Below are 44646 nucleotides of genomic sequence, written 5' to 3' on the forward strand. Positions count from 1 at the left end.
CGGCAGCATGTCGGCCAAGTGATGGAGTTTACTCACGTGAGCATTCGCCATCGCGCTAAACACCACTAGTTGGCAGAAAGCATCAATCCCGAATCCCAAAGCAAATCCGAACACCCGGTTCCGTTTGGAGACCCCCAAGTGCTGAGAACCGATGAACAGAAACATCAGGAGGGCGCATTCCATCACTCGAACAATGCGCTCAAAATCATAAACACCCAAAGTGAGCCAAGTGAGCTTGACTCCTTGGATCGAAGGTATTGAGGCAAAGACCAAGAAACCGATGAAGAAGATCGAGGCTGCAGCCCACTTGAACACGACTTTAGCGAGGTCCTGGAGGCCGGCGAAGGGCCTAAAAGCTGCGCAGAAGAGCTCGTAAAGCACGGCAATCATGAACACGTCCTGCATGGCGGTTCCGACCCAGTATGCAGAGTAGTAGGTCCAGGACTGCGGAGACGAATAGTGATAGCACAGGAACAGGACGCCAGCCTTAATCGTGATAAAGACGAAGAAGGAGGCTAGAAACTTGAACTGCGACAATAAGTTACGTTTAAAGAGAAGGAAAACGCAAAGCAATTGAAGAATTGGAGAGGCGATCCAGATCAGCTCGGACTGCAGCGAAAGGGCGGGCATAGTTCACCTATTCGCGAGGAGAATAGCCCTTAACCCGCCCTATATCAAGGCAAAATATTGAACCATAGTAACCTTTACTACCCGGTTACTAGTTGATTGCGCAGACTCCCGGAGGGCAAGCAGGAACCGGTTCGCAGCCCGCTCCGAGCAGGTTCTTCGAGCTCGAGGTTGCGGCAGAGGCCACAGCGGCGGCCATAACGATGGTAGCGAACAGCAGACGGAGCGACTTCTTCATGGGATTCCCCCTAAATAATGCTTAGTAACGCCGTTACCAACGTAATTCAGTAACTGGTTACTTTGGTGACTGGACAATATCAAGAGGTACCGAATTTGAAAACAATTATTTCTGTGGAAAGCTGTGGAAAACAGTTGATCGGATAAGCTCCTGACGAATCTGGAGTCAAAGCATTTTTGCAAGTCACGATCGAGAAGCTGGGCAACTCAGACGCTTATTGTGTGCGGTCGTGCGCGACCTGAACCGCGGTCGCCCAAAGCAACCATTTTGTGCTAAAATCGAAGTGTCTCAAAAGGCGATAAATCCCTGAATAATCAACTGTTTTGGTCGCTTTCCGCGCTCAGTCCGCAGTGATTTGCAGGGCAATTCCTGTCCTAGAATTCCGAGTGGGGTCCCCCGTTTGAAAGAAACAGCAGCAGTCAGGACGCAAGTGGAACAAAAGCTGAATATCGAGAAGGAGCCGAAGCCAAAAAAGGCCAATGGCAGCACCAACGGCGAGTACACGGCCGAAAGCATTAAGGCTCTGGAAGGCCTGGAGGCGGTGCGCCTCCGCCCGGCCATGTACATCGGTTCGACGGGCGAGATGGGCTTGCATCACCTTGTGTACGAAGTAGTGGACAACTCTGTTGACGAAGCTCTCGCCGGGCACGCCGACCGCATCGACGTCACGATCCATATCGACAATTCGATTACCGTAATCGACAACGGACGCGGTATTCCGGTCGATGACATGGAGTATCACGGCGAGAAACTTCCTGCGGCGCAGGTGGTTCTGACCGTGCTGCACGCAGGCGGAAAGTTCGATTCGTCAACCTACAAAGTTTCAGGCGGACTGCACGGTGTAGGTGTGAGTTGTGTGAACGCACTCTCGCATCAGCTCGATCTCGAAATTTGGCGCGATGGATTTGTGTGGGAACAGAGCTACGCAAAAGGCATACCTGCTTCGAAGTTCAAGAAGACGGGCACTACGAAAAAACGTGGCACAAAGGTTCATTTCCTGCCCGACAAAGAGATATTCACGACCATCGAGTACAACTACGACACGCTCGCGCAGCGTCTGCGTGAGCTCGCGTTTCTCAACAAAGGCTTGACGATCACTCTTACTGACGAGCGCGCCACCGACAGCAAGACGGGCGAAGCCAAGCACGCGGAATTCAAGTACACAGGCGGCATCGCTGAATTCGTAAAGCACCTCAATCGCGGCAAGACCGTGCTTCATGACAAGCCGATCTACATGGAAGCCGAGCGCGACGGAGTGGGCATGGAAATCGCCGTTCAGTACAACGACGGCTACTCCGAGTCGGTGTTCTCGTTCGCCAACAACATCAACACCGTCGATGGCGGAACACATCTTTCCGGATTCCGCACCTCTCTCACACGTACGATCAACTACGCAGGCCAGCAGCTCGGACTGTTCAAGGACTTGAAAGAGAATCTCTCCGGAGATGATGTTCGCGAAGGTCTGGTCGCAGTAGTGAGCGTGAAGCTGCCGCAACCGCAATTTGAAGGGCAGACCAAAGGCAAGTTGAACTCCGACATCGCAGGCATCGTCCAAGCGTTCATCAATGAACGTCTGGGCGCGTTCCTGGAGCAGAACCCAGCCGTCGCGCGCCGAATCATCAATAAAGCTATCGAGGCGGCGCGCGCTCGCGAAGCAGCTCGGAAGGCTCGCGATCTGACGCGACGCAAAGGCGCGCTCGATGGCGGAGGTCTGCCGGGCAAGCTCGCCGACTGCTCCGAGCGCAGCGCCGATCGTTGTGAAATCTATCTCGTCGAAGGCGAGTCGGCCGGCGGCACGGCGAAGCAGGGACGCGATCGGCGCTTCCAGGCGATCCTGCCGCTCAAGGGCAAGATCCTCAACGTCGAGAAAGCTCGCTATGACAAGATGCTCGGGCATGAAGAAATTCGCGCCATGATCACCGCGCTCGGATGCGGAATCGGGAAGGAAGACTTCGATCCGGCCAAGCTCCGTTACGGGAAAGTGATTCTCATGACCGACGCTGATGTGGATGGATCTCACATCCGCACGCTGCTGCTCACGTTCTTCTTCCGCCACATGACGGAGCTGATCAAGCGCGGACACGTGTACATCGCGCAGCCTCCGCTGTACCGTATCAAAAAGGGAAAATTCGAGCAGTACATCAAAGACGATCGCGAATTCGTGAAGGTAATGGTCCGTCGCGCAGCCGATGGGATGACGGTGCGCTATGGCGAAGGCGCCGCAAAACTCGAAGGACCTGAACTCACGAAGTTCACAACCAAGCTCAATGAGTATCTCGGCTTCTTCGAGAAGGTGAACAAGCATCTGCGCGAAGAACGCATCGCCGAGCTGCTGCCGAGGATCGACTTCACGGCCCGCACTGATTTTGAAGGTTCAGAAAAAGGCATTCCGCCGAAGGTGAAAGAGCTGGAGAAGCGCATCAAGAGCCTGCTCAAAGAACTCGGTTTGAAGTCAGTCGAGACTCGGCACGAAGAAGAACACAACACGTGGCTGGTCAGTTTCGTGGATTCGCAAGGCGCCGAACGCATTATCAACTGGGAACTCATCACCTCGCCTGAATACCGGCAGATGATCTCGAAGTACAAGCAGATCACCAACTACATGGAGCCGCCGTTTATCATCGAGCACGCAGCGCGTCCCGAAAAGGGAAAGACTGCGGAGGAAGAAGCAGAAACCTCGATTACGGAAGCCGAATCTGCGAAGCAGGAAAAGGGATCATCCAAGCGCAAAAGCACGGTCGAGCCCGTCGAGAAGAAGTCGCCAAAGGAGCTGTTTGAATACGTCCTAAGCCAGGGCAAGAAAGACTACGACGTGCAACGCTACAAGGGTCTTGGTGAAATGACCTCAACGCAGCTTTGGGAAACGACCATGAATCCCGAGGTGCGCAGCCTCATGCAGGTGAAGCTCGAGGATATTGCGGAAACCGAGACAATTTTTACCACGCTCATGGGCGAAGACGTTGAAGCCCGCCGCAAGTTCATCGAAGAGAACGCACTTGATGTGAAGAACCTGGATATCTGACGTTCAGGATGTAATCACCGGCACCCGGGTTCAACCCAGGTGCCGTTTTTCTTTGTACTCAATCTCTGTGAGCGTGAAGCTTTGGCCCGTGTTTCGCCAGCCCAGCGGCGCTAAATCTGCACCGTTCGCAACTGGATGACAGCCGACACGCGTCTCAAGTCATCCAGCGCGGCTTGCGTTACCGCCTGATCGGTTTGCACCACAGCCATAGCTTCGGCGCGCGCCGAAGCCGCTCCCGATGACGTGCTTGCAGCCGCACTGCTGGCGCTCGCTTCACTGCGTCCCAACGCGAAGTTAGCGATGTTGATCTGGTTTTTTCCCAAAACGGTTCCAACTTGTCCAATAACGCCGGGCACATCTCGATTGCGTAAAACGGTGAGATACCCCTCAAGCGGAGCCTCGACGCGGAATCCGTCCAGATCAAGTAATCGCGGGTAGCGCCCGTGCAGCAGAGCTGCACGGGCCCGATGCTCACCGTGCTGTGTGCGTATGTTCAGCGAGATGACATTTCCCGCGCTCAAGTCCTCTGGCTTCTTCTGCTCCTGCACCTGAACACCCCGCTCAGCGGCGACGGTATTGGCGTTCACCAAATTCACGCTGTCAATGCTGTGTTTAAGGGCGCCTTTGAGTGCGGAGTTGCGGAGGAGCGCGGTTTTCCATTCTGCGACCCGACCGTGATAGACGAGGTTGATGCTCTCGACATTGCCCTCGCTGAGTTGTCCCAAAAAGAGACCGAGTTTTTCAGCGAGATCGATATAAGGATGCATCTCGCGATACTCCTCATCGGAGAGCGAAGGCACGTTGACTGCGTTCTGGATGACTCCGCGCTTCAGATATTCCTTGACCTGCATCGCGATCTGTACGCCGACGAGTTCCTGCGCTTCGTTCGTTGATCCTGCGATGTGAGGCGTGGCGATCACGTTCGGAGCGGACAATAAAGCGTTCTCTTTCGGAGGCTCGTGAGAGAAGACATCAAGCGCAGCTCCGGCTACATGACCTGAGTTAAGCGCCTGAAGCAGTGCTGCATCATCGATTAACTCGCCGCGAGCGCAGTTCACAAGGCGAACACCTTTCTTCATCTTTGCGATCGATGCTGCATTGATCATGCCCGTCGTTTGTGGTGTGAGGCCGACATGCAGAGAAATGTAATCAGAGCTGCCGTAGAGCGAGTCGAGTCCGACGAGTTCAATCTCGAGATCGCGCGCGAGCTGCTGTGCGACGAAGGGATCATAGGCAAGGACTTTCATTCCAAAAACCTTCGCGCGTCGTGCGACTTCCACTCCCACCCGTCCGAGTCCAATGATGCCGAGTGTTTTGCCTTTGAGCTCGGTGCCTTGCAGCGACTTCTTTTCCCATTTTCCTGCTCGCGTCGTTTGGTCCGCTTTGGGAATGAAGCGCGCCAGAGAGATCATGAGTCCGATGGTGTGTTCGGCGACAGCAATAGCATTCGCGCCGGGTGTGTTCATCACGACGATGCCTTTGCGCGTGGCAGCCTCGGCATCGACGTTGTCGACGCCAACGCCGGCGCGGCCGATGACGCGCAGCTTTTGTGTAGAGTCGATCAGCTTCGCGTTGACATCAGTCGCGGAGCGAACGACGAGGGCGTCGGCATCGCGAACGGCGGTTGCAAGATCGCCCATCTGTTCGTGGGTGATGACTTCGAAATCCGGCTCATCACGGAAGACTTTGAGCGTAGCCGGAGAAACTTTTTCAGCTATAAGAATTTTCACGAGGACCTCAATATGTAGGCGATGAGAACATTGCCGGCCCGCTCGGCCGGGATTTCACTCTTGTCATTCCGAACGGATGCTCACGCGTGCTGTTGCGTGAGCAGGAGAGAGGAATCCCTATAAATTCGATAATTTTCTACTCAACACGATTCTCTAGGTGATAGGGATTCCTCACGCCAACAGCAGGCGTTCGGAATGACAAACCAAAGAAAAACACCCGGCCGAGGGCGGCTCCACGTTAGCTAGGCAGTGACGGCCAGGCTCGACGAACACACTTCCGATGTTCGTCCACACGAACAGCGCTGATCGGCTTCCAGCAATTGCGCCAGCGTAGTGCCTTTGCGCTTCGCATAGACCGCTTGCGCAGCTTTCAGTCCAACGCCCAGCAGATCGCGGCCGAGAATCGGTCCGAGCACATGTTCGAGGCCGCCGACCATGGCAATCGTATCCAGATAATCGAAAAAGCCGAGATGCGCGATACGGAAGAGCTGTCCCTTCATCTCGCCCTGGCCATTGGCGATCACACCACCGAATTGCTCCTTGAATCCTTTTACGACCTTTCCCGAATCGGTACCCTCAGGGGCGAGTACAGCGGTCACGGCTGCTGCGGGCGCGGTCGGCGCGAAGAGTTTCAGTCCGAATGCCTGGATGGCGGCACGCGTCATCTCTGAGACTACTTCGGCGTTGTGGATGAGCGCGTCCCGGCCAGCCGCGATATCGCCTCCTGCTCCAGCGGCGATGTAGTCGAGGGCTGCTCCAAGAGCGGCGATCAGCGCGACGGCCGGCGTATAGGCCGATTCGCCTGCGGAAGCGGACTTGCGCTCTTTTCGCAAATCGAAGTAATAACGCGGATTCTTGCTCGTCTCCATGCGCTTCCAAGCGCGCTCGCTCACTGCGCAGTAGGCCAAGCCGGGAGGAATCATGACGGCCTTCTGCGATCCCCCAATGATTACGTCAATACCCCAGCCATCGACATCGAAATGCGTGGTGCCGAGTCCCGTAATGGCATCTACCACGAGAAGCGCATCAGTCTCTTTGGTGAGTGCAGCGATGCTCTGCACGCAGTGACGCGCACCCGTGGAGGTCTCCGTCGCTTGCATGAAGACGGCCTTTACATCAGGCTTGAGGCGCGCACGGACTTCTTCGATTGAGAACGTCTGGCCGTATGGCGCGGTGAGCGTATCCACCTGGCAGCCGAAAGCTTTGCCCAGGCTGGTCCAGCGCTCGCCAAATTTGCCGGCGCTGAGTACGAGAATGCGATCGCCGGGCGAGGTGAGGTTCGAGACCGCAGCTTCCATCGCGCCTGTGCCGGACGAGGCGAGAATGATGACGTCGTTCTTGGTTCCGACGAAGTCTTTCAGCTGCGAGAGCACGCGCTGATATAACGCGCGAAATTCCGCGGTGCGGTGATGAACGTCGGCGGCAGCCATGGCGAATTGTGCCGCCGGCAGCAACGGAGTAGGACCGGGCGTAAAAAGACGAACCTTTTTTAACATGTCTTTTATTCTAAGTTGAGCGGCTCCCCATTTGTGATGCGCGAAACGAAGTTTTGCGCCTTGACCATCAAAAATTCTTCTACTTCGTATTATTGAAGCTGATAAACCAGTGCTGGGGCCTCTTCGACCTCGCTCCAGCGCATCTGTTGTGCTTTACGTCTGCGCGGCGAATGCACTTTGCCTTCCTCAAATCGGGAGTGCTGATAGCGCTGATCGCGCATACGCTGATCGGCATCTCGCTGGTTTGGGACAAGGTGCTGCTCAAACGGCCTGAGACGAAGAACCTGGTGAACTATGTCTTTTGGCTGGGCGCGATCAGCATCTTTGGCCTGGTGCTGATCCCGTTCGGATTCAAGATGCCCCACATCTCTGTTGCGGGACTTGGATTCATCACAGGCATTCTGCATTTGATCGCGGTTTACTTCTATTACGACGCCCTGAAACGCGGAGAAGCCAGCGAGTCGCTGGCCGCTATCGGCGGCTTCAGTCCTGTTGCTACTGCCGTCATCGGCTATTTCCTCCTCAGTCAACCATTCGCGGGAGGAAAAGTCATCGCATTTGGTTTGCTCACTGCAGGCGGATTTCTCATGTTCCTCGCCGAGGAGATGAACTTTCGCCGGATGATTGTTCCCATGGCCCTCTCCTCTGGATTGTTTGGCCTCGTTAACGTCCTGCAGAGAATCGTTTTCAAAGAAACAAACTTCGTTACTGGATACGTGTTTTTCACTCTCGGGACCTGTGTAGCAGCGTTCGCGCTGCTGATTCGCCCGAAGTGGCGAATTCAAATATTCAAGCACTCCGAAGAAGCGACCCCACGCAGCAAATTCTGGTACTTCGTGAATCGCTTCATCGATGGAGTGGGATCGTTTCTCGTCTTTTACGCCATCAGCCTCACGCATCCGGCGATTGTGGACGCGATCTCCGGCGTACGCTTCGCGATCATCTTCATAGGCGCGCTGCTGCTCACCAAGTTGCGACCACAATGGCTCTCTGAGGACTTCTCCGGCCGCACGCTGCTGGTCAAAACTCTGGCGACTGCCAGCATCGTCACGGGAATGGTTTGGCTTTCGACCCATGGCGGACATCAAGAAGCGGGAACAGGAACTGCTCAGCTAAGGACGACACCGCACATTGCACTTTCGTGTGGGGCGCCGACGCGAATTCCTGATTCTGTTTCGCCGAATCCAGTGCTACTATCGCTCACCAACTCAGGACACAACTGATCGGCAGCCTGATCGCGGAGTTCTGTTGTGCGGCTCGCGATTTTGCTGCGCGCGCGCTCAGGATCTGACAACCTGCGAGTGCGCGCTGCCACCCAATCGAGTAAGTGTTCGTTCGAGTTGCCGGGAGCAGATTTGCATGCCGATGCGCGTGAGCTGTTTAGTGTCTTGTCTTCTGATAAGCGGCCTCGGCTTCGCACAATCGTCAGCTTCGGCTACTCCCATGCGATCCTCGATACAAGAACGTCTTATTTATTCGTCTCACGAGCGCCTGCAATGGGAGGCAGCTCAGATGTGGAACGCACCACCCGTTCCTGCTGCAACCGAACCCGCCCATCATTCAATTCATCTCCAACAACCTCCGCTTACACCTCCGCGAATTCGGCGGGAATGGCTGCGACCGTCGCCAGAAGCAGAGACTCCAGAGACAAATCCCGACCTCACTGATATGGTCGGGAGTTCTTCGTACTTGCAAAAGAAAACGCGGTGAGCCTGAACTCCCTGTGACGATCAGAGATGTCGAACTGGGTTCGGCGCACTCAACCTCCTGAAATCTGGCGTTCGACCTCGAATGCTATGCGCGCAGCTTCGATTTGGTGATCCAGCGAGATCGGCCACTCGGCCTGATTGCGAAGAGTCTGGGCTAATGCTTCCATTTCTTCAACATGGCCCTTCTGCTGCGTGAGAGACGTCCACCCGCGCTGCTTACTACCGACAATCGTCAGAGACTTGTAGTCAATCATCGACATCACCTTGCCGTCGCAGAAGATCTCCATGCTCTCCTTGGGGTGAGACTTGCTGCCCAAAGCCGTGTACGTGAGCGTGCACACGGAGCCGTCTTCATAGGAGATTGTTGCGACGAAGTTCTCGTTCTTGAAGTACTGCTTGCCCCGCGGCGCGATTGATGTTGCCTGAATTGCTCTGACTCTGCTTCCTGTAAGGAAATTGAATAAGTCATAGATGTGACAAGCCTCGCCAAGATTGCGCCCTCCACCTTCACTCGAATGCGCCCAGTGGTCTGGGGGAAGATACCCGGCATTCATGCGATAGTTCAGCATCATCGGCGCGACCCGGGTTTGCAGGATTTCGTGTGTTCGCTTCATTGCCGGTGAAAATCGGCGGTTGTATCCAGTCATCAACAATGGAGCATTGGTCGTCGTTTCGTAGAAAACGCGCAGTTGGTCGAGGTCGGCTGGATCGAGCGTCAGCGGCTTTTCGACAAACAGATCTTTGCCGGCGTTGAGGGCACTCAAAACCATACTGCCGTGAAGATCGTGACGGGTAGCGATGATTACGAGATCAATCGCTGCGTCCGACAGCAACTGGTCAAAATCGGTGGTCGCGTATGCGGCGCCGAACTGATCGGCGATTGCGCGTGCGTTTGCTCCGGTACGACTGAGCACAGCATGAAGCTCAAACCGATCCTTCAGTCGCGCGAGGTTGGGCAGGTGCATCGTCGCGGCAAAGTTCCCGGCTCCCGCAATGCCGACTCTGATCTTTCCCTCGCTGGCGGTTCGCGCCCTCAAGGAGATGGTGTGAGCAGGACGAGTCTCCCGCTCGGGATATTCGAGAAGAACGATCAGCGACCTTTCTTCTCCGCGCTTCAGGGCTTCGTAAGCTTGCGGCGCTTCGTCAATCGAGTACTTGCTGATTCCCAAAGTGGGAATCGAGATCTGCCCCTTCGCAAGCAAGCCCAAGTAGGCTTCCATGTTGCGGTTCTCTGTCCAGCGGACCCAGGGCAGCGGATAGTCCTGACCGCCTTCTTCGTAAGTAGCGTCATAGCGTCCCGGTCCGTAGGAGCACGAAATCAGGAAATCGAGCTCTTTCTTGTAAAAATCGGAGCGCTTAAGATCGAGACCGACATCGCCCACCAACACCACCCTGCCTTTTTTTCGGCAAACCTGCATCGCTTCGCTGACGATCGAGCTGCCCGAACTGGCAGCGGTGATGATCGCAGCGTCGGCGCCGAAGCCATCCGTAAGCCGGTGCACCTGTTCGACGAAGTCGTCCGCCGTTGGATCGGCGCTGAAATCCATGCCGTTCTCAACGGCGATCTTTACTCGCTCAGCATTGATGTCCATTCCGATCACGCGGCAGCCATTCAAGCGCAACAACTGAGCTGTCAACTGCCCGAGCGCTCCGAGTCCAATTACGGCGATCGTCTCTCCCAAAGTGGGATTCGCCCGGCGCACGCCTTGAAGCGCGATAGCGCCAAGGGTTACGGTCGACGCGACCTCAGTACTCACGCCTGAAGGAATCTTGGCGCACAAATTTACGGGAACATCGATAAACTCCGCATGATTTGCGATTCCGCCTCCGGCACAGGCCACCAAATCTCCAACCGAAAAGGCTGAGAGCTCCGACCCGATGCCAATTACTTCACCGGCTGCGGAGTAGCCGGTCGGAAGTCCGGCATTCAGCATCCCCAGAACGCGATCGAGCGTTCGCTTTACGCCCTGGTCGCGCATGATTTCGAACACTCGTTTTGCGTGCTCCCGCTGCTTCAAAGCTCGGCGATACAGCGGCAGCCCAGAGTTGTTCACTCCGGCGATCTCGGTACCTGCGCTGACACACGAGTGGTGGATGCGCACAAGAACGTTCTTTGGGCTTACTTGTGGCGCCGGGACTTTCTGGATTATCACCGCTCCGGCTTTGACGAGCGCCTGTTTCATTGCGACTTCAGCCTACAACTCGTTCCCGAAAGTTGATGAAATCTCATTTGATCTCATCCGATCTGTGGCTAATCTCATTCAGATCTCATCAAGTCCTGATGAGATATCTCATCCTGGAGCTTGTGATATCCCGGAAGAATCTCATTAATTCTCGAAAACGCGGGATTCTAAAAACGGTTCGCGGCCTTCGCTTAACTCTGCGGTGGCGCTCTCTGAAGATGAGCAGTTGTCGATACAGATAACCATAGCCAAGCCAAACAAAACATGAGAGTTGTGCGATTGTTCATCTCGATTCCGATCGCAAAGCTCTCGAATTGAACCACGGCGTTAACGCCGAAATTTCCACGGGGTTAACGCCCATTTTTCCACAGCGTTAACGCCGAAATTTCCACGGCGTTAACCCAGCCGTTTCGGCGTTAACGCCAAGTTTGGGATTCAGAGGTATTTGGCACGCGTCCACATTCCGAAATTGGGAAAAAGGCCCACACTTCTGTGCTATCCCGCATTTTGCAAATTGTCAAGCTGGAAGTTACTCAAGCTGTGAGCACGTATGAAGCCAAAGTGGAGTCCCGATTTGGGACGCTCGCAATTGGTGTCCTGACTCGAACCTGAGCCTGCTGCGTTTTTCAGGTGTTCCAAATTTATCCGAACGACTAGTGACGATCGCTTGATCCAGCAGGCGAGAGTCCTGGAAGGAAAATGCAAACAAAAAAGCCATTGCCAAATTCTTTCAGGAGCCTTTTGGGCGCGCTATTGTGTTACACTGCTGCCCACGTTCAAACAGCTCACCTATTGATTAACCCTAATCCGGTTAAGGGTTTAGCTGTTGAAGGTTGCAGTCTCATTCACGTGCGGAAACAACGCGCGTCTGTTTTGCGCGAGTGGTGTAATGAAAAAATTCTCCCCCGCCTCTGCTGTCTCCATTTCTCTGGCTCTTTTTCTTTTTACCTGTTCCTGTTTTGCTCAAAACGATGTGGATCCGTACGCGGAAGCTCGCGATCGCGATGCCGCGCTGCAGGCTTATCACTCGGTCGGCCAGACGCCAAGCAGGACTCCAGATGCCGATGCTGCGCTGACTTCTGACGTCATCATCCAACTCCTGCAATCGGAGCCTGCGCTCAAGCTTCAAGTCAAGCGCGTGCTGATCCAGAAAGCTCTCGATCAGGGCAGGCTTTTGGCTGAAGAGGATCTCGGTGACAGCGACTTGTACGCGCTGATTCGCGACGATCTCAACATTCGCAAGATCGCGAGCGATGAAATTGAGAAGCGGCACTATTTACCTCTTCGCCCTACCGATGAAGAGGCATTCGAAGCGCGCATGCGCCAACTCAGGCTGCAGCAGCTTGAGAGCGACGAAGCCCATCAGCGCGGCATGACGGTCGACCAGGCAAAACCTGGAACCCAAACCGCAAGCACTACCGAGAAGCCAAAAGCCTCCCCCTCTCCCATCTCTCCGTTCACGGACAGCGGACCTTCGACGCTGTCTCCCGATGATCGCGATTTGCAGCGCATCAGCCCGAGCGAGCTGCCGCAATTGTTGACTGCATCTGCGCAGTTGGGCGGAAGTGGATCCGGCGGGCTGGGACTTGGAGGAAGGTCGTCGTCAGCGAATTCAACCGACGCATCGCTTTTGATTCCTTCGATTACGCCGGAACCAGCTTTGCCGTCGGAGCGAGAGATTCTTTCCGGTGCAAATCAGCCGTCAGCATCGGCTACGCCCAGAGTGCAATCTTCAGGAGCGATGGATGATTCAGGCCGCGCCTTTCGCAAGCAGCCGAATCCCTATGGAATGGTGCCATCGCTCTACGACTTGTATGAGCAGACGCCGGCCCAAGGTAGAAAGCTGGAGCGATTTGGCGCGAGCGTCTTCGCCAAAGGGACCGGCAACCTCGACCAACTCCCGATGGATGTTCCGGTTGGCCCTGACTACGTCATCGGGCCTGGCGACGGACTCAACGTGGATCTGTGGGGATCGGTTTCTCAGCGCTTGCAGCGCGTCGTGGATCGAGAAGGCCGGCTGTCGCTTCCCGAAGTGGGAACCGTTCTTGTCGCCGGCAAGACTCTCGGCGAAGTGCAGCAGACGGTGCAACGACAGCTTCGCGATCAATTTCGCGATGTCCAGACTGACGTCTCTCTCGCTCGCGTGCGCACGGTTCGTGTGTACGTTGTAGGCGATGTCGCCAACCCCGGCGCTTACGACGTGAGCTCGCTTTCAACTCCTCTGAACGCATTGTATGCAGCCGGTGGGCCGACTGCTCGCGGCTCCATGCGCCTCGTGCGGCACTATCGCGGCAAGCAGCTCGTTGAAGAGCTTGATCTCTACGACTTGCTGCTTCACGGGGTAAATTCCGAGGTGAAGCGGCTTGAGTCCGGCGATACCATTCAGGTTCCTCCGGCCCAGCCCGAAATTGCGATCGACGGCATGGTGCGCCGTCCGGCACGCTACGAGTTACTGCATGAAACTTCTCTCGATCAAGTGCTTGAGCTCGCCGGTGGTGTGCTGCCTTCGGCAGCTTTGCGTCATATCGAAATCGAGCGCGTGCAGGCTCACGACAAGCGCGTAATGCTGAGCCTGGACTTGCCCGAGGCTGAGGGAGCTACCAAAGTCGACGCAGCGCTCTCGGCATTTAAAGTTCAGGACGGAGATAGTATTCGGATCTTCCCGATTCTTCCCTATGCACAGCAGGCTGTGTATCTCGATGGGCATGTCTTCCGCCCAGGCAAGTACGGTTATCACGAGGGGATGAAGATCTCCGACCTGCTGCACTCGTACGCGGACATGCTGCCCGAGCCGTCCCATCGGCACGCGGAAGTTATTCGCCTATCAGCGCCGGATTTTCGCCCTACCGTGTTGGCCTTCAATCTTGATGACGCGATCAAGGGTGATCCCAAATCAGACCTCCTGCTTCAGCCGCTCGATACGATCCGGATTTTCAGCCGCTACGATTTCGAAGATCCGCCGGAAGTGACGGTCTCTGGGGAAGTCCGCAGGCCCGGAGTGCATCGCACGAGCGGAGATCTTCATGTTCGCGACGCCGTCTATCTCGCCGGAGGATTGGCTCCGGACGCACTTCTCTCCGATGCCCAGGTCTTCCGTCGCGCGAACGGCAAAACCGAAGTTGTGAGCGTGAATCTCGAAGCGGCGCTGAAGGGCGATCCCGGCAACAACCTTCTGCTGCAGCCGCGCGATCGGCTGATTATTCATCGCGATCTCGCCAAGGCCGATCCTGCCTCGGTAAAGATTGAAGGCGAAGTAGAGCGGCCGGGCAAATATCCGCTCGGCAATGGCATGACTGCCACGGATCTTGTCCGCATTGCCGGCGGATTTAAGCGCAGCGCCTATACCGATCTCGCCGATCTTTCCCGGTACGTCGTCCAGGACGGAGCCAAAATCCAGGGCGAGCACGAGCAGGTTGAAATTGCGAAAGCGTTCACCTCGCACGATGCCGATGTTCCACTTCGGGACGGCGACACGCTTACGATTCGTCCGATCGCGGGCTTCAGCAATATCGGTGCGACCGTTTCCGTAAAAGGCGAGGTCATGCATCCCAGCGTCTACGGAATCAAAGACGGCGAGCGCTTGAGTTCTGTTTTGAAACGCGCGGGCGGATTTGGTCCTGATGCATATCCGCAGGGCATCGTCCTGAGCCGCGACTCGCTGCGCACTATGGAAGAGCAGAATCGGCTCGATCTCTTGTCGCGTCTGCAGGCAGAAAGCGCGAATCAACCGAAATACAAGCCAGGCACGAGTCCAGCTGAGGCGGCGCTAGTTTCTCAATCTGCGGCGCTTCAACAGCAGCAGCTGATTGACCGACTGAAGAATGAGCCCCCATTGGGCAGGCTTGTGGTTCACATCAACGGCGACATTTCCAAGTGGCAGGGCGGTCCGGAAGATATAGAGCTGCGCAGAGGCGACACGATCGTAATCCCCAAACGCCCAACGCAGGTGATGGTGACTGGCCAAGTCTACAATCCGACGGCGGTCACATATATACCCGGCAAGAATGCGGAATGGTACTTGCGTCAATCGGGCGGAACCTCTGAGCTGGCGAATAAGAAGGCAATCTTCATTGTGCGCGCCGACGGTTCGCTGGTCGGGCGCGGAGGTACCACCGACGGTTTCTGGCACCAGAACGTGCTCAGCACGGTGCTGCATCCCGGCGATACCGTGGTAGTTCCGGAAAAGCTGCTGGGAGGGACGCCGGTTTTCAAGACATTGCTGGACTCCGCACAAGTAATTTCATCCATAGCGGTTACTGCCAAAGCTGTAGGAGTGTTTTAATCGCGTGCGGCTTCGGATCTCGATTATGGCGGTAGGACTGGCGAGTTGGAGTGTGTGCGCCTGGGGGCAGGCCGAGGGCGCCCAATCCACAGCAGATTCATATCGGGAACAGCTCAAGGCCGAAGCCGCAGATCCGCAGCAATCAACCTCGTCAGATTCCAGCTCCCGAGAGGCGTACAAAGACCACCTTCGTCGCCTCTCCGGTGATACGAGCGCTTCTGATATCCGTCCAACTACTTCGCAGAATTCAACTGCTTCCCAAAACGGGCTCGATGACGGCAGGACCGAATCCCCGGTCGTCGGATCCAGTCCTGTATCGCAGGCGAGTGACGTCGGTGCCGGAGGTCACAGCGCACTTCAACCAGTTTCGCTGGCGACCGGCACTCGCTCTCTTTCAGGCATGGTGCTTCCGCCGCAGGTTTCTCCCGGTACGGATTGCAGCGATGCTTATTGTCAGCAGCTTCGAAGTGTGGCGAACGGGGTCAAGCCGGAAGTCCGCCTCAATACCTATGAGCCGGGCCGCACGCCGACGACGGAGGGAAACTTTGTCCGCAATCTCGCCTTCGATCAAGTGCATATTTGGGAGAGCCCGTTCAAGCTGCGTGACACGGACTCGACTTGGATCTTACCCTTCGGCGTAGTCACCGGCGGCCTGATCGCAACCGATCGCGACGTTTCCAAGCAACTGGTGAAACCAGCGCATATCGACACGAGCAAACAGATTTCAAATCTCGGACTCTACAGCTTCATCGGCGCTGGCGCGGGCTTCTATGGCTTAGGACTGATCACTAACGACGATCACAAGCGCGAGACCGGATTACTTGCAGGGGAAGCGTTCATCAACGCAACACTCGTCGGCACAGCTCTGAAAGGGATTGTTGGCCGAGAGCGCCCCTTTGAGAGCGACCACTTCGGTCACATAGGAAGAGGAGGCAGTAGCTTTCCCTCGGAACATGCCTTGGGAAGCTGGGCGATCGCCAGCGTGATCGCTCACGAGTACCCAAACCCGTTTATTCAGATTGCCTCATATGGATTGGCTTCAGCAGTCTCGGTAACGCGGCTGACTGCGGGCCAACACTTCCCGTCAGACGTTTTCGTCGGCGCTACATTCGGCTATTTGATCGGTCGGAAAATGTACCGCGACCACCACAATCCCGAGCTCGGCGGCTCCGAATACGGAACTTTCATCCGCGAGCGCCCTCGCGATGCCGAGCATTCCGGATCAGCCTACGTTCCACTTGAGAGCTGGGTCTATCCAGTCATCGACCGCCTGGCAGGGCTGGGCTACATTCACTCAAACTTCGATTCCGAGCGTCCCTTCACACGCCTGGAGTGCGCCCGTCTGGCATCCGAAGCAGCCGGAAACGCCAGCAGCGACGACACTCCCGCGAATGTTCTAGCGATGATCGACGAGCTGCAGCGAGAATTCGCACCCGAAGCAGACGTCTGGGCAGGCGATTCCGAAAACCGAAGCGCAGTGCTGGAGTCGGTCTACACAAGAGCAACGGAAATCACCGGCCCAGTCCTACGAGACGGCTACCACTTCGGCCAAACCCTTTACAACGACTACGGAAGACCCTACGGCCGCGGCTTTAACAACATCACCGGCTTCTCAGCGAGGGCAACTTCCGGTCCACTCGTGTTTTATTTCAGGGGGGAGTATCAGCATGCGCCGGGGAATCCGGACTACACGGCGGCGCAGAAGGCCTTGATCGATGTATCGGATATCATCGTTTTTCACCCCGGCGACACAGGCGACACGCCGGTTCTCGATAACCAGTTTCCGGCTACGGACAGGTTCAGAATTCTTGACGCGTATGTCGGCCTAAATTTCGCCGGAAATCGGCTCACGCTTGGTCAGCAGAGCTTGTGGTGGGGCCCTGGATCGGATACCAATTTTGCTCTTACTGACAATGCTCAACCGCTGAGGATGATCCGGTTTAGCAATACATCACCGGTAGAAATTCCCTTTTTGTCAAAGTTCCTGGGTCCTCTCAGATATGACATGTTTTTAGGCCAGCTAAGTGATCAGCATTTCCTTGTAGCGAACGGCGTGCTATATGGACCACATTTGAAGACACAGCCTTTTATCCAAGGTCAGAGATTCACGTTTAAGCCAACGGAAAATTTTGAGTTCGGGTTTTCTCGGACGGGGATTTTTGGAGGGGATGGCAAACCTTTAACCCTTGACGAGTTTCTCCGCGCAACATTCTCGGCGGGCAATACTGCGGCCGGAACTTTGCCGGGATCAGCGGGAGATCCGGGAGATCGGCGGAGCTTTGTAGATATCAGTTATCGAGTGCCGAAGGTGCGTGATTGGCTAACTGTCTACCTGGAGGAATTCAGTGAAGACGAACTTTCTCCACTGTTTCAACCGCGATCAGCTGCGATGCGACCCGGGATCTATATGCCCAAGATTCCAAAGCTCAACCGAGTTGATCTCAGGCTAGAAGGCACCTATACCGACATACCCAGTTTTGGAGGCGGTCGGGGCTTCTTCTATTTCAATGACGCTTACCGCAACGGCTACACTAACGATGGCAATCTTCTCGGGAGCTGGATCGGTCGAGAGGGTCATGGCGTTCGGGCTACTTCTACCGTATGGCTCTCAAAGAAAAATACGATTCAGATGGGCTATCGTGCAGCCGTAGTGGATAAGGACTTCATTGAGGGTGGTCGATACGCGGACGAAAGTGCCACTGCGACTTTCGCCGTGCGATCCGATCTGATGCTTTCTGCCGGTTTGCAGTATGAAAAGTGGCACTTCCCAGCTCTCGCGAGAGGAGTGCAGACGAATTTCTCTTCGTCGATACAGCTGACGTTTTTGCCTCAGCAGAGCAGGCGACCCGCTTCTACTCAGTAAGATTGCGTCGAGGACCTTTGAAGTATTCATTAGGCTATTTGATACACCGTATAGCAGCAGTGATGGGGAGGTGTTGTGGATAAAAACGGGCGCACAACTTCTCGAGACACCGGATCCGCTCCCGAATTAGTAGTGCGTGACTTCCCCGATCCGGCTTGCGAGGAGAGCGACTCCGGGGAACGTCTAGCTCAAAATATTCGACTGTTGTGGCGCCGTCGCAATCTTTTTTTGAAAGCTGGGTTGATGGCTGCGGTTGCTTTTGCACTTGTCGCTTGGATGATTCCCAATCAATACGAAGCGACTGCACGCTTAATGCCGCCAGACGACATCGCTTCAAATCCAATGGCGCTTCTGGCTGGTATTGCCGGAAAATCCAGCGATGGTTTATCAATCGCTGGAGATTTGCTTGGTTTCAAGAGTACGGGGAAATTATTTGTCGGCATATTGAGGAGTAGAACCGTTGAGGACGATCTCGTCAGGCGTTTTGATCTGCGAAAAGTGTATTGGGTTAGATATTGGGAAGATGCGCGTAAGAAATTAGAAAGTCGGACAGAGATTTCTGAAGACAGAAAAAGTGGAATCATTTCCGTCACGGTGAGCGACAGGGATCGCGCGCGTTCAGCGGCTCTCGCGCAAGCATATGTGGATGAACTGAATATGTTGGTTGCGCAACTCACTACGTCTTCAGCCCATAGAGAACGCGTCTTTTTAGAGGAGCGGCTTAAAGAGGTAAAGCGTGATCTGGATGCCGCCTCTGTTGAGTTTAGTCAATTTGCCAGCAAGAACACTGCAATCGACATTCCAGAGCAGGGAAAAGCAATGGTGGAAGCTGCGGCACTTTTGCAAGGTCAGCTGATTGCTGCACAGTCGGAGCTGAGCGGTTTACAGCAAATCTACACAGCAAATAACGTGCGAGTCCGCTCCGCGCAGGCGCGTGTCGCCGAGCTGCGGGATCAGCTAGATCGGATTGGAGGAAAGAACATTGACAACACTAATCCACAACCACCTGACGACACGCTCTACCCTTCCATCCGACAGCTTCCGTTATTAGGTGTAAGGTACGCTGACTTGTTCCGGAGGGTTAAGATCGAAGAGGTTGTCTTCGATACTCTTACTAAGCAATATGAACTGGCTAAGGTGCAAGAAGCAAAAGAGATTCCGACCGTCAAAGTTCTGGATCACCCAAGTGTTCCAGAAAAGAAGTCGTTTCCTCCAAGGCTTATCATCGTTGTATTTGGCACGATATTGTGCTTGATCGTCGCAACATTGTGGATTATTGGAGAACAGGTGTGGACAACTGAGATCCATACACCCGTCGGCGCCCTGGCCGCCGACATCGTCCATCATCTCGACATGCGCATGCATTCGCACATGTATCGGTGGCCTTTTCCTCTAAAGCCGAGGCGCGATAAAGAGACTCGACTTCCAGATCGCGATGCAGAACAACAACCCGAACAGGAAGTGGCTAAAGTCCGACGCTGATCATTTTATGATTGCCGTCTTGTGCACTCCATGTTAGTTCCATTTGCGAAACCTTGCACCAGCGGTCGCTTGTTACTCAAGAACACGGCGCTGAATTTTTTGGCGCAGTTCTTGCCTCTGGTAGTGGGGCTTTTTGCTATCCCCAAGCTTATTGGCGCCCTAGGCGTTGAGCGTTTCGGGATTCTCACCTTAGCTTGGGCCATCATAGGCTACTCTAGCTTATTTGATTTGGGACTCGGTCGAGCTCTCACGAAAGTCGTTGCGGAAAGGATTCACTGCACAGAACAAGGCGAACTGGGGCAACTGATTTGGACCGGTTTACTCATGATGTTGATGGCTGGAGCTCTGGGTGCAGCCGTGATGATTGGCGCGAGCTCGTGGTTGATACATTCTGTCCTCAAGGTGAGCCCGCAGCTTCAATCGGAGACCATAAAAGCTTTTCAGTATCTCGCGTTGTCCATTCCTATTGTCATCCTAACGACAGGACTGCGCGGTGTACTCGAAGCAAACCAGCTATTTGCGCTTGTGACTGCCGTCCGCCTGCCACTAGGCATATTGACTTTTGCCGCTCCGTGGCTTCTGCTGGTGTTCTCTCATAGCCTGGTAATCATTGTTATAGGCCTTTTTTTAATACGTTGGCTGGCCTGCATCGCTCAATTCCTTTGCGTCCTATGGAAATATCCGGTCTTGCTCCACGGTTTTCGAGTCAGGATCTCTATCGCGAGATTGCTATTAGGCTTTGGCGGATGGATGACTGTAACGAATGTCATTAGTCCGATAATGAGCAATTTAGATCGTTTCTTGGTGGGCGCGATTGTGTCGGTCGCCGCAGTCGCATACTACACCACTCCTTATGAAATGATTACAAAGCTCTGGCTGATACCATTTGCTCTAGCAGGAGTTCTCTTTCCGGCGTTCTCGAGCCTCGCGGAAAATCCAGCACGCCTTACATATCTGCTTGATCGCGGAGTCAATTATGTGATGCTCCTGCTATTCTTGCCTACTCTTTTCATCGCTGCTTTTGCTCGGATCGGCATGCGGCTTTGGCTCGGGGCATCGTTCGCCGCTAACAGTGCGCTAATATTACAGTTGCTATGTCTCGGAGTTTTCATTAACAGTATTTCTCAGATTCCGTTCGCGCTGATCCAGGGCATTGGTAGGCCAGATCTAACGGCAAAGCTGCACTTTGCCGAACTGCCACTGTATTTAGGTCTCGCATATTTGCTAATTCGGGAGTACGGTGTCCAGGGCGCCGCGGTAGCATGGCTTACGAGAGCTATATTAGATGGAATTGCGTTGTGCCTGATAGCGACGCGAGTGCTCCCGTCGAGTACGAAACCGGTACAAAGGGCTTCGTACAGAGTGGTTGTGGCCTTGGGTTTCTGTCTTGTAGCGCTAGTTCTGAACGGCTGGTTCCGAACGATTTTCGTCGCTGCCGTTGCCTGTGCCTTCGTGAAGGTCGCTTGGTCTTCGGTGCTCGGAGAGGGAGAAAGAAAAGTATTCACCTCGCGATTCAAAACCGCGACGATGGCAGACCGGGCTCATGTCAGCGCTAGTTCTTGAAGCAGACGCTTTGCGGCTCCGTTTTACAGGTGTATTGTCATGCGTCCCAAGCCTAGTCGAAATATAGAACGCCGATTCCCGCCCAGCCTTGTGCTGGATTTTCGATGAACTCCTGGTGTCGATAATGGGACTTCACCTGCTGCCAAAATTTGGAGACTTGGCAGTCTTGTGCTCGTTCGTGCTCGGCGACGTCGTGAAAAACGATTACCCCGCCACTTCGAACCAACGACGAGTACATTTCGAAATCCTGTTTTACGCCTTGGTAGCTATGGTCACCATCGATGAATAGATAGTCGAGTTTGCGGCCTGCTAAAAGGTTCTCGATCTTGATGAGAGTGGTTTCGGCGTGGGAATCTGAGCGCACAAAATGGAGTTTCTGGGAAGGAGTAGCGAAACGCTTATAGATGGGTAATTTCAAGGGATGATAACCCCCGCCGAAAGCCCCTTTGGGAAGATCCAAACTGATGATTGTCGCGTGAGGCTCGGCGAGACGGCAAAGCGGGTATAGCGTTCCGCCGTTATGGGTTCCAATCTCCATAGCGGTCGAGGGTTGCAAGTCGCGGATTATGCTGACTAGCTGCTCAAATTCCCAGCGTACTTGAACCGGACGAATTGGATGCTTATAACAAAACTCTACGGGGTCGCCGCATCCAGGCAGGGAAGCGTAGCAGCGCAGCATGGTTAGAGCGTTAGCAAGTCGCATAGTACGAAAATTGTAGCAAAGAGTCATGCCATCAGCGATTCAAACCAAAAGCACCGTTTCCGTCGTGGTATGCACTTTTAATGGTGGCAAATACTTGCTAGAACAACTCCAAAGCATTGCAACGCAGCGTGAGCTACCGAATGAACTCATAATTGTGGACGACGGGTCGACGGATGCGACGTGTAGCATCATTGACAAATTCCTCAAAACCGCTAGGTGCCCCACGAGGTGCCTCCGCAATGAATCGACCTTAGGGGTAGCGAAGAACTTCGAAAAGGCTATTCGGGAGAGCACGGGGCAGATTGTCATGTTGGCAGATCAAGATGATGTCTGGGAAGCTAACAAGCTTATGAAGCTGCGAGAAGGCCTGGATTCCTCTCCAACAGCCCTGCTGCTCTTCTCAAATGCCACTTGTATCGACCTGAAGGGTCAGCGCTTGAGGTCCACTTTGTGGAAAAAGGTTGGGCAAAGAAGGGTTGCGCGATTGCTTCGAGAAAAGGAACGACAGTTTTCGATTCTGCTGGGAGGTGACATTGTGACCGGTGCCACGGTAGCTTTTCGTAGGCAACTCGCAGCTCGCGCCTTGCCAATACCCATGGAATGGTTGCATGATGCCTGGTTTGCAATCTTCGCTTCCATTAAGGGACAGATCTTCGGCCTTGACGAGCGCTTGATCAGATACCGAATTCACAAAGATCAGGTAAGAGGAGTTGCCGGTAATGACATCATTGAGCGGGCACTCGCGCAACGGATATTGGGTAAAAAGGGAGACTTGCGGAAGTTTCTCATTCTCAAGAATAGAATCTCACCGCTTTTGAGCGACGCTCAGCAGGTCGAATTAGATGCCAAAATACTTCATCTTCAGGTGCGCTCCTCCCTATCCTCTCAGGCCGCTAAGCGCGCCATTCAGGTATTTCAGGAATCGATGTCCGGACGTTACGGTAGGTATTCTTCCGGTTTGCCGAGTATGGCTCTAGATTTGTTGGGGCATTAAGACGATGATGCGAGCGTTGAAGATAGCAGTTGCGATCGCACTGGCACTATTGTTTGTCGTTCGTCAGTTTTACGTGAACCTCCTGGGGATAGACAGGTCTCTTTTTTCTGCTGTGTTCGTCGTCCTGATGACTCTTATTGGCCTAGTATTTCTCTGGCATCGAATTGGACGGCCATCTCCAAGGTTTCTCGTTGTCGATGCGATTATTGCCGCTCAACTGATATTGTCGTTAGTGGCGATTGGAGCTTATTGGTTTCTCGGAACCACTAACACTGCAATTACTGTTTATGCCATCTATTTTTATGCGCTTGCCCCCTTGTTATTGTATTCAGGATTTTATTTACGAAGAGTTCGGGCTCAGCACGTGCAGATATCCTTAATAGCGTCGTCTACAGTGTTCATCATGATGTGTATTGCCGGCTTGTTTCAGGTAATTGGATTTGATGGGTGGTTATTCCGCAACGACAATTTCGAGTTCCAATCGACGTTCTTAGGTACGCATAGAGCGACTGGCGGCTATGGTACACAAATAGATTTTGGTCTTCTCTCCTTTATCGTGTTTGTTTGCGCGTTCTACATTGCGCGAGAGCGAAGATCGAAGCTTGCCGTTTTTATGGTGCTGGTTGGATTTGGAGGAATCCTGCTTGCCGTCAGTCGCGTGTTCATCTTCGCTGCTGTTTGCGTTCTTATCTCATCCGTCAGGCGCTCAACATTCAGTCGATTATTTAGGCAACCAAAACGACTTATACCTCTGGCTATGGGAATGCTCTTGGTTGTGATCGCAGTACAGCAGCTAGACCTTATAACAATCTTCTTGGCTGCAGATACGGTGACTCAGTCGTCAAATGAGGATCGCATAACCTTCCTCCACAATGCGCCACGATGGGCGTTGCGAGATTATCCAATTGAGGGTACCGGTCCGGGAACTCAGAATGGACCAAACGAAGAGATGAACAAGTTGATCGGGGATGGTTTATGGCTTGCAATGCTGATTGAATTCGGATTGCTGGTGGGCCTGCCAATCGTTCTGCTCAAAATGGCATTGCTTGTGCTCGTTGTGCGGAATTTCGCGAAGTGCAATCGCAAATCCGCAATAAGCTGCATTGCCTGTGTTCTTGCGATCTGTTTCTTAGCAGCGTCTGTCGTAGATAGCGCGTTTGCTAATGTCGTCAGCCTTTCTATCTTTTATGTTATCGCGGGTTGGTTTCTGTGCGATTACTACAGCGAACGGCCCACAGAACTCTTAGCTTCCGCGCACGCAGCTTAGACGCATTCTTTGGAGGATGGAACACGGATGCAAGGATTGCGCTAGTGGTCGTAATCGCGAAATGCAATAAGGCTCTTCGTAAGAAGTCCTACTTTCTCCCGGATGATCTGAGCTCCAGGAAAAAGATCAGTCATTTGCTTACAAGTTAGACAGTTCACGCATTCAAAGTAGGTATTCTTCTGGTGCCATCCCAGAGGAAAATGACGCGCCCACCACCGCATTACTTTCTCAGGGAGGTATTGAAAAAAAGGAATCAAGTAGTGCGGATCTACTGGAAAATGCCTATGTGGAACCTGCACCCAATAGCGAAGAGCGACTCGCTCTATCTCGTTCGCACATCGTTTCTGAAGGTCCCATGTCGGCAAATGTTCGAGTAGGGAATTAGAGAATAACAGATCAAAACTCTTATTTGAGAACGGAAGAGCGGCCGCATCGCCACATACGAACAATGGGTAAGGCCTTTCTCCGCAATTCAGGTCGAAACCAATGACGCCAGGAACTCCGGAAAACCACGCGTGTTGTGTATTTCCACAACCGAGATCCAGAATTCGCCCATGGGTCGGAGTAGTCACGATTGTTGAAAATAGCCGTTTCCTCCTTGACCGGAATCCGTTCGCCACGCGTTCCAGGATTGCAACGTAAAAAGGCCTATCATCATACGTGGTCTGGCCCACTAAACGGTCCGGCCTATCTACACCTTCGTATTGCTTGCGCGCGGGAGTCATTGTGTTGTTCAGTGATTCTGGCAGTTTTATGGGTCTTTTATCTATGTCTCTTGGTTGGCCTAGGTCTGTATCACCTCATTAACAGGCGCACTCAATTTAAATTCCGACATAGGTAACGGAAGGGTCGCTCTCCGCCTCCAGCCAGCCCTATAGCCGGAAAGTACGACACCTATCTGATGTATGGGCGATGTAGAGAACATCAACAGTTGGATTGTGCGGCCGATCAAGTACATTCCGAAGAAAATCGCTTCTCTAATCCCGGGAAGCCCTAGCTGATGTCGTTCTAAACAGATTATGCGATTCTTTGTGTTTTCGCCCAAAAAAACGTCGGAGTATTGTCCATTCAGATGGCCGCCGACATCATGGGATAACGCGCGGTTGATAACTCTCAGTCGAAAACCCGCGCGCACAGCCCGCACACTGAAATCAAGATCTTCGGCATACATGAAAAATGTTTCGTCAAATCCTCCTAGCGCACTGAAAACCTCAGCCCGCATCATGATGCAGCAGCCGCACAGAAAATCCGTCTCGACAATCGCGCGACTGAGCCTTACCTTTCTGGGTCGGGCATCACCTGTAAATCGGTTTATATGACCTCCAGCAAACCAAATTTGCCCGTCACTAGACCGTGTAATAACGGACCCTAAAATCGTACGTGGCGCACAGTGCATAATCATGTCTTCAAAGATCAAAGGATCGGGAAAGTAGACGTCATTATTTAGAATAAGAAAAATGTCTTCGGGTTGAGGACGAGCAACGGCGAAGTTACCGTTATGTCCGCGTGCAAAGCCGGGGTTACTCGGGCGGTGATAGAACTCAGACCTCTTTGCCAGGGTTGGAGGAATGCCTAACGTGATCGTTTCGATCTCGGATGTGGCTGAGTGATCTGCAACAATGATACGAAAGTCCAGTCGCTCACAAACAGTACTCAGGCCATTGAGGCATTGCGCCGTGGCTGCAGCGTTGTGATAATTCAGTATGCTGATAAAAAGCATCGCGACTTCAATCGATTAACAAAATTGGTAACTACCTGTCGAACCCTGCACTCCGAAAATACGTCTTCGCCCCGAGTGACAACAAGAAATCCAATGACGATCGTGAACGGTCGAGACTATAATAGCCCAGTTCGAATCGAGTCGCTGCGCCAACGCGTCGGGGAAGAGGTATGACGGTTTTCTCAAAGACTGTGCACAAAATGGCGTCGCTTCTCGACGAGAGCATGATCTCAAACGGGAAGGCTCTTTCCATTGTCGAGAGCGGAAGGCTAAGTGTTCTTGCCGTTGTTCCGTATCCGCCCAATCCTCTTCGCCCGCGAACCGTCTCAATGTTAGCGGACATCTCCTCGTTTGCCGATATCGATCTTTTATATCTCGATGATGGTGATCCAATTGTCGTACCCAAAGAAGTTCAGCTTAAAAGCGTGAGGTCGTTCCCAAACCGAGCTTGGCATCGTGTGCCTCGGGTCGCGGCTGGATGCGTTCTGGGTAAGCCTATCGTTTATCAGTACTACCACTCGCGGCAATTGGTCAGACATTTAGCGGCGACGGACCTGTCGACATATGACGCTGTCTACATTGAACGAATCCCATTGCAGGATCTGAATGTCAGACATCCCTTCGTGGTTCTAGATATGCAGGACTGCTACTCGCTCTTAGTCCCTCAGCTGGCTGCAGCGTCAGCAGGATTGAAGAAATGGGCTTTTAAACTAGATTCGTTCAACGTCAAACGATACGAACGACAGGCCTGCAACTTGGCTACGCGGGTTCTGTGCACTGCTGACAGGGAAGCGAGCGGGCTCAGATCTGTAGGAGTAACCACCCCTATTGATGTCGTAGTACACTGCGGGCCGAGCGTTCAGCCGAGTGGGCGGAGGGTTATCGAAAATGACCCTAGGGTTCTTTCATTTCACGGAAAACTAACCTATTCACCAAACATTGCTGCATTAGGACTCCTCCGAAACATCCTCAAGAAACTAAACAGCTCGGATTATCAGGTGATTGTTGCCGGAGCAGGAGCTGACAAGGTCCAGAAGATGTATCCAGAATTCCAGTTCGTGGGCTATGTGAATGATATTGCCGCTCATCTTAAATCAACAGATTTGAGCATTCTCCCTGTAGAACTCAACGCCGGCATTTCTAATAAAGCCCTTGAGTCACTGTCTGTCGGGGTTCCGATTGTGACGACGCCACAGATCGCGGCTGGTCTACCTGGGTGTAAAGTGATCTTTGAAGAAGGCGTTTTTGTTAGGCATCCAGATGAATTTCCCGAAACGATCGAGTCGTATTTCAGAATGCCGCTTGCCAGTAAGCAGGCCATAGCTGATAAGTGCGTCAGTTACGTTGAGGACCTATGCGATGATGCTCCTCGTCGGGAATATCTCAGAAGTCGCGTTTTTGGTGGCTTCGCTCGACACAAGAGTCCCTGCTAATGTTCATCGAAGCCCGCCCGCGACGTCAGTCCTGCTTACAAGTTCTGCCTCATCGCAATTCAGCCAAACGCACGCAGCGTCGTCGCATCGGCGTTTCAATCAAGCATTGTTTCGATGTCGTTGCTTCACTCGCTGCTCTGATCCTGCTGAGTCCACTGTTTTTACTGATCTCAATCATGGTGAGACTGAATGACGGCGGATCCATAATTTACCGTCGACGCGTTGTGGGTTCTAAAGGAGGATTCGACGCCTATAAATTCCGCAGTATGCGGCTTGATGCAGATGCGATCCTGGCGACGAACAGCGCGCTTCGTGAGGAATTCGAGAAAAATTTCAAGTTGACTGCGGATCCTCGTGTGACTCGAATTGGAGCCTGGCTGCGGAAATTCAGCCTCGATGAACTCCCTCAGCTTTTCAATGTGCTCCGGGGTGAAATGAGTCTCGTGGGACCACGTATGATTTCTCCTCCTGAGCTGGAGAAATATGGCGATTTTAAAGTGCTACTTTTGTCTGTGAAGCCGGGTTTGACTGGATACTGGCAGGTATACGGACGCCAGCGAGTCGATTATGCTGAGCGCGTTAGAATGGATGTTTTTTACATTCAGAACTGGAGCCTGGCTCTCGATCTTAAACTGTTGCTGCTTACGCCAATACGAGTGCTGAAGGGAACGGGCGCATATTGATGCTGAGAATTCTGGTTACGGGTGGCGCGGGATATGTGGGTTCGATCTGCAGCGCCGAGCTCATCCAGCGGGGCCACGCCGTCACGGTAATTGACAATCTTTCTGCGGGCCATCCTGAGGCTGTGCCGGAGAGCGCGGAATTTCACCAGATTGATATCGGTGATGCTGATCGCGTGATGCGGCTTTTGGTGAAAAACGATTTTGACGCCGTTTTTCATTTTGCAGCCAAGGCTCTGATTCCGGAGTCGGTGACAGATCCGGGCACATTTTTTGATAACAATCTGGCTGCGGGAATTGTGTTCCTGGAGTGTTTGCGCAAAGCCGGCGTGCGGAACTTTATTTTTTCATCGACCGCAGCCGTTTATGGAAATCCCACACGTGTCCCAACCCAGGAAGACGATCCTAAGAATCCGGTCAATGCCTATGGGGAGAGCAAGCTGGCCCTTGAGCGCGTCCTTCAGTGGTATTGTTCAGCGTACGACTGGAGTGTAGTTGCCTTTCGCTACTTTAACGCTTGCGGTTCGATCGAAGGACACGGGGAAAGACACAATCCAGAAACTCATATCATTCCTCTGCTCTTGCAGGCGGCAATGGGGATGCGTCCTTTCTTCGAGATTTATGGGGATGATTACCCAACTGCCGACGGAAGCTGTCTGCGCGATTATGTCCACGTACTCGACATAGCGGAGGCACATGTTGCTGCTTTGAAGCGGTTCAACATTCCCGGTTTCAAGGCGTTCAATCTTGGCACCGGGCGCAGCCACTCAGTGAAAGAAGTCTGCCGCGTTGTTGAACGGGTGACCGGGAAGCATCTTCCGTTGCGAGTCGGACCGCGTCGATTGGGAGATCCGGCAGTGCTGTGTGCAAGCCCGGAAGCGATTTCGACAGATTTGGGATGGAAAGCGGTGCACTCAGATTTGGAGCAGATTGTGCGGAGCGCATGGGAATGGGAGCAGGCTTACCGCTCGTCCGCATCGGCGGACACGCGCGCTGCGACATTGGTGCAACAACGATAATTCTCATCGGAAGGCTTAGAGATCAGCTAGTTACTGAAGCTGTGAGGTGGTCAGAGTGGAAATCGTGAAGACCTGATCGCGTTAGGACAGAACGACTGACGAGCACGTGAGGTCGCAAATTCCCCCTATGCGGAGGTTCTGTGTCTGGTACCGAACGAATCCACGATGCTGCTGCATATTTTTCTAATTTGGGACAGTGTGCAGCAACGCTAGCCTGGGATCGGGTGGATCTGATTTCACACCTGCTGTACCGTGCCTATCAGCAAGAACGAACTGCTTATCTTTTTGGGAATGGGGGCAGCGCATCGCTGGCGTCCCATTTTGCCTGCGACTTGACTAAAGGGACGTGCGTTGATGGTGGAAACGGCCAGAAGCGCTTTCGTGCGACTGCTCTTACTGACAACCTCGCGGTCCTGACTGCCTGGGCGAACGATTCGGGCTACGAAGACGTGTTTTCGGAGCAGCTCCGCGGCCTTATCCAGCCTGGAGACATTGCGTTTGCCATCAGTTGCAGCGGAAACTCACCTAACGTACTCAAGGCTCTGCAGGTGGCGAGAGATGCTGGCGCACTCACGATAGGGCTTGGCGGGTTCGAGGGCGGGCGTATGAAGTCGCTGTGCGACGTAAGCCTGATTGTTCCTTCTGACAGTATGCAAATCATCGAGGATCTGCACCTCTCCGTGGCACACTGCTTATTCACCCTGGTAAGGAATCAGATCGCGGCAGAGGCGCCGGAAAAGGTGGTTGCTGCCCGGGCTTCGTAGGGCAAGTCTTTGGTTGACAAAGACTTGTGTTCACCACACAATCCTAGATGGTCGAGTTCACGTCCCTGCAGGCGTGGGTGACGGTTGTTTGTCGCGACTGAATTTTTGTCATGGCTCCCCCGAACGTGATGAGTCGTCGTCTTCGGTCTGCAGTCCTGCTGGGTGACCTTGTCTGGATACTTCTCGCTGCAACGATTTCATACCTTTTGCGCTACGGCCCTGATGGTGGCGCGTCAGCATCGCGTATCAGCTACTCAGAATGTGTTTTCGCTTCCGTCGTGGCGATGGTGGTTTGGGCGCTCCTGTTCGTGCGAATGCGTCTGGATGGCTTCTCTGACGGATGGGAGGCTCCTCGCGTTCTTTCCCAGGTAGTCACGGGCGTCTCACTGCTAATGTGCGTGATGTTGTCAGTAGCATTCCTCACCCGGCAGTGGTATTCGCGATTGTTGCTTTGCTATTTCGGGCTATTGCTGCTCGTGGGTTTGGCGCTTATCCGGTGCGCAATACGTGCATACGTTGCTTCACGTTCACGAAACCGCGCGATGCAGCGGGTTGTGGTGATGGGGAACGGGAGCGTGGCTCGCGAAATCGCGGAAAAGATTGGGCGTCATCCGGAACTGATGAAGAAGGTCGTTGGGTTCCTGTATTCGAGCAGCGACGTTCCTGTGAGTCCCATTGGAGCCGAACATTCGCAGCAGAGCCAGCCTACAAGTACCGTGGGAGTGCTCGAACTGCTGAAGAATTATTCGGTAGACGAGTTGGTAGTTGCACATCCGCGTGTCAGCACTTCGGAGATCCAGAAGTTGCTGCGCATCAGCCGACTCGCTGGAATCAAGGTTTCGCTGGTTCCGGAAGGATATGAGCTATACCTCTCCAAAGCGAGTTTTCTCGACGTTGAGGGCCTGCCGATGCTGTGTCTGGAGGAGCGGCATCCGGAGAAATTGGCTCTGGCACTCAAGCGCGTCGCAGATCTGGTAATTGCAACAGTCCTCACCGTGCTTGCAAGTCCGATCATAATCGTAGCAGCTGCGGGCCTGAGTATCTCTGGCATCCGGCCCTTCAGGCGCGAGCTTCGCTGCGGGCTTCACGGTGATCCGTTCCTGATGTGGCGTTTGAACGTCAATCGCGATGACGCTGAGCTTTCAGGCGTTCGCTTATGGCTGACGAGGCTAAGCCTCACTGAACTGCCGCAGCTTGTGAATGTGATTGCAGGCGATATGAGCCTGGTGGGGCCAAGGCCTGAAGCGCCGGATAGAGTGAAGCACTACTCCGAGTGGCAGCGCCAACGCCTCAATGCCAAGCCTGGCCTGACAGGTTTGGCACAGGTGCATGGTTTGCGCGAGCAACACGCGTCAGAGGACAAAGCGCGTTTCGATTTACAATACCTGCTGCATTGGTCGCCTTTACTGGACCTCTCGCTGCTACTTCAAACGCTTTGGACCGTCGCGATTCGCATATGGACTCCGCGAGCCTCGGCTGTTCAAAGCCAGCAAGCTCGAGAGCGCGTTTTTACGGAGGTTCTGGATGTTGATCGTTCGCACGCCGGTGCGGATTAGTTTTGGCGGAGGCGGAACTGACCTTCCCGCCTATTATCAAAAGTTCGGTGGCGCTGTTCTTAGCACCGCGATCAACAAACATTTCTACACGATCCTGCAAAAGCGCTCGGACGGCAAAGTGCAGGTCATCTCGTCCGATTTACGCGTCGTCGAGACTTGGGAAGACATCTCCCGCATGACCGTCAAAGGTACGGATCTCGAAATTCCCCTTTCGGTAATGAAGGAGTTGGGTTGTGCAGTATCTGTGAACTTGTTTCTTGCCTCCGAGATTCCACCGGGAACCGGGTTGGGATCCTCCGCCAGCGTCTGCGTAAATGTGCTGAAGACGCTCACCACCTATCTCGGCATTCCGTTATCAAAATATGAATTGGCAGAGCGTGCGTTCCACGTTGCCCGTAATGTCCTCGGAAAACCTGTTGGCAAGCAGGATGAGTATGCCTCTACTTTCGGCGGAGTGAATTTCATTCGATTCGCAGAAGATGAATCCGTATCCGTAGAACCTATCAATCTTGATCCTGAGCTCATCCGGGAGCTTGAATCGAATCTGTTGCTGTTCTTCACTGGCGCTGCTCATCATTCCTGGACCATCCTGAAGGAGCAAGAGCATTCGACGAAGACGAGAAGCGGCCCCGCCGTCGATAGCTTGCACGAAATCCGCGAACTCGCAGACACCATGTTGGCGACCCTCAAGGCCGGCAACCTTGATCGGTTCGGTGAACTTTTGCACAAGGGGTGGGAGGCCAAGAAGCGGGTCTCCGAGAAGATCTCCACCTCCAAGATCGATGAAATGTACGGAGCCGCTCGCGCTGAAGGCGCTCTTGGCGGCAAAATCACCGGTGCTGGCGGAGGCGGTTTCTTGCTCTTGTATTGTCCTAAAGCTGTTCAAGAAAAAGTTCGCAGCCGTCTCGCGCAGATTGGCGCGCGCGAAATGACTTTCGAATTCGACTTCCAGGGCGCGCAAGTTGTGGTCGACGATCCCTTCATCGATGCCGATGAGCGCGGCGGCATGAAGTGGACATTTGAACCTTTGGAGACTCAGGCGTCAGCGGCCACGTTTTCTCGCTCATGATTTCTCATCCGAGAAAGGCATTCTTGCTCGCAGCCGGCCATGGTACGCGGCTGCGTCCTCTCACCGACACGGTACCCAAGTGCCTGCTGCCGGTGCAGGGCATTCCCATGCTCCAGATTTGGCTGGAGCGCTGCCAGAAATTCGGTGTGGAAGAGGTTCTGATCAATTTGCATTCGCATGCTGATCAGGTGCGTGAGTTTCTTCAGAAGAACTCCTCTTGCAACGTGCGCGTGCAAGTTTCCGATGAGCCAGTGCTACTTGGAAGCGCCGGAACCGTTCGCGCGAATCGTTCCTGGGTAGCGCACGAGCAGGATTTCTGGATCTTCTATGCGGACGTTCTGAGCGATGTCGATTTGAATCGGCTGTTGCAACGTCATCGACAAATGCGGGCCGAAGCGACGATCGGTGTATATCGTGTTCCGGATCCCTCCCGATGCGGCATCGTGCAAGTGGACGACGATGGCTGGGTCATGGAATTCATCGAGAAGCCGAAGATTCCCAGGGGCAATCTTGCCTTCTCCGGAATTTTGCTAACGGCCTCAAAGTTTCTGGATACGATTCCCGATCGCATTCCTGTGGACATCGGCTTTGACGTACTACCGCACATTGCCAGGTTGGCCGCGTATGAAATTGATGACTACTTGATTGATGTTGGTACCATGGAAAACTATCGATCGGCTCAGGAGAACTGGCGGCGAGCCAACAGGCAGATCACGCAGGAGCAAAATGCTTAGAGGAGTGATCTTCGACATGGATGGAGTGCTGATCGACAGCCATCCCATCCACAAACGTGCGTGGCGCAAGTTTTTTGAGATGCTGGAGGTCGAAGTTTCAGATCGGGAACTCGATTTTGTGCTCGACGGAAGAAAGAAAGAGGATATCCTGCGGCATTTCCTCGGCGATCTGCCCGATTCCGAGATCAAGGATTTTGGCCATCAGAAAGAAATGCTCTTTCGGGAAGAAGCAATGAATATCGAGCCAATCTCAGGTGTTATGAAGCTGCTTGAGGAGCTTACGACCCAGGGAATTGCGGTCGCCGTTGCCTCGTGTGGAAGCCAAAGCCGCGTGCGCTACATTCTCGATCAACTCAAAATCCATGATCGATTTGAATCCATCGTGACCGCTGACGACATCACGCATGGAAAGCCGGACCCAGAGGTTTTCTGCAGGGCCGCCCAGGAGCTCGGCGTCAGACGTGAAGATCTTCTGGTGTGTGAGGATGCGGTTTCCGGTGTAAAGGCAGCAAAAGCAGCAGGGATCCGCTGCCTGGGAGTGACTGAAGCTGCACGCGCAGCCGAACTGTTGCGGGCTGGAGCGGTCCGCGTAGTTCCGGACTTTGCCTCCGTATCGGTTTCCGAACTCGAAACCATACTGGTTTGATTCCCAAACGGGAAATACCAATAAGTGTAGCGAGCGCCACCCGTCCAAGTAGAAATCACCCTGGATACTGCTCCCGACGGTCGTTGAAGTCTCTCTATAGTTCGAGAGCCAATCACTACCGATAGAATGCTAACCAATGCGCGCACTCAAATTTATGGCGCCGGTCTGTATGGCAGCTCTAATGGTGGGTTGCACCCAAGGCAAACCGCCCCGTCTTCAATCCTGGAAAAACGCAACCGGCGCCGAAGCATACGAGCGGTTGTTCTGGAAGGCGATCGAAGACGCGGATTTTACGGTGGCGGAGCGTCGAATGGCCCCGATTTACACTCTCACCAGCCCGGCTGGTATCGCGACCCGCGATAAGGCGGTTGAATATTTCCGCGCGCTCAATCTGAAGCACATCGATATCGCAGATTTGCGTGTCGATCCCGAAGGCGCTGACATGGTTGTCAGCTATGTGGCGACACTCCAGACTAAGTCTTCATCCTCACCCGCGCGCTACTACATGACCACAGTTTGGCAGCAGGCCAAGCGCGGCTGGATGGCAATCTGCCACTCTGAAGTGAGGGCCAGCCCCTAACTAAGTGACCACGAGCAAATCCTGTCTGTCTTCGGCTCGATCGAATTCCTCAATCGGCTCGGTGGGTCGGCGGCAGGCGATGAGCAACAGCAGATTGATCAGGAGCAGGCCCTCGACAGGCTTGCGATATCTCCCCTCCATAATCGCCGGCGCAAGAGGCGTAAGTGCCCAAGCCGCTGCCGTCAGAACTGCGAATACCCGCGCCTCGGCCCCGGCGAGTTGGTCTCTGTAGTAGATGTTTGCGAGAAGAACAAGAAGAGCCAAAGGCGCCCACATCCAGCGCATCGAGACGGCTGCTCTGTCCCACATCCTGTCGGGATTATTATCAGGCCAGGATGGAGAGAAATTGAAGAATACGTAATTCTCTCCTCGCAGCAATAATCGATGTGGCCACGAGACCGCCGAAGCCTGAAATGCCCGCTCCCAGTCCGCTCGCCCATGGGCCTCATCGATTGAGAAGTACACGATCCCCTCTCGACTTGAATGCCAGGTCGATATCGGCTCGAGCGGTTCCTCGTAGAGAGCAGGAGAACCAAACTCATAAGTCCAGTGATATGCGCCGTTATCTCGGGAAATATCAAAGCGAAGAGTCCGCTTTCCTGAAGCCATGTAGATGCGGTTCATTTCCGGAAATCCAAAGGGATCCCATACGTTCAGGAGGCGGTGCGTTCGAAATGACAGAGGTGCAATAAAGAGGGCAAACACACCCACTATGTAGCCGACCTTAATTGCTCTCTGCGAACTCCTGTATAGACCCAAGGCGAGCAGGAATATAGCAAACGGCAGCGCGTAGATTCGTAGGGATGACGCGAATGCCCAAGACGCAGCACAAGCCAAACAGGCGATGCTCGAGCGCGTGCGAAAGAACTTTATCGTGAACCAAAGAGCCAGACCCATACAGGGCAGGAACAGGGTCTCGCTCATCGTGTAGGAGAAGATAGAGATCCAGGAAGGCAGGCCGCAGAGAACCGCCCAGCCAGTGAGAGCAAGGTCTTCATTTCCTGTTAGCTCTCTCAGAAAGCGATGCCAGATCCAGGGAGTCAGCACCGAAAGGATGGCATTGTGAACCGCGATGGCAGTATGGCTGCCGCCGGTAACGGCGGCGATCATTCCTAGCCAAATCTGATAGCCGAACGGGTCAATTGCGGCGATTGGCTGGAGAGTCGAGAGGTGGGTTGCCGTAAACCACCAACGTCCAGGATCTGTAGTTTGAATCTCAAGAGGATTGTGTTGAAAAACCGCGATGATGCGAACTACAGAGCCAAGCACCACGAGAGCCATCAACGATATCCGCAGCCAAATCCCATCACGTCGAGTTTCTGCGGGAGGCTTTTTACACCCGTAACTCGGGGTCAGGCCGGAGATCTTGATTTCGTGATCGGTTCCCGGCAACACAACTCTTTTCAATGATTGGAGAGTTCTCTTCACACCTTGACCAAAACTTACTGAAAGAAAAAAGAAAGCGCAGCGGGTTAACGCTGCGCTGATTTACTAGAAATTTTCATCAGTAGATGATTTCTCGGCGCGCAATTACTGCGAAACTCGCAGAGTTCATTCCCAACTGGATACTGCAACTGTTGAACGTGAGTGAGTTGGTTCCACCACCATTCCAGCCGACTGTCGGAACACCTAAGTGAGTCAGCAGGTTCGCGTCTGTGGGATTCGTTGTGTAGCAAGGATTTGTTCCTGTCGCGCATCCGCTGTTGTCGCCAATCTGTGCAACAACAACACCTCCAGTGAAATTGCCGTTGCCACCGCCACTAGCTTGCATAACCCCGGCGCCCACTACCAATATGAGGCCGTTGAAGGTGAAATTGCCGCTGTAGGTAAGCGTGCCGGTAACCAACAGAATCCCGGCCCCGGTGGTAGCTCCTGACAACGTCAAATTGCCATCGACCACTGTCACTTCCGGGCTCGAAGTACTGCCTAGATCGGGTACGCCTGTATAGTTGCCGGAAATGGTTTGAGTCGCGACGTTCTGTACGTCTTGAACAATTGCGTTCAAGCCTTGCGGTGTCGAGTACAGGGAATTTGAGGTGTTAATCACGTTCTGTACGTCGGGCTGAGTGCCGCCACAGGCATCGGCGCCAGTGTAGTTGCCATATCGATTGACAGGAATCTGACTGATCACCGTGTTTCGTGCGAGGGTTGCCTGTTGCGCGGCAGTATTGCCGTTCAGACCCACGTCAGTGGTTGTTCCGATTGCGGGTACTGGTGGTCCAGGCGACGCGCAGCTATCAGTTCCAGTCATGGTTAAGTTGTTCGAATCGGGTAGGCCGCTAATCACTGGGTCGTGCCCCGCCACGGTCAACGCCGCGGGCATGGGGGGTATCGCGACCTTCGCCACTTCATACTGGATCATTCGCGTCGCTTTATTCGGCGAAGTAGCATTTGGCGCTACTGCGAGCGTTGTCAGCATGTACACCGGTTGAGAATCCAAGTCCGAGCATTGGTTTGCCGTCATAGGGCCTGCGCCGACACCGATAGGCGTACCCGGCAAGGCAGGGGCACTTGTGCCGCATGCCGGCGCCGGCGATCCAGTAGTCGAGCCAGTTCCAATTAGACCCGTGGAGCTACCTGTGCTGCTTGAACTGCTACTGCTGCCGCTGCCGCTGGTTGAACTTGAAGTTGAGGTGCTGCTCGAAGTGGAACTTCCCGAGGTTGTCGTGGCGCTAGAGTGAGAACTATTGCCGTTTCCGGTTGATCCTCCAGCAAACATTGCCATTGCCGCTGCCAATTGTGATGGCAGGCTGGCACGCTCCCGGAGTCCTGGAACAAGTCCCGGAACCTCAATTGGAGTCCGTACATCTGCAAGAACGAATTCGTTGCTGCCGTTGTAGCAAACCTGATCTGCTCGCGGTCCTCCCGGCGAGTACGGAGCGTAGGGTAGATGGCCGCAGTTGCCACTCCCGAGCACGCACCAAGGTTGAGCGGACTCATTCATCTTCAGGTTAATGCGCGTCCATTTGTAACTAAGAACCTGGCCGCCCGGCATCCCTTGCGCTGTGGGCGCCGGCTGTACGTACCAGGTGGTTCCCGCAGGTATAGAGGTTGCAGCGGTGGGGCACGGAACACCCAACGTGCCGGGGCTGCCTGCGATGATGGCCGTGCTATTCACCTCGTGACATATCTCGTCATCGAAATATGGATTTGGCGCTCCACCTGCAAGCGTGGGACTCCATGGCTGCACGACTTCGCCGTTTGCAGGATTGAGTACGTATAGCACTCCATTAGGTTGACCGATCGGGACGGTCGGCAGAGTCAAAGGATTCGGCGCGTTCGCACGGATACGATCTCTCATTTCTTCGAGTCCAGCTCTTGCACCAAAGTAAGCAAGGTTATTCTGGCGATAGCCGGTACCGACCGTGGTTTCACTATTCGTTGCGAACATCATTGCCAGCCCGATTGCCGACACCAGAACCAACGCGAACAGCACAAGCAGCAAAGCTATGCCGTGTTCTGAGTGACTGTCGCTCTTTTTTCTCATCGGGTTAGTTCTCCAGTTCCGCAATGGCAGAGAGGGAGTAAACCTGTTGCTTTTGTGTTTGTAGATCGTTTTGTTTCGATCTTGTATTTAGATTGACCTTAATTGCATCGATCTGCTGGATCACGGGAGTGTTGTTCTTAATATCGGCACAACCAACCGCAGGCGCCGGCGGAGGTCCAAGAGGAGATGGTGCACTGCAGGCGTTAGAGTCTACTAATACTTCAGCGCCGCTAGCCTGAAAGTAAGTAAACAGCGGCTCACTCATTCCTGTCGGATCAATTACGTTTTGTACTTCTGTGTAGTAAACAGGATTCGGGTAGCCGGTTAGCGGATCAGCCGTTGTTTTTGCCGTGACGCTACGTCGTATACAAGGACAATTAGGGTCAGCGGGATCGCTGGGAAAATACTTGTACTCTACCCGAAAAATTGTCCCGTTTCCGTACACGTCACCTTCAAAGATCAGGTCTGTAGTTGATGCAAAGATGAGTCCCGAGGCTGCGCTGGTATCTGTCAGCCCCTGGTAGTTTGAATAGATCTTCGGCGCGGGATAACCAGACATGTGGACGTCGCGCGCGAACTGATCTGCGAACTGTCGATTCTGATCCGTGAGATCCAGTTTTGCTGATTCCGTGCTCGTAGTCTTCTGAATGTTGTTTACCTGGTGGAAAATTGCGCCCATTACGATTACCAAAACCAAAATGCTGATGACGAGCTCCAATAACGAGAATCCCGCCTGTGTGTTCCGCTTTTTTTCAGATCGCGTCATCTCAGTTGCCTCTTATTCCACGCAGGGTTACCGGTAGGCTGAACAAACGCGCTTGATTCGCTCCGTTTGCGTTTTCACCGGTAGGCTTTGCAGCGACACTCACTATCTGTGAATTCCCTCCAGTGACGATGTTACGTATGCGCCAGCGGACGTCATAGACCTGGTCATAACCAATCGTCCCCGCCGCCCCGGTCGCGCACAGTGTGTAATTCATTTGGTAGCCGTTAACCGGAGCCTGAGTGAAGTCAATCATCTGGGTGCCGTTATCGACTGCAAGCGATGTGAGCGGCGCGCCAGATCCCCCATTCGATCCTGTCGTGTTCATCACGTGTACGACTCCCTTGCAGTCGGTCACGGAGGTGCTCTGAGCAGTAGAAGACGCGGATAGTACAAGGATGCGGTCCATCGTGCTCTGCGCCAATGTCACGGCGGTGCTGTCAAACCGGCTGCGCGCGTTATTAGCGATCGCGGTGAGAATGATGATCATCCCACCGAGAACTCCGATTACAAGAATGAACATCGCGACGAGAAGCTCAATCAGACTGAATCCGGCCTGTCGATTCCGTCGTGAGCGGAAATGTATATTTCTCTTCATTGCCAGCTCCCACCGTTGTCAGTTTGATATCGCCATGTTTTAATGCGACCTGCAGGACTGACGCTTACGGCTGCCCAATCAAATCCACTGCCATTTCGCCTCGTCCATCGCAGGTATGTAACCCAAGCCACCGGAGTTGCCACCGAAACGCCGCCCGTGATGACAGTGGATATGTTGTTGCAGGGGGCAGTGACCGCTGTACGCTGACACGGAAGTCCACGCTCATTGAACGCGATACCCGGGCTCGGCAGACCGGAAGTATTAACCATCGATGGGGTCGTTGCTAAATTGAGAACTGGGATTGTGTTCAATGGTCTTACGGTATCGAAGCCCTGCACGCCTTGTGGCGCATTAGTCTGCGCGATGTCGATCGGGGTAGGCATCTGCACCGCGGGCTCCTGCGGATCCCACTGGCTATTTCCGTTGAAATCGACATAGGCTACGGACGCGCCGTTATTCACAGCACTCAGTACCTGGTAAGCCTGGTTGTCTTGTATGGATCGAGTCCGTGCCACTTGCATGAGGCCGGCATAACTCTGAGCGGCTGACTGTAGCTTCTGGGCGTCGATAATCTGAAATATTTGCGGAGCCGTGATCGCGCCAACGATTAATACGATGGCAACTACCAACAGTGCTTCCAGCAAGGTGAAGCCGTCTTGTCTTTCTCTAGTCATTCCAGGTTCCCGAGAAAAGCGCAACACCGCGCCCGAGTGCGGGTCCGCGCGCTATGCCAGAACTTAGCCGATATCTAGCTGGACACTCAAGTTACGTAAGTCAGGTCCCACTCGGAAAACTCAATGGCCAGAATGAGTTGTGAGAATCTCCTTGTTCAACCGTTCCCCTTGTTACTTTGGTTTTTTGTGATAACGAAAAGCGGTCACGCCTGTCTCGACACATGTAATAAGGTCGTGGCGAAGCGCCCCCCCAATGACCGTTCTGGAAAGAAGACTCGCCACAGGGAAGCCTCCTGTCGAAATTCCGAAGGCACCGCGGCTAAACCCGCTGCGACTTTTAACCAAGCCCATAGTCCGACTCGCTTCATACTTGCGCGGAGCTTACAGCCTGGATCTGCGTTCCTTAGCGCTGTTCCGCGTTGGATTGGCCGTGGTTTTGATTGGAGATCTCATTGCCCGAGCGCGCGATCTGACCGTCTTCTACACTGACTCGGGAATTCTGCCGCGGGCGGCTCTGCTTGAGAATTTTGCTCTTCCAGAGCGCTTTTCGATTCACTTGATGAGCGGTCAGTTTGTATTCCAAGCAGCATTGTTTGTGATAGCAGGCCTGTTTGCTCTCATGCTGTTGTTTGGGATTCGCACTCGACTAGCGTCGTTCGTTAGCTGGTTCATGCTGATTTCCTTGCAAATGAGAAATCCTGTGATCTTGCAAGGTGGCGATGTTTACCTCCGGTTGCTTGCCTTTATCGCGATTTTTTTACCGCTAGGCGCGATGTACTCAGTGGATGCCGCGCTGGACACGACTCCCGAAGAGCAAAGACTCGCTAGAACGCCAGTATATTTTTCGACGTTTGGCTTGGCGATGATGGCGCAGATTGCCCTGCTCTATATCTTCGCTGTGACCTTGAAAACTGCTCCTGAGTGGCGTGTAAATCACACTGCTGTCTTCTATGCACTGAGCATCCAACAGATGTCGACTCCCCTGGGACGTTTTCTCTTACACCTCCCGAAAATCCTCCCATGGCTCACGCGCGAAACCTTAATTCACGAGAGCGCTATTCCGGTATTCACCCTTCTCCCGATCTTTGCTGGTCCTGCACGCTTGCTGGCTGCGGTTCTCATTCTCACCTTGCATACTGCGTTGGGCTTGTCGATCCGTCTTGGCCACTTTCCTTACGTAGCCGGCATCGCAGCACTACCGCTGCTGCCGACCTGGTTTTGGAACCGGTCGCTTATCCGAAAGACTTTGCCGTGGGCGTGCGATGACGCCAGGCACGGATCTGGAGTACTTGTTTTTTACGATGGCCATTGTTCGTTCTGCTCCAAATCCGTCCGGGTGTTACGAAGCTTTCTGTTCATTCAGGGAGTAACACTTGTACCTGCCGAAGAGTTTCCCGTGACGGAACTCGAGATGCAGCAGCAAAGGAGCTGGATCGTAGTCGGGTCCAACCAGCAGCGTTGGTACAAGTGGCAAGGCTTGGTGGAACTCGTAGCGCTTTCGCCTTTATTTGCATCGCTGGCTCCAGTCTTGCGTTTCTCCCCGATTGCCGCGCTTGGAAACCGTCTTTACGAATCGGTTGAGCGAAACAGAACGAGATTAAGCGGGCTTACTGACTGGATTAAACCTCGCCGCCTCGAGCTAAGGCCGTCTATTGCGTCGACAGTGATGGGAGCGTTGTTCATCGTATATGTGTCATTCTGGAATTTATCGTCTATTTTGCCGACGCCGTTTCAGCCGGGCGGCGACACGATAGGTCTGATCCTTGCCATTGATCAGCGCTGGGATATGTTTGCCCCCAATCCGCTCACCTACGATGGTTGGTACGTGGTAGAGGGAAAGTTGCGCGATGGAACTCACGTGAACGTTTTACATCCGGAGAGCCCAGTTAGCTATGAGAAGCCCGCGAGTATTGCGGATCAATACAAAGATGAGCGCTGGCGAAAATACCTGATGAACCTTTCACTTGGTCAGTATGGAAATTACCGGCTTTACTACGGTCAGTATCTATGTCGTTCCTGGAACACTGGTCGATGGCCGAAGGACTCAGGTGCACTGTCCAGCTTCGATATTTACTTCATGGGACGCCAGAACTCCCTTACCGATCCCAACAGGCCTTACTCCAAAGACCTGCTCTGGCATCATGAATGTTTTAAATGAGCCCAATTACGGATTGTGCGCGCTTACGCTTTTGGCGGAATCTCAGTTTGCGAGTGGTAGTGGAAGTAGCCGATGCCTACGCGCATATGCCGCTGGATGTCGTTGGGAACGGTGACCGCGATCGTAAGTCCGAGGATCGCGTGCGCCACGCCGAGGCAGTAAATGTTGCGCTGACGACGAAAGATCTCGCAGGCAGCCCACCCTGCGAAGAAGCAGACGCTCATCAGTACCGGATTGGGAATGTGCACCAGCGTAAACAGGACCGTGCTTGCAATGGCTACTAACCGGCTCGGAAGCAGTTGCTCCAGACGCAGAAAAAAGTAGGATTGAAGAATAAATTGCTGAACCATCGCCCAGATGAAGTAAGCGAAGGAGTGCGTCGCTATTCCGATCACGCCGAATAGCGGGTGCAGAGTTCCTAGATGCTGTGCGATGACAACCGCGATCCCGGAGATCGCGATGGCTGCTGGAATCACCCACAGAGTAGAGCGCAGGCCGTGCAGCCCGAGCCCGAGATCGCGCAATCGCGGACGGTGAGCGATAGTGCTGACGAAGATAAATGAGGCCGAAATCCAGAAGAGCCCCGACTGAGTTCTGCCGTGGGCCCAGGTAGTCGCTTCGATTAGCCCCCAGGCGGCAAACACCTCCAACACGGAAACCCATCGAGCCAATGGTCTCGATTGCACTTGCGACGGCAGTGGCAATATGGCTTCGGACATCGGTAAGCTCCATTGGAAGTTGAGCCGGAGGCAAAATCAAGTCATCTAAAGTAATGATGTTCATGCGCAAAATTGTTGCAGCAGCTTGTTTTCTCATCCTCTCGATTGCCGCGTCCTCAGCGACGACGGCAACTCTTTTCAAGGATCCGCAATTTAAGGTGAAGGTAGTGCGCAACCTTCAGTTCGGCAGCGGTGAAGTGCGCACGCCGAAACTCACGAAACGGGCACTCTTTCTTGATTTGTACGAGCCGGATACGGCGGCAACTGGCTGGAAGCGTCCGATAATGATCGCTATCCATGGTGGCGGGTTCCTTTTCGGCGATAAGAGCGAGATGACGAGTCTCTGCCGTGAGTTCGCGGCGAGGGGATATGTCTGCGCCTCGATCAACTATCGTCTCGTTCCAGACGACCCGCCGGGCGACGCCAAAGACGAGTACACTCGCGCAGTGATGGCGGCAGTCGCAGACGCAGATCACGCAACCCGCTGGATCGAGGCGAACGCAGTCAAGTTCCATGCGGACACAACCCGCATGTTCATTGGCGGATCGTCAGCGGGAGCCGTAACTTCCATGCTGCTCGCCTACAATCCCGGTTTCAAACCGCCGCACTTTCGTGCGGTCGCCGACATGTGGGGCACGATGGGACCGAGAGTGAACTGGATCCGTAAAGGCGGACCGCCGCTCATCATCATTCATGGCAAGGAAGACGAAACGATCACTGTGAGCGCGGCGGAACAGATCGACGCGCGCGCCAAGGCGATTGGCCTGCCACACGAGACTTTTCTGATTGACGGCATGGGGCACAGTCTTCCGCTCAACCTTGAGGTCAATGGCAAGACGCTGCTGCAGGATTTGATCGACTTTTTCTACAAGCAGATCGCGCCGGAGCGTCACGCGGGCTTGCGGCAAGTGAAAAAGCAGTAGAGACGCGGCATGCAGCGTCTGGGCCTGGGCAGTCGGAGCCTTTGACATCACCATCAGAGACGGGGCATGCCCCGTCTCTACTCCGTCAGCGGGAAGGGTTCGCTAAGTCTTCTCAGATTCCCAGACCGTATTTGTCCTTCAAGAGCCTACGATGATGCAGCTCATGGCCGGCGATGATGTAAGCCAGTGCTCGCACACTGATTTCCAATTTATTGGCAATGCCGCGTCGCAGCCAGGCATCAGGTTCTAAATTCCTGAAAAAGGAAATAGTTGCCCGGCGTACTTGCTCGTACTCGCGGCCAAGAGTGGAGACGCTGCGGTTATCGAAGCTGCCGTATTTTACGTAGTCATCCTGCTCAAAGCCTTCAATCGGCGTGCGATCGTTGCGCGCAATGCGCAGTGCGCGGTACGACATGATGCGCTCGGTGTCGATCACATGCCCGAGCACTTCTTTCACGCTCCACTTGCCCGGCTCATAACGAAAGGTACCGTGCTGCTCGGAGAGGCTGCGGAGAAGGATCATTGTTTCGGCCAACTGCTGGTCGAGCGAGATCAGCACATCCTGCTCAGGTACGAGCGAAATATAGCGGTGATAGTAAGAGTCGTACTCGGCGGAAGCCGGTCGAGCTGCGGTGGCGCTCATGGAAGACCTCGCGGCAAAGATCGTTAACCACAATCGTAACAGCAGGCATCGGAGCCGTCGGCTGCCTCGTCCCACAGGTATCCCCGAGAGAACGGCAGAGAACGAAAGACCAGTTTTTGAAGCCGAAGATTGAGCTCGTCGCATCTGTTACCCACAGCAAGCGAGCCCGCTTCAGTTAGGATGGTAGATAAGCAGCTTCTTTCATGAGTTCTTCTGATTCAGCCTTTATTACCGCCCTGGCTGCGCGTCCGGTTTTGTGTGACGGCGCGATGGGGACCCTTCTGTATTCCAAGGGCATTTTCATTAACCGCTGTTATGACG

The 44646-nt window shown here is 53.9% G+C and carries 33 protein-coding genes; 19 read left to right on the plus strand and 14 right to left on the minus strand.

Annotated elements, in window-relative coordinates; translation table 11 throughout:
- Both VFU50_15605 and VFU50_15610 read right to left on the minus strand, forming a co-directional pair.
- The coding region (locus VFU50_15605) for a hypothetical protein (GenBank protein ID HEU5234287.1) at positions 1-630 on the minus strand (630 nt) is incomplete at its 3' end.
- Between the two features lie 88 nt (positions 631-718).
- Positions 719-865: a hypothetical protein gene (locus tag VFU50_15610; GenBank protein ID HEU5234288.1), complete on the minus strand. Its 147-nt coding sequence runs from the start codon at positions 863-865 to the stop codon at positions 719-721.
- Between the two features lie 442 nt (positions 866-1307).
- On the opposite strand from VFU50_15610, the gene gyrB reads away from it, so the two are divergent.
- On the plus strand, positions 1308-3887 hold the full coding sequence (gene gyrB / locus VFU50_15615) for a DNA topoisomerase (ATP-hydrolyzing) subunit B (protein ID HEU5234289.1): 2580 nt from the start codon (positions 1308-1310) through the stop codon (positions 3885-3887).
- A 110-nt stretch (positions 3888-3997) separates the two neighbouring features.
- On the opposite strand, the gene serA is transcribed toward gyrB, so the two are convergent.
- Positions 3998-5617: a phosphoglycerate dehydrogenase gene (serA, locus tag VFU50_15620; GenBank protein ID HEU5234290.1), complete on the minus strand. Its 1620-nt coding sequence runs from the start codon at positions 5615-5617 to the stop codon at positions 3998-4000.
- Positions 5618-5859: 242 nt separating this feature from the next.
- Complete coding sequence (locus VFU50_15625; protein HEU5234291.1) at positions 5860-7113, minus strand: alanine--glyoxylate aminotransferase family protein; 1254 nt, start codon at positions 7111-7113, stop codon at positions 5860-5862.
- 170 nt (positions 7114-7283) lie between these two features.
- On the opposite strand from VFU50_15625, the gene VFU50_15630 reads away from it, so the two are divergent.
- Positions 7284-8336 (plus strand): DMT family transporter, encoded by a 1053-nt coding sequence (locus VFU50_15630; protein HEU5234292.1) that lies wholly within the window; start codon positions 7284-7286, stop codon positions 8334-8336.
- Positions 8337-8872: 536 nt separating this feature from the next.
- Here VFU50_15630 and VFU50_15635 read toward each other — a convergent pair.
- The gene (locus VFU50_15635) at positions 8873-11005 is read right to left on the minus strand and encodes a bi-domain-containing oxidoreductase (GenBank protein HEU5234293.1); all 2133 of its coding nucleotides are present in this window, start codon (positions 11003-11005) and stop codon (positions 8873-8875) included.
- 889 nt (positions 11006-11894) lie between these two features.
- Here VFU50_15635 and VFU50_15640 point away from each other — a divergent pair.
- The 4 genes from VFU50_15640 to VFU50_15655 all read left to right on the plus strand — a co-directional run bounded on the left by VFU50_15640 (position 11895) and on the right by VFU50_15655 (position 21195).
- The gene (locus VFU50_15640) at positions 11895-15287 is read left to right on the plus strand and encodes an SLBB domain-containing protein (protein HEU5234294.1); all 3393 of its coding nucleotides are present in this window, start codon (positions 11895-11897) and stop codon (positions 15285-15287) included.
- A gap of 25 nt (positions 15288-15312) precedes the next feature.
- Entirely contained in the window at positions 15313-18150 is a 2838-nt protein-coding gene (locus VFU50_15645; protein ID HEU5234295.1) for a capsule assembly Wzi family protein, read from the plus strand.
- Positions 18151-18225: 75 nt separating this feature from the next.
- The gene (locus tag VFU50_15650) at positions 18226-19632 is read left to right on the plus strand and encodes a lipopolysaccharide biosynthesis protein (protein HEU5234296.1); all 1407 of its coding nucleotides are present in this window, start codon (positions 18226-18228) and stop codon (positions 19630-19632) included.
- A gap of 30 nt (positions 19633-19662) precedes the next feature.
- Positions 19663-21195, plus strand: coding sequence for a flippase (locus VFU50_15655; protein ID HEU5234297.1), 1533 nt, complete (start codon positions 19663-19665; stop codon positions 21193-21195).
- A 52-nt stretch (positions 21196-21247) separates the two neighbouring features.
- On the opposite strand, the gene VFU50_15660 is transcribed toward VFU50_15655, so the two are convergent.
- Positions 21248-21874 carry a class I SAM-dependent methyltransferase gene (locus VFU50_15660; protein HEU5234298.1) on the minus strand — a complete coding sequence of 209 codons (627 nt, stop codon included), beginning with the start codon at positions 21872-21874 and terminating at the stop codon, positions 21248-21250.
- Positions 21875-21923: 49 nt separating this feature from the next.
- Between VFU50_15660 and VFU50_15665 the strand changes: the two genes are divergently transcribed.
- Together VFU50_15665 and VFU50_15670 are read left to right on the plus strand one after the other, a co-directional pair.
- A complete protein-coding gene (locus VFU50_15665; GenBank protein ID HEU5234299.1) occupies positions 21924-22892 on the plus strand; it encodes a glycosyltransferase family 2 protein in 969 nt (322 codons plus the stop codon).
- A gap of 4 nt (positions 22893-22896) precedes the next feature.
- Positions 22897-24159 (plus strand): hypothetical protein, encoded by a 1263-nt coding sequence (locus tag VFU50_15670; GenBank protein ID HEU5234300.1) that lies wholly within the window; start codon positions 22897-22899, stop codon positions 24157-24159.
- A 784-nt stretch (positions 24160-24943) separates the two neighbouring features.
- On the opposite strand, the gene VFU50_15675 is transcribed toward VFU50_15670, so the two are convergent.
- Positions 24944-25879 carry a glycosyltransferase family 2 protein gene (locus tag VFU50_15675; protein HEU5234301.1) on the minus strand — a complete coding sequence of 312 codons (936 nt, stop codon included), beginning with the start codon at positions 25877-25879 and terminating at the stop codon, positions 24944-24946.
- 170 nt (positions 25880-26049) lie between these two features.
- Between VFU50_15675 and VFU50_15680 the strand changes: the two genes are divergently transcribed.
- The 9 genes from VFU50_15680 (at position 26050) to VFU50_15720 (ending at position 34360) form a co-directional block, all read left to right on the plus strand.
- Complete coding sequence (locus tag VFU50_15680; protein HEU5234302.1) at positions 26050-27312, plus strand: glycosyltransferase; 1263 nt, start codon at positions 26050-26052, stop codon at positions 27310-27312.
- A complete protein-coding gene (locus VFU50_15685; GenBank protein HEU5234303.1) occupies positions 27312-27995 on the plus strand; it encodes a sugar transferase in 684 nt (227 codons plus the stop codon). The genes VFU50_15680 and VFU50_15685 overlap by 1 nt, the downstream gene beginning before the upstream one ends.
- Positions 27995-29011, plus strand: a complete 1017-nt coding sequence (gene galE / locus VFU50_15690) for a UDP-glucose 4-epimerase GalE (protein ID HEU5234304.1) — start codon at positions 27995-27997, stop codon at positions 29009-29011. Before VFU50_15685 ends, galE begins: the two co-directional genes overlap by 1 nt.
- 140 nt (positions 29012-29151) lie before the next feature.
- Positions 29152-29775, plus strand: a complete 624-nt coding sequence (locus VFU50_15695) for an SIS domain-containing protein (protein ID HEU5234305.1) — start codon at positions 29152-29154, stop codon at positions 29773-29775.
- A 128-nt stretch (positions 29776-29903) separates the two neighbouring features.
- On the plus strand, positions 29904-31331 hold the full coding sequence (locus tag VFU50_15700; protein ID HEU5234306.1) for a sugar transferase: 1428 nt from the start codon (positions 29904-29906) through the stop codon (positions 31329-31331).
- On the plus strand, positions 31300-32400 hold the full coding sequence (locus VFU50_15705) for a hypothetical protein (GenBank protein ID HEU5234307.1): 1101 nt from the start codon (positions 31300-31302) through the stop codon (positions 32398-32400). The genes VFU50_15700 and VFU50_15705 overlap by 32 nt, the downstream gene beginning before the upstream one ends.
- A gap of 23 nt (positions 32401-32423) precedes the next feature.
- A complete protein-coding gene (locus VFU50_15710; protein ID HEU5234308.1) occupies positions 32424-33134 on the plus strand; it encodes a nucleotidyltransferase family protein in 711 nt (236 codons plus the stop codon).
- Entirely contained in the window at positions 33127-33780 is a 654-nt protein-coding gene (locus VFU50_15715) for an HAD family phosphatase (protein HEU5234309.1), read from the plus strand. Before VFU50_15710 ends, VFU50_15715 begins: the two co-directional genes overlap by 8 nt.
- 136 nt (positions 33781-33916) lie before the next feature.
- On the plus strand, positions 33917-34360 hold the full coding sequence (locus VFU50_15720; GenBank protein ID HEU5234310.1) for a nuclear transport factor 2 family protein: 444 nt from the start codon (positions 33917-33919) through the stop codon (positions 34358-34360).
- Here VFU50_15720 and VFU50_15725 read toward each other — a convergent pair whose 3' ends face one another.
- The 5 genes from VFU50_15725 to VFU50_15745 all read right to left on the minus strand — a co-directional run bounded on the left by VFU50_15725 (position 34361) and on the right by VFU50_15745 (position 39882).
- The gene (locus VFU50_15725; GenBank protein ID HEU5234311.1) at positions 34361-35788 is read right to left on the minus strand and encodes a hypothetical protein; all 1428 of its coding nucleotides are present in this window, start codon (positions 35786-35788) and stop codon (positions 34361-34363) included. It abuts the gene before it with no gap.
- Between the two features lie 76 nt (positions 35789-35864).
- Complete coding sequence (locus tag VFU50_15730; GenBank protein HEU5234312.1) at positions 35865-37847, minus strand: hypothetical protein; 1983 nt, start codon at positions 37845-37847, stop codon at positions 35865-35867.
- 4 nt (positions 37848-37851) lie between these two features.
- Entirely contained in the window at positions 37852-38613 is a 762-nt protein-coding gene (locus tag VFU50_15735; GenBank protein HEU5234313.1) for a prepilin-type N-terminal cleavage/methylation domain-containing protein, read from the minus strand.
- Position 38614: 1 nt separating this feature from the next.
- On the minus strand, positions 38615-39208 hold the full coding sequence (locus tag VFU50_15740; GenBank protein ID HEU5234314.1) for a prepilin-type N-terminal cleavage/methylation domain-containing protein: 594 nt from the start codon (positions 39206-39208) through the stop codon (positions 38615-38617).
- Complete coding sequence (locus VFU50_15745) at positions 39205-39882, minus strand: prepilin-type N-terminal cleavage/methylation domain-containing protein (GenBank protein HEU5234315.1); 678 nt, start codon at positions 39880-39882, stop codon at positions 39205-39207. Before VFU50_15745 ends, VFU50_15740 begins: the two co-directional genes overlap by 4 nt.
- Positions 39883-40135: 253 nt before the next feature.
- Between VFU50_15745 and VFU50_15750 the strand changes: the two genes are divergently transcribed.
- Positions 40136-42040, plus strand: coding sequence for a DCC1-like thiol-disulfide oxidoreductase family protein (locus tag VFU50_15750; GenBank protein HEU5234316.1), 1905 nt, complete (start codon positions 40136-40138; stop codon positions 42038-42040).
- Between the two features lie 23 nt (positions 42041-42063).
- Here VFU50_15750 and VFU50_15755 read toward each other — a convergent pair whose 3' ends face one another.
- Entirely contained in the window at positions 42064-42759 is a 696-nt protein-coding gene (locus VFU50_15755) for a CPBP family intramembrane glutamic endopeptidase (GenBank protein ID HEU5234317.1), read from the minus strand.
- Between the two features lie 62 nt (positions 42760-42821).
- Between VFU50_15755 and VFU50_15760 the strand changes: the two genes are divergently transcribed.
- On the plus strand, positions 42822-43682 hold the full coding sequence (locus tag VFU50_15760) for an alpha/beta hydrolase (GenBank protein HEU5234318.1): 861 nt from the start codon (positions 42822-42824) through the stop codon (positions 43680-43682).
- 112 nt (positions 43683-43794) lie between these two features.
- Here VFU50_15760 and VFU50_15765 read toward each other — a convergent pair whose 3' ends face one another.
- On the minus strand, positions 43795-44325 hold the full coding sequence (locus VFU50_15765) for a DinB family protein (GenBank protein HEU5234319.1): 531 nt from the start codon (positions 44323-44325) through the stop codon (positions 43795-43797).
- Between the last annotated feature and the right edge of the window lie 321 nt (positions 44326-44646).

The organism is Terriglobales bacterium, from assembly GCA_035764005.1.
GTDB lineage: Bacteria > Acidobacteriota > Terriglobia > Terriglobales > Acidobacteriaceae > Gp1-AA112.

Coding starts and splice junctions, on each gene's coding strand:
- VFU50_15755 (HEU5234317.1), bottom strand. CDS start 42,759: ATGTCCGAAGCCATATTGCCACTGCCGTCGCAAGTGCAATCGAGACCA.
- VFU50_15765 (HEU5234319.1), bottom strand. CDS start 44,325: ATGAGCGCCACCGCAGCTCGACCGGCTTCCGCCGAGTACGACTCTTAC.
- VFU50_15630 (HEU5234292.1), top strand. CDS start 7,284: ATGCACTTTGCCTTCCTCAAATCGGGAGTGCTGATAGCGCTGATCGCG.
- VFU50_15705 (HEU5234307.1), top strand. CDS start 31,300: ATGTTGATCGTTCGCACGCCGGTGCGGATTAGTTTTGGCGGAGGCGGA.
- VFU50_15715 (HEU5234309.1), top strand. CDS start 33,127: ATGCTTAGAGGAGTGATCTTCGACATGGATGGAGTGCTGATCGACAGC.
- VFU50_15735 (HEU5234313.1), bottom strand. CDS start 38,613: ATGACGCGATCTGAAAAAAAGCGGAACACACAGGCGGGATTCTCGTTA.
- VFU50_15645 (HEU5234295.1), top strand. CDS start 15,313: ATGGCGGTAGGACTGGCGAGTTGGAGTGTGTGCGCCTGGGGGCAGGCC.
- VFU50_15665 (HEU5234299.1), top strand. CDS start 21,924: ATGCCATCAGCGATTCAAACCAAAAGCACCGTTTCCGTCGTGGTATGC.
- VFU50_15655 (HEU5234297.1), top strand. CDS start 19,663: ATGTTAGTTCCATTTGCGAAACCTTGCACCAGCGGTCGCTTGTTACTC.
- VFU50_15680 (HEU5234302.1), top strand. CDS start 26,050: ATGACGGTTTTCTCAAAGACTGTGCACAAAATGGCGTCGCTTCTCGAC.
- VFU50_15745 (HEU5234315.1), bottom strand. CDS start 39,882: ATGACTAGAGAAAGACAAGACGGCTTCACCTTGCTGGAAGCACTGTTG.
- VFU50_15660 (HEU5234298.1), bottom strand. CDS start 21,874: ATGCTGCGCTGCTACGCTTCCCTGCCTGGATGCGGCGACCCCGTAGAG.
- VFU50_15640 (HEU5234294.1), top strand. CDS start 11,895: ATGAAAAAATTCTCCCCCGCCTCTGCTGTCTCCATTTCTCTGGCTCTT.
- VFU50_15730 (HEU5234312.1), bottom strand. CDS start 37,847: ATGAGAAAAAAGAGCGACAGTCACTCAGAACACGGCATAGCTTTGCTG.
- galE (HEU5234304.1), top strand. CDS start 27,995: ATGCTGAGAATTCTGGTTACGGGTGGCGCGGGATATGTGGGTTCGATC.
- VFU50_15610 (HEU5234288.1), bottom strand. CDS start 865: ATGAAGAAGTCGCTCCGTCTGCTGTTCGCTACCATCGTTATGGCCGCC.
- VFU50_15675 (HEU5234301.1), bottom strand. CDS start 25,879: ATGCTTTTTATCAGCATACTGAATTATCACAACGCTGCAGCCACGGCG.
- VFU50_15740 (HEU5234314.1), bottom strand. CDS start 39,208: ATGAAGAGAAATATACATTTCCGCTCACGACGGAATCGACAGGCCGGA.
- VFU50_15670 (HEU5234300.1), top strand. CDS start 22,897: ATGATGCGAGCGTTGAAGATAGCAGTTGCGATCGCACTGGCACTATTG.
- VFU50_15700 (HEU5234306.1), top strand. CDS start 29,904: ATGAGTCGTCGTCTTCGGTCTGCAGTCCTGCTGGGTGACCTTGTCTGG.
- VFU50_15750 (HEU5234316.1), top strand. CDS start 40,136: ATGACCGTTCTGGAAAGAAGACTCGCCACAGGGAAGCCTCCTGTCGAA.
- VFU50_15760 (HEU5234318.1), top strand. CDS start 42,822: ATGCGCAAAATTGTTGCAGCAGCTTGTTTTCTCATCCTCTCGATTGCC.
- VFU50_15625 (HEU5234291.1), bottom strand. CDS start 7,113: ATGTTAAAAAAGGTTCGTCTTTTTACGCCCGGTCCTACTCCGTTGCTG.
- VFU50_15635 (HEU5234293.1), bottom strand. CDS start 11,005: ATGAAACAGGCGCTCGTCAAAGCCGGAGCGGTGATAATCCAGAAAGTC.
- VFU50_15720 (HEU5234310.1), top strand. CDS start 33,917: ATGCGCGCACTCAAATTTATGGCGCCGGTCTGTATGGCAGCTCTAATG.
- VFU50_15685 (HEU5234303.1), top strand. CDS start 27,312: ATGTTCATCGAAGCCCGCCCGCGACGTCAGTCCTGCTTACAAGTTCTG.